Source organism: Gemmatimonadaceae bacterium, assembly GCA_035606695.1.
GTDB lineage: Bacteria > Gemmatimonadota > Gemmatimonadetes > Gemmatimonadales > Gemmatimonadaceae > JAQBQB01.
Genome location: DATNEW010000044.1, coordinates 56183 through 113853 on the forward strand (window position 1 = coordinate 56183; position 57671 = coordinate 113853).

50 protein-coding genes and 1 pseudogene (2 of these 51 running past the window's edge) are annotated in these 57671 nt (G+C 64.6%); 21 read left to right on the plus strand and 30 right to left on the minus strand.

Translation table 11 applies throughout. The annotated features are described in order from the left end of the window. The 4 genes and pseudogenes from VN706_23990 to VN706_24005 form a co-directional block, all read left to right on the plus strand. On the plus strand, positions 1–92 hold the 3' end of the coding sequence (locus VN706_23990) for an MAE_28990/MAE_18760 family HEPN-like nuclease (GenBank protein ID HXT18708.1). It extends 655 nt beyond the left edge of the window; only the last 92 of its 747 coding nucleotides appear in the window; its start codon lies beyond the left edge, outside the window; the stop codon is at positions 90–92. Positions 93–1860: 1768 nt separating this feature from the next. Then, positions 1861–2670, plus strand: a pseudogene (locus VN706_23995) (DUF262 domain-containing protein). Positions 2671–2909: 239 nt separating this feature from the next. Then, a complete protein-coding gene (locus VN706_24000) occupies positions 2910–3449 on the plus strand; it encodes a hypothetical protein (protein HXT18709.1) in 540 nt (179 codons plus the stop codon). 45 nt (positions 3450–3494) lie between these two features. Continuing rightward, positions 3495–5558 carry a hypothetical protein gene (locus VN706_24005; GenBank protein HXT18710.1) on the plus strand — a complete coding sequence of 688 codons (2064 nt, stop codon included), beginning with the start codon at positions 3495–3497 and terminating at the stop codon, positions 5556–5558. Here the strand turns inward: VN706_24005 and VN706_24010 are convergent. Both VN706_24010 and VN706_24015 read right to left on the minus strand, forming a co-directional pair. Next, on the minus strand, positions 5527–6117 hold the full coding sequence (locus VN706_24010) for a methylated-DNA--[protein]-cysteine S-methyltransferase (GenBank protein HXT18711.1): 591 nt from the start codon (positions 6115–6117) through the stop codon (positions 5527–5529). The genes VN706_24005 and VN706_24010 overlap by 32 nt on opposite strands. Before the next feature lie 8 nt (positions 6118–6125). Further along, positions 6126–6959 carry a class I SAM-dependent methyltransferase gene (locus VN706_24015; protein HXT18712.1) on the minus strand — a complete coding sequence of 278 codons (834 nt, stop codon included), beginning with the start codon at positions 6957–6959 and terminating at the stop codon, positions 6126–6128. Between the two features lie 66 nt (positions 6960–7025). On the opposite strand from VN706_24015, the gene VN706_24020 reads away from it, so the two are divergent. From VN706_24020 to VN706_24030, 3 genes are read left to right on the plus strand one after another with little or no spacing between them, the layout of a single operon-like run. Then, on the plus strand, positions 7026–8198 hold the full coding sequence (locus VN706_24020; protein ID HXT18713.1) for an aminotransferase class I/II-fold pyridoxal phosphate-dependent enzyme: 1173 nt from the start codon (positions 7026–7028) through the stop codon (positions 8196–8198). 45 nt (positions 8199–8243) lie between these two features. Beyond that, positions 8244–8495 carry a hypothetical protein gene (locus VN706_24025; GenBank protein HXT18714.1) on the plus strand — a complete coding sequence of 84 codons (252 nt, stop codon included), beginning with the start codon at positions 8244–8246 and terminating at the stop codon, positions 8493–8495. Further along, positions 8453–9550, plus strand: a complete 1098-nt coding sequence (locus tag VN706_24030; GenBank protein ID HXT18715.1) for a peptidyl-alpha-hydroxyglycine alpha-amidating lyase family protein — start codon at positions 8453–8455, stop codon at positions 9548–9550. The genes VN706_24025 and VN706_24030 overlap by 43 nt, the downstream gene beginning before the upstream one ends. 13 nt (positions 9551–9563) lie before the next feature. Here the strand turns inward: VN706_24030 and VN706_24035 are convergent, their stop codons facing one another. Further along, a complete protein-coding gene (locus VN706_24035) occupies positions 9564–10136 on the minus strand; it encodes a hypothetical protein (protein ID HXT18716.1) in 573 nt (190 codons plus the stop codon). Positions 10137–10278: 142 nt separating this feature from the next. On the opposite strand from VN706_24035, the gene VN706_24040 reads away from it, so the two are divergent. Next, positions 10279–11205 (plus strand): hypothetical protein, encoded by a 927-nt coding sequence (locus tag VN706_24040; GenBank protein HXT18717.1) that lies wholly within the window; start codon positions 10279–10281, stop codon positions 11203–11205. Here the strand turns inward: VN706_24040 and VN706_24045 are convergent. From VN706_24045 to VN706_24055, 3 genes are all read right to left on the minus strand, one after another. Beyond that, a complete protein-coding gene (locus tag VN706_24045; protein ID HXT18718.1) occupies positions 11202–12515 on the minus strand; it encodes an amidohydrolase family protein in 1314 nt (437 codons plus the stop codon). The two genes, VN706_24040 and VN706_24045, sit on opposite strands and share 4 nt — an antisense overlap. Positions 12516–12640: 125 nt before the next feature. Continuing rightward, positions 12641–13966, minus strand: a complete 1326-nt coding sequence (locus tag VN706_24050; GenBank protein HXT18719.1) for an amidohydrolase — start codon at positions 13964–13966, stop codon at positions 12641–12643. Positions 13967–14150: 184 nt separating this feature from the next. Beyond that, the gene (locus VN706_24055; protein ID HXT18720.1) at positions 14151–15881 is read right to left on the minus strand and encodes an amidohydrolase family protein; all 1731 of its coding nucleotides are present in this window, start codon (positions 15879–15881) and stop codon (positions 14151–14153) included. A 322-nt stretch (positions 15882–16203) separates the two neighbouring features. Between VN706_24055 and pal the strand changes: the two genes are divergently transcribed. Continuing rightward, complete coding sequence (gene pal, locus VN706_24060; GenBank protein HXT18721.1) at positions 16204–17286, plus strand: peptidoglycan-associated lipoprotein Pal; 1083 nt, start codon at positions 16204–16206, stop codon at positions 17284–17286. Positions 17287–17448: 162 nt separating this feature from the next. Continuing rightward, positions 17449–18003 carry a CHRD domain-containing protein gene (locus VN706_24065; protein ID HXT18722.1) on the plus strand — a complete coding sequence of 185 codons (555 nt, stop codon included), beginning with the start codon at positions 17449–17451 and terminating at the stop codon, positions 18001–18003. A 373-nt stretch (positions 18004–18376) separates the two neighbouring features. Here VN706_24065 and VN706_24070 read toward each other — a convergent pair whose 3' ends face one another. The 9 genes from VN706_24070 to VN706_24110 all read right to left on the minus strand — a co-directional run bounded on the left by VN706_24070 (position 18377) and on the right by VN706_24110 (position 28853). Beyond that, complete coding sequence (locus VN706_24070; GenBank protein ID HXT18723.1) at positions 18377–19222, minus strand: L,D-transpeptidase; 846 nt, start codon at positions 19220–19222, stop codon at positions 18377–18379. A 257-nt stretch (positions 19223–19479) separates the two neighbouring features. Next, complete coding sequence (locus tag VN706_24075) at positions 19480–20403, minus strand: hypothetical protein (GenBank protein HXT18724.1); 924 nt, start codon at positions 20401–20403, stop codon at positions 19480–19482. Between the two features lie 261 nt (positions 20404–20664). Then, positions 20665–21462 (minus strand): hypothetical protein, encoded by a 798-nt coding sequence (locus VN706_24080; GenBank protein HXT18725.1) that lies wholly within the window; start codon positions 21460–21462, stop codon positions 20665–20667. 323 nt (positions 21463–21785) lie between these two features. Further along, the gene (locus VN706_24085) at positions 21786–22604 is read right to left on the minus strand and encodes a hypothetical protein (GenBank protein ID HXT18726.1); all 819 of its coding nucleotides are present in this window, start codon (positions 22602–22604) and stop codon (positions 21786–21788) included. 188 nt (positions 22605–22792) lie between these two features. Then, positions 22793–24142 carry an ATP-binding protein gene (locus tag VN706_24090; GenBank protein HXT18727.1) on the minus strand — a complete coding sequence of 450 codons (1350 nt, stop codon included), beginning with the start codon at positions 24140–24142 and terminating at the stop codon, positions 22793–22795. A 56-nt stretch (positions 24143–24198) separates the two neighbouring features. Beyond that, a complete protein-coding gene (locus tag VN706_24095) occupies positions 24199–25566 on the minus strand; it encodes a sigma-54 dependent transcriptional regulator (GenBank protein HXT18728.1) in 1368 nt (455 codons plus the stop codon). Positions 25567–25859: 293 nt separating this feature from the next. Beyond that, positions 25860–26594 (minus strand): ABC transporter ATP-binding protein, encoded by a 735-nt coding sequence (locus VN706_24100; protein ID HXT18729.1) that lies wholly within the window; start codon positions 26592–26594, stop codon positions 25860–25862. A 147-nt stretch (positions 26595–26741) separates the two neighbouring features. Beyond that, the gene (locus tag VN706_24105; GenBank protein HXT18730.1) at positions 26742–27494 is read right to left on the minus strand and encodes an ABC transporter ATP-binding protein; all 753 of its coding nucleotides are present in this window, start codon (positions 27492–27494) and stop codon (positions 26742–26744) included. 102 nt (positions 27495–27596) lie between these two features. Further along, positions 27597–28853 (minus strand): HlyD family efflux transporter periplasmic adaptor subunit, encoded by a 1257-nt coding sequence (locus tag VN706_24110; protein HXT18731.1) that lies wholly within the window; start codon positions 28851–28853, stop codon positions 27597–27599. Between the two features lie 313 nt (positions 28854–29166). Here VN706_24110 and VN706_24115 point away from each other — a divergent pair, with 313 nt between their 5' ends. Continuing rightward, complete coding sequence (locus VN706_24115) at positions 29167–30321, plus strand: CapA family protein (protein HXT18732.1); 1155 nt, start codon at positions 29167–29169, stop codon at positions 30319–30321. A gap of 44 nt (positions 30322–30365) precedes the next feature. Here the strand turns inward: VN706_24115 and VN706_24120 are convergent, their stop codons facing one another. The 4 genes from VN706_24120 to VN706_24135 form a co-directional block, all read right to left on the minus strand. Further along, positions 30366–30965 (minus strand): C40 family peptidase, encoded by a 600-nt coding sequence (locus VN706_24120; GenBank protein ID HXT18733.1) that lies wholly within the window; start codon positions 30963–30965, stop codon positions 30366–30368. A gap of 230 nt (positions 30966–31195) precedes the next feature. Next, entirely contained in the window at positions 31196–31825 is a 630-nt protein-coding gene (gene queE, locus VN706_24125; protein HXT18734.1) for a 7-carboxy-7-deazaguanine synthase, read from the minus strand. A 1-nt stretch (position 31826) separates the two neighbouring features. Then, positions 31827–32525, minus strand: coding sequence for a 7-cyano-7-deazaguanine synthase QueC (queC, locus tag VN706_24130; GenBank protein ID HXT18735.1), 699 nt, complete (start codon positions 32523–32525; stop codon positions 31827–31829). Beyond that, complete coding sequence (locus VN706_24135; GenBank protein ID HXT18736.1) at positions 32525–33643, minus strand: PLP-dependent transferase; 1119 nt, start codon at positions 33641–33643, stop codon at positions 32525–32527. Before VN706_24135 ends, queC begins: the two co-directional genes overlap by 1 nt. A gap of 154 nt (positions 33644–33797) precedes the next feature. Here VN706_24135 and VN706_24140 point away from each other — a divergent pair, with 154 nt between their 5' ends. Then, positions 33798–35567 carry a M28 family peptidase gene (locus tag VN706_24140; protein ID HXT18737.1) on the plus strand — a complete coding sequence of 590 codons (1770 nt, stop codon included), beginning with the start codon at positions 33798–33800 and terminating at the stop codon, positions 35565–35567. Between the two features lie 134 nt (positions 35568–35701). Here VN706_24140 and VN706_24145 read toward each other — a convergent pair whose 3' ends face one another. Genes VN706_24145 through VN706_24155 form a run of 3 tightly spaced genes read right to left on the minus strand, consistent with a single transcriptional unit; the run spans position 35702 to position 39176 of the window. Beyond that, the gene (locus VN706_24145; protein ID HXT18738.1) at positions 35702–36349 is read right to left on the minus strand and encodes a hypothetical protein; all 648 of its coding nucleotides are present in this window, start codon (positions 36347–36349) and stop codon (positions 35702–35704) included. An 11-nt stretch (positions 36350–36360) separates the two neighbouring features. After that, entirely contained in the window at positions 36361–38070 is a 1710-nt protein-coding gene (locus VN706_24150) for a methyl-accepting chemotaxis protein (protein HXT18739.1), read from the minus strand. Beyond that, positions 38067–39176, minus strand: a complete 1110-nt coding sequence (locus tag VN706_24155) for an ABC transporter substrate-binding protein (GenBank protein ID HXT18740.1) — start codon at positions 39174–39176, stop codon at positions 38067–38069. The genes VN706_24150 and VN706_24155 overlap by 4 nt, the downstream gene beginning before the upstream one ends. Before the next feature lie 140 nt (positions 39177–39316). Here VN706_24155 and VN706_24160 point away from each other — a divergent pair, with 140 nt between their 5' ends. Further along, positions 39317–40810 carry an NAD-dependent epimerase/dehydratase family protein gene (locus tag VN706_24160; protein HXT18741.1) on the plus strand — a complete coding sequence of 498 codons (1494 nt, stop codon included), beginning with the start codon at positions 39317–39319 and terminating at the stop codon, positions 40808–40810. On the opposite strand, the gene VN706_24165 is transcribed toward VN706_24160, so the two are convergent. Together VN706_24165 and VN706_24170 are read right to left on the minus strand one after the other, a co-directional pair. Further along, entirely contained in the window at positions 40771–41229 is a 459-nt protein-coding gene (locus VN706_24165) for a DUF393 domain-containing protein (GenBank protein ID HXT18742.1), read from the minus strand. The genes VN706_24160 and VN706_24165 overlap by 40 nt on opposite strands. Further along, positions 41226–41687, minus strand: coding sequence for an OsmC family protein (locus VN706_24170; protein HXT18743.1), 462 nt, complete (start codon positions 41685–41687; stop codon positions 41226–41228). The genes VN706_24165 and VN706_24170 overlap by 4 nt, the downstream gene beginning before the upstream one ends. 204 nt (positions 41688–41891) lie before the next feature. Here VN706_24170 and VN706_24175 point away from each other — a divergent pair, with 204 nt between their 5' ends. The 5 genes from VN706_24175 (at position 41892) to VN706_24195 (ending at position 51034) form a co-directional block, all read left to right on the plus strand. After that, positions 41892–42665, plus strand: coding sequence for a hypothetical protein (locus tag VN706_24175; GenBank protein ID HXT18744.1), 774 nt, complete (start codon positions 41892–41894; stop codon positions 42663–42665). Between the two features lie 309 nt (positions 42666–42974). Further along, positions 42975–43760 carry a hypothetical protein gene (locus VN706_24180; GenBank protein HXT18745.1) on the plus strand — a complete coding sequence of 262 codons (786 nt, stop codon included), beginning with the start codon at positions 42975–42977 and terminating at the stop codon, positions 43758–43760. 193 nt (positions 43761–43953) lie between these two features. Further along, entirely contained in the window at positions 43954–45087 is a 1134-nt protein-coding gene (locus VN706_24185; protein ID HXT18746.1) for a hypothetical protein, read from the plus strand. 98 nt (positions 45088–45185) lie between these two features. Beyond that, positions 45186–49889: a tetratricopeptide repeat protein gene (locus tag VN706_24190; protein ID HXT18747.1), complete on the plus strand. Its 4704-nt coding sequence runs from the start codon at positions 45186–45188 to the stop codon at positions 49887–49889. 116 nt (positions 49890–50005) lie between these two features. Continuing rightward, positions 50006–51034 carry a sigma 54-interacting transcriptional regulator gene (locus VN706_24195; GenBank protein ID HXT18748.1) on the plus strand — a complete coding sequence of 343 codons (1029 nt, stop codon included), beginning with the start codon at positions 50006–50008 and terminating at the stop codon, positions 51032–51034. Between the two features lie 110 nt (positions 51035–51144). Here the strand turns inward: VN706_24195 and VN706_24200 are convergent, their stop codons facing one another. From VN706_24200 to VN706_24220, 5 genes are all read right to left on the minus strand, one after another. After that, on the minus strand, positions 51145–52179 hold the full coding sequence (locus VN706_24200; GenBank protein HXT18749.1) for an agmatine deiminase family protein: 1035 nt from the start codon (positions 52177–52179) through the stop codon (positions 51145–51147). A 128-nt stretch (positions 52180–52307) separates the two neighbouring features. Next, on the minus strand, positions 52308–53246 hold the full coding sequence (locus tag VN706_24205; protein HXT18750.1) for a carbon-nitrogen hydrolase: 939 nt from the start codon (positions 53244–53246) through the stop codon (positions 52308–52310). Positions 53247–53255: 9 nt separating this feature from the next. Further along, positions 53256–54626: a DUF4147 domain-containing protein gene (locus tag VN706_24210; GenBank protein HXT18751.1), complete on the minus strand. Its 1371-nt coding sequence runs from the start codon at positions 54624–54626 to the stop codon at positions 53256–53258. After that, a complete protein-coding gene (locus VN706_24215) occupies positions 54589–54942 on the minus strand; it encodes a redoxin domain-containing protein (GenBank protein ID HXT18752.1) in 354 nt (117 codons plus the stop codon). Before VN706_24215 ends, VN706_24210 begins: the two co-directional genes overlap by 38 nt. A gap of 9 nt (positions 54943–54951) precedes the next feature. Continuing rightward, positions 54952–55218 (minus strand): hypothetical protein, encoded by a 267-nt coding sequence (locus VN706_24220; GenBank protein HXT18753.1) that lies wholly within the window; start codon positions 55216–55218, stop codon positions 54952–54954. Between the two features lie 239 nt (positions 55219–55457). Between VN706_24220 and VN706_24225 the strand changes: the two genes are divergently transcribed. The 3 genes from VN706_24225 to VN706_24235 all read left to right on the plus strand — a co-directional run bounded on the left by VN706_24225 (position 55458) and on the right by VN706_24235 (position 57085). Then, positions 55458–55961 carry a YMGG-like glycine zipper-containing protein gene (locus VN706_24225; protein ID HXT18754.1) on the plus strand — a complete coding sequence of 168 codons (504 nt, stop codon included), beginning with the start codon at positions 55458–55460 and terminating at the stop codon, positions 55959–55961. A 69-nt stretch (positions 55962–56030) separates the two neighbouring features. Further along, positions 56031–56417: a hypothetical protein gene (locus tag VN706_24230; protein ID HXT18755.1), complete on the plus strand. Its 387-nt coding sequence runs from the start codon at positions 56031–56033 to the stop codon at positions 56415–56417. 41 nt (positions 56418–56458) lie between these two features. Beyond that, positions 56459–57085, plus strand: coding sequence for a DUF1003 domain-containing protein (locus VN706_24235; GenBank protein HXT18756.1), 627 nt, complete (start codon positions 56459–56461; stop codon positions 57083–57085). Positions 57086–57256: 171 nt separating this feature from the next. Here the strand turns inward: VN706_24235 and acnA are convergent. Beyond that, on the minus strand, positions 57257–57671 hold part of the coding region annotated (acnA, locus tag VN706_24240; protein ID HXT18757.1) for an aconitate hydratase AcnA (this coding region is incomplete at its 5' end). 1983 nt of the annotated region lie beyond the right edge of the window; 415 of 2398 annotated nt are visible.

Below are 57671 nucleotides of genomic sequence, written 5' to 3' on the forward strand. Positions count from 1 at the left end.
ATCTCCGAGCTGTACTGTCGTCCTTTCAAAGGTCAATCGAGGCGCACGAATTTCTCGTACCCGATCGGCGACCCGACGAGAGGGGAGCATGAGGACAGCGCGCAGCCGGGCACGAGCTGCAGAGATTGCTGCAGTGGATTTGTTCTGCGGAGCCGGTGGCCTTACTCACGGGCTCCTTCGTGCGGGCGTACGCGTTGTTGCGGGTATCGACCTGGACCCCCACTGCAAGTTCCCATTTGTAACTAACAATGCAGCGAACTTTCTGGAGGGAAACGTTCGTGAGCTGTCGGGAGCGGACCTGGAGAAGCTGTGGGGAAATGCGAGTACCAGATTGCTCGCCGGCTGTGCTCCCTGTCAGCCCTTTTCCACATATAGTCGAAAAGGCAGAAAGGTTCGAGAGGACGAGAAGTGGGATCTTGTAGCCGACTTTGGACGTCTTGTCAGAGAGTCAAAGCCAGAACTCGTCACCATCGAGAACGTACCTCAATTGGCCGACCACGCGGTCTTCAAGGACTTCCTTCGATCACTTGATGGCTACTCAATCTGGTGGCGAAGTCTAGAGTGTAGTGAACTCCGTATTCCACAAACTCGAAAGCGCTTAGTGTTGCTGGCTTCTCGTCTCGGGCCAATTCAGCTTTCAGCCCTAGACTTGGCGGGTGGTCACATGACCGTCAGAGGCGCTATTGCGCACCTTCCGGCTTTGGCGGCCGGTGAAACCAATGCAAAAGATCGTCTTCATACAGCGTCTGCTCTGAGCCCGCTCAATTTGCGACGCATACGAGCGTCAAAGCCCGGCGGCACTTGGCGCGATTGGGAAAAGTCGCTGGTCGCGAAGTGTCACCGCAAAGAGACTGGCGAGACTTACCCGAGCGTCTACGGTCGGATGGAGTGGGACGCCCCGGCCCCGACGATCACGACTCAGTGCTTCGGGTTTGGGAACGGACGGTTCGGTCATCCGGAGCAAGACAGAGCAATCTCGCTAAGGGAAGCGGCAATTCTCCAAACATTCCCCGATGACTATCAATTCGTCCGAGCCGAGGAGACTGTCAGCTTCAATCGCCTGGGTCGGCTAATCGGGAACGCCGTGCCCGTCAGGTTGGGTGAAATTGTCGGGTGCAGTCTGATGCGCCATCTGAAAGACAACTCAACCGTACCTTCCCGCCGTCGTCACAGGATGACCCAGAGTAAGTCGAGGAAGGCGTGACAACGGCAAGCAGGACGAAAGGTGTAAATCGCTCTCGGTCAATTAGACGCCGATCGCCACCGTTTCCTCCCCGTCCTGGCGGTCGCCACGATCCACTCAGCGCGTCGCAACGGCGCGCTCTAATGCAATCCGTCAAACAGCGAGATACGCGCCCCGAAATCGTTCTTCGCCTGGCGCTGTGGAGCGCGGGGTTTCGCTACCGCATAAATCGACGGATAGGTCGTACAACGCCGGATCTCCTTTTCGTCGGCAAGCGTGTGGCGGTGTATGTCGACGGCTGTTTTTGGCACGGCTGTCCCAGGCACTATAGTGCTCCGAAGAACAACGCTTCGTTTTGGAAGAACAAGGTCGAAGAGAATCGCTTGCGAGATCATCGGGGAACAGCGGCCCTGGTGAGTGCTGGTTGGACAGTGCTAAGGTTCTGGTCTTGCCAGGTAATAGCAGATCTACCGACGGTCGTTCAATCCGTTGAATCGGCGCTCCAACGCGTGACGAAGGCTAGCGGCAGCTCTGTTTGATCCGCGATGGCGACTCGCGCCTTCAACGTCCAATTCGAACTTTCTAATCCAGACTTCGGAGATCATTAGACGCAGTTCGAATACAACCCTGTCCCTGTCTCGACGCTGCTGTGAGATGTCCGTAACGGGGAACTCGCACTACCAGAGTTCCAGCGCAGCTTTGTTTGGCGGCCACGTGACATCGCTGACTTGATGCGAACCGTGGTTCGTCGCTGGCCGGCTGGAAGTTTCTTGATGCTTGAAAACGTCGAGCAGCAACTACCGTGGAAGGAAATTCACGGCGCGCCGAAACCGGACGGGATGCCGCAGTGGCTCTTGTTGGATGGACAGCAGCGAATGACTGCTCTGTACCAAACCCTCACGGATAGCGCTGAGGAATCGTATTTCATTCATATGGACCGGCTTCTCGATAGTGATTTCGACGATGACTATTTGAGATTTGAGCGAAAATCGTCGTTCGTTCGGCGCTACCCGAGTCTCGCATCAACGGCTGCCGAGAAGATTGCGACCCTCAGCGTTATCGCCGATGAAGAGCGGTTCAGTCAGTGGATAAGTCACCTGCTCGAGGAGCTCAGATCGCTGATGTTCGCCATCAAGCGGGACAAGCTGCCAGGGCTAATTCACTATGATATTCCAATTGTTCGGTTGACACGTCGAGTGCCGCTTGCCGCCGTCGCAAAGGTCTTCGAAACCTTGAATCGAACTGGGATCAAACTCGGCACGTTCGATCTCATGATCGCGATGCTCTATCCGCACAACTTCAAGCTGCGCGATAAATGGGAAGCGGCGGCCGCGGAATATCCCGTCTTGCTGAAATACGGTGTTATGGGAATCGATGTGCTTCGCGTAATTGCTCTTCAGGAGCACATCCGGCCGATGCGGAATCTGCGCGAGACCACATCGCCGATAAACAGCAAGCGGCAAATCGTCAAAGTCAGCAACTCGTAGAAGGCTATGTCGCGGGTCTACATCGGTTGCCCGCACTGCGGGACGGACTTCTACATCTATACGCCAACCGAGTCGCCAAGCGATGCGCCGACTTTGCCGCTGTCCGTGAATTCAAGCTGGGACATGACAACGCTGGCCAGATCTTGTCAGACGTGGTCAGATTTTATCGTGATTCACATGTGACCACGACAGAATCTGACCACGTCCGACAACATCCCACTCTTGCCACTCTCTCCGCGATGACCATCCCTCGCACGACCGTGAAGGTCGACGACCGTCTCGGCAACGTCCTCTCGACGCTGATGCGCGAGCTGGCGCACGGCTCGCCCGATCCGCGCGCCGAGACGTCGATGCTCAATCGCGGCGACGAAGGATTGCTTCGCTCGCTGGAACAGCTATCCGCCGCCGAGGCGTCGAAAGCGAGCGACGGCGGCGCATCGATCGCCGCGCACGCCGATCACCTCCGCTACGGATACTCCATCCTCAACCGTTGGGCGAACGGCGAGGCCACGCCGTGGGCGACCGCGGATTGGACGCAAAGCTGGAACATCGTGGTCGCCGACGATGAACAATGGAAAGCGCTCGTCGCCGAGCTTCGCCGCGAGATCAACGACTGGCTCGACTCGCTGCGCACTCCGCGCGAGGTCGAGGATGCGGACGCGCTATGGCTGATCGGCAACATTGCACATCTCGCATACCACCTCGGCGCCATTCGGCAGATCGACCGCGCGACGCGCGGCCCCACGGCGGAAGACGAGCGGCGCGCCAAGATGATGTAACGCGCGTCACGGGTGACGGACGCCCGCGGAAATCGTCTCGAAGGCATGTCCTCCGACCGCAACGCCCAGCTCCGGCTCGCCACCTACACGGCGCTCGTGCTCTTCTTCGAGCTCGCCTTCATTCGATACACGTCCGCATACGTGCGTGTATTCGGATTCTATCAAAACTTCGTCCTGATCGGGACGTTCCTCGGAATGGGCGTCGGGCTGCTGCGCGCGGATCTCGCGCGCAAGCTCAATTGGCTCACCGTGCCCGCGACCATTCTTCTCCTCGGTGCCGTCTTCGTCTTCGGCGGCATGCGCATCGCGGTACCGAACGACAAGAGCGAGTTCCTGTGGGGCATCTTCGGCAACGTCGGTCCGACGCACTCGGTTCCACTGACCGTCGTCGTCGCGGTGCTCTTCACGCTCGTCGCGCTGTTCTTCGTTCCTCTCGGTGCACTCATCGGCCAGGAATTTCGCAAGCTGCCGCCGTTGCGCGCCTACGCCGCCGACGTCGCGGGAAGTCTCGCCGGCATCCTGGTATTCGGGCTGCTCAGCGCAATGCGCGAGCCGCCGATCGTCTGGTTCGCCGTCGGCTTTGCGGCGTACATGCTCGTGTCGCTGCGCAACCGGCCATTCCTGATCGGTCTTGCTGTCGCCGGCGCGGCGGCCTTGCTGATTGCCGCGCGGACGGTTCGAGTGTCGCCGGAGTTCTGGTCGCCCTACTATCGCATCAACGTGCTGCGTCGCGACGACGGCGGCTTCATGCTCACCGTCAACGGCTCACTGCATCAGATCATGTTGCCGCTCGACTCGGCGCACGCTGCCACGAGTCCGTACGTGCACGCGGTCTATCCCGCCTACGTGCGGCCGTATCGCTACGCCGCGAGTCTCGACACGGCGCTGATCGTCGGCGCGGGCACCGGCAACGACGTCGCGCTGCTGCTGCAGCACGGCGCCAAGTACATCGACGCCGTCGAGATCGATCCGACCATTCAGGATATCGGCATCGCCGGGCATCCCGAGCAGCCGTATTCGAATCCGCGCGTGCACCGACACATCAACGACGCACGTGCCTACCTGCGCACCACGCCGCATCATTACAATGTCATCATTTTCGGAACGCTCGACAGCCAGACGCTGCTTTCCGGTATGAGCTCCGTACGCCTGGACAACTATGTATACACGGTCGAGTCGTTCAAGTCCGCGCGCAGTCGTCTCGCGCCTGACGGAACGCTGATCGCGTATCACATGTCGGCGAATCCCGCGATCGCGGCCAAGCTATATCAGTTGATCGGCGAAGCGTTCGACGAGCCGCCTGGTGTCTTCAGCGAATATGACTATCTGTTCAACCTGACCTTCGTCGCGGGACACGGCGCGCGCGACGTACCGTCCGTCGCGCCCGCCGTGATGCGCCAGCTCACACAGAACACCGAGCGCCCGCACGACGACTGGCCATATCTCTATCTCTCCGGCCGCACGATTCCCGCGCACTACATCGGCGCGCTGCTCATCGTGCTCCTCGTCGCCGCATCGTTCATCACGGTCGGCGCGCGACGCTCACTTACCGGCGGACGCATCGACATCGCGATGTTCTTCATGGGCGCCGGATTCCTCCTCGTCGAGACGAAGAGCGTGACCGAGATGTCGCTGCTCTTCGGGTCGACATGGACGGTCAACCTCATGGTGTTCGCCGCCATTCTCATCATGGTGCTCATCGCGAATCTCGTCGTGCAGCGACGAGGCTTCGCGAGCACCAAACCGATGTTCGCCGGATTGTTCGCGACGCTCGCGATTGCCTACGCCGTTCCGGCGAGCGCGCTGCTGCCACTTGGCGCCGCGGCGGAATGGATCGCCGGCGGATTCATGGTCGCGCTTCCGATCTTCTTCGCGGCGCTCATCTTCTCGACGCTGTTGTCACGACGGAGCGATGCGAGTCGCGCGCTCGCCTACAACCTGCTGGGCGCCATTCTTGGCGGTGTGTTGGAGTACAGCGCCATGGCCCTCGGCATCAAGGCGATGTACATCGTCGCGGCGCTGCTGTATGCCGGCGCAGCCGTGCCCGCGGTGCGCGAGGAACACACTGCCGACGAGGTCACGCCAGAGGCCGTGGCGTCGGCCGCCTGATCGCTTCGATCGCTTCGTCGTCTTCGAACAACGAAAGCGTCTGTGCCGCGCCCTCGAGCTCGAGCAGACGCTTCTTTCGCCACAAACCACCGCCGTATCCGGTCAGCGAGCCGTCTGATCCGATGACGCGGTGGCAGGGAATGAGAATCGACACGCGATTGTCGCCATTCGCTCGCGCGACCGCTCGCACCGCGGTCGGCTGACCGATCGACTCGGCGACGCGCGCGTACGTCGTCGTCGTACCGTGCGGGATGGTTTGCAGCGTATCCCACACGCGCATCTGAAACGGCGTGCCCGGTGTGCGCATGGGAACGGTGAACTCGCGCCGGTCGCCATCGAAGTACTCGGTGAGCTGCTGCCGCAGCAGATCGAAGACCGGCGAATGACCCCGTTCCAACTCACAGCGAAGCGCGCGACGCACGCGGCTCAACTGTTCGTCGAGCATGCGGCGGTACGTGAACTCGAGCAGCAGCAAGTGCGTGTCGGTCGCGGCGGCGACCATCTCGCCGATCGGCGTCGCGATGTCGGCGAGCATTGCTCGCGGAATGGCATTGGCCATCCCTCATTCTACGCCTCTCGCCGAGCGACGTACAGCAGGCTGGGGCTCGCGCAGTCGTCGTCGCCCGGGGCGAGTCGTCGTCCCTCGCCGTCGAAAACGTCGGTGAGCAGAAATCCAGCGTGGGCGAGCTGCGACTGTTGGCGCTCGCGATCGATGTAGTAGTGCAGTGCGGCGTAGTCGTGCCCGTGGTCGTTGAGCAGCGCGTACTCGTCCTCGACGCGGCGCAGGCGGCGAATGCGCCCATGATTCACCAGGCTGCGCATGAATCGAACGACATGGACGGCCTGCGTTGCCGGATTGTGGGCACGCTCGAGCCACGGCCCGTCGAACGCTCGATGATAGCGCCGATTGTGCGACGAGAACGCGAGCACTCCGTGCGGGCGCAGCACACGCCGAACTTCGCCGAGGGTGCGATGGCGGTCGGCGTGCGAGACGGCGTCGATCACGTTGGCCGACGCGAACACGAAGTCGAACGATTCATTCGCGAACGGTGACAAGTCGCGCATGTCCACGACGCGTGCGTCCACATTCGGCATGCGTTGCCGGAAATGCGCGATCATCGCGGCCGAATAGTCCGTCGCGACGTACGAGCGAGCGTGCGATTCGAGATACCGCGTCGTGCGACCGGTCCCGACACCGATGTCGAGCACATCCTTGCCCGCGAAGTCCGGCTGATAGGCGAGGAGCGCCATCGTCTCTGCGCGGTCGAGCCCGGCGTCGGCCGGATAGAAACTGGGGATGCGCGCCGACTGATAGATCCGGCGATTCACCGCGTCTTGCGGATCGGCGGCGTTGGCCAGCGCGGCGGCTTCGTTACGTGGATCGGGTTGGGGCTGCATCATCGCATCTCTCCTGACAACGGCGCTCAGAGGCGCTATAATCGGGCCACCTCAATGCCGGAGCTTGGGATGCCAGTCTCTCGCCGCTCCTTCGTCGCCGCGCTCGGCGCGGGTGCCACGGGCCTCATTGCCGGGCCTCTCGTCACATGGCGTGGGCACGAAGAACTCTTTGCGTCGCAGGGGCAGCCCGATCGCAAAGCCGATCGCCTACTCGCGTCGCGGCCCGGGATGATTCGGATCGACAGCAACGAGAATCCCAATGGTCCCGGCCGCCGTGCGCTCGACGCGATCACGGCGCGGTTGCATCAATCGAATCGGTATCCGGTCAAGGAAGAGGACGACCTCGTCGCGACGATCGCGAAGGTCCATGGCGTCAAACCCGAGAATGTTCTGCTCGGTTGCGGCTCCGGAGAATTGCTGCGCGCCGCGGTGTACGCGTTCACGTCGCCGTCGCGCGCGCTCGTTGCGCCCGAGCCGACCTTCGAGGCGCCGGGCGCCTTCGCCAAATTCCTGAATCATCCCGTCGTCGCGCCTCGCGTCGACTCGAAGCTCCAGCTCGATCTCGACGCGATGGCCGACGCGGCGCGTGGCGCGGGGCTCGTCTATTTCTGCAATCCGAACAATCCCACCGCGACCGTGCACGGCGGCGATGCGGTGGCGGGCTATGTGAATCGTGTCGCGCAGACGTCGCCCGATACGACTATCCTCATCGACGAGGCATACCACGAATACGTCGCGGATCCGTCGTATCGCACCGCGGTGCCGATCGCGCTCGCGAATCCGCGCGTGGTCGTTACACGAACGTTCTCAAAAGTGTTCGGCATGGCGGGACTACGCGCCGGCTACGCGATCGGGCAGCCCGACACACTCAAGAAGATGGGTGCGTGGCTGCTCGGGTCCAACATGAACCAACTCGTGCTCGCGGCCGCGGAGGTTTCGCTCACCGATACGGCGCACATTCACGACGAGGTTCGTCGCAACGCCGAGGCTCGCGCGTACACGCGAAAGTTCTTCGAGGGATTGGGCTACACGGTGCCGGCCGCGGAAGCGAACTTCATGATGGTGGATGTGCGCCGCGACTCGAAGGCGTTCAAGATGGAGTGCGTGAAGCACAATGTCGCGATTGGCCGCCCATTTCCCGCCGTGCCGAGCTACGCGCGTGTGTCGGTGGGCACGATGCCCGAGATGAAGAAAGCAGTCGCCGTATTTCGGGCCGTGTTGTCGAACCAGGTCTCGCACTGACCACAAACGACTCGCGGTTGCCCTGAACTTGCACTGGTCGCGCGCATGCGTCGTCGTCGTCGTGCGGATTCCGATTCCGAAGCCATCGTCGTCACCCTCGAAGATGGCGTGCAATTGCGCTGTACCATCGCCGCGGTTGGGCGTGAGACCGAGCCCCGGTGGGCGATCGTGGATTCCAAAGCCAATCAGTACGTTGGTCCCGCGGTTGATGCCGACCATTCGCCCGACGCCGTGAAGCGCGCGATCACTGCGTGGTGGGCCACGCATCCGCGGCCGGTGGGCGCCACGGCTTCGTGACGTTGCGCCGGCTGGGCCTCGTTCTGCTGGTCGCGGCGGCGTCGTCCGCCTCCGGCCAGCAGTCCGTGCCCGAGATCCGATTCGACGCGACCACGGACTTTCTCGAGCTGCCTTCGACGCTGCAGTTCGGTGAAGTCGCCGGCGTGACGATCGACAAGCGACGGCATCTCTTCGTCTTCACGCGCACGGGATCGCGAAGCACCGTGCACGGCGGCGTCGCATCGCAGCTCTTCGAGTTCGGACCGAGCGGCGACTTCATTCGCGAAATCGGCCAGAATCTGTACGGCTTTGCGTTCGCGCACACCGTTCGCATCGACCACGACGGCAATCTGTGGGCGGTGGACGAAGGCACGAACATGATCATGAAGTTCAATTCCGCGGGGCGCGTGACGATGGTGCTCGGCCGCCGTGCCGAAGCCGTCGAAGACCCCGCGCCCACTGCCCCCGGCACAGTGCCGCGTCCGGGATGGGGTTCGTTCAACCGGCCGACCGACGTCGCGTGGGACAACGCCGGCAACGTGTTCGTCGCCGACGGATACAACAATTCGCGCGTGGTGAAGGTCGACTCCAACGGCCGCTGGGTGAAAACGTGGGGCGAGCGCGGGACGGGACCCGGCCAGTTCAACATTCTGCACTCGATCGCGAGCGACTCGAAGGGGAACATCTACGTGGCGGATCGCACGAACCGGCGCATCCAGGTATTCGATGCCGACGGCACCTTCGAGCGACAGTTCACCATCGACGTCCCATTCACGAAAGAGCCGAACGTGATGCTCGGCGGCGCGCCGAACGGGAATTCCCTGTCCGTATCGGGCGCGCCGTGGGCGATTTGTATTACACCGCCGCCGCGCGAGGTACTCTACAGCGCCGACGCCGTTCCCGGCCGTATCTACAAACTCTCATTGGACGGCAAGGTGCTCGGCGTGCTTGGCGAGGCGGGGAAGGCGCTCAAGCAATTCGGCTGGATTCACGAGATCGCGTGTCCGTCGGAGAATGAACTGTACGTCGCGGAGCTGCTCAACTGGCGCGTGCAGAAGCTGACCCTTCACCCGTAGCGCTGCAGGCGGATCAGGCGGCGTAGTACGCGTCGATTCCCCAGTCCACGCCCTCGTGCAGCAATTGCTCGGCGTCCGGCTCACGGTCGTCGCACCCGGCGAGCCCGAGCTGCAGCGCCGATTTCATGAGAATGAGCGCGCGCTCTGGAGGAATTCCATCGGCCCGCAACGATTCGGCGTAGTGCGCGATGGCCTGGTGCATGTGCTCTCGCAGTCCGCGACAACGATCGACGATGTCTTCCCGTTCACCACGAAGCGACGAGTTCGTCTCACGAAGCAGAGCAACCTCTTGGAGTAGCGAGCGCGTGCGCTCCGCCACGACGCGTGCGTCGTCGCCGAGCTGTGCTACGTGTGTGACGTTCGTGTCGGACGGTTGCTGCGGAGCCGGCTGGGCGGCCGGTCCGTCGAGCAGCGACCACAGCGCGTCGTCGGACAGCTCGGCCCATGTGTCCGAAAAATTCCAGACCCTCCGTACGATGCCTTCACACTCATAGATCAAACACCGGTCGCGACGTGCGCCCGGAATCCGGCTCGAGTCGACCTCTCGTATCTCCCACGGCACACCATCACGAACCAGCTTTCTCATTCAGCTCACCGATGCGTTTCGGGGCATAAGGCGCATCGTTCGTGCTACGGAATGTCGGCAACGCCGATGCTTCGCGTTTGGCTTCCCAACGCGTATCAGCACGCCACTGGCGCCGCTTCACGTGGCGCGATAGCATCGGGGAATGAGGACGCGCTCGCTCATCCCGGCGGCGCTGTTGCTGTGCGGGTGTAGCCTGCACCACCGTCCGGTGGCGCCGGAGCCCGCGCGCGGCCCAGCCCGGGACACGCTGCTGCTGTTCGATCAATCACGCACCGACAGCGTGGCCCGGCGCGGGATGGCCGACGGCATGGGTGCGTTTCTTGGCAGCGATATCGCCTTCCTGCGCGCCGGAGCGCCGCCGGTGTACGGCGCGGACATCGCGCGCGCGATGCTCGCGTCCACGGCCAACCGGGGCCTCGGAAACCCAACATGGGTTCCGCTGGGCGGTGGCGTCTCGAACGACTTGCGGTCGGGTTATACCTGGGGCATGGCCGCGCACGCCGAAAGTTCGAGCGGGCGAGTGCAAGTCGAACGATACGTCGCGTATTGGCAGCGGACGTCGGGGCAGTCGTGGCGTATTCTGGCCTACGCCGAGATCGGCGGCCCGACCGCGGGCGAGATGCCGCTCACGCCCGCGCAGATCACTCCGCCGCGGCCACGCATTGCCCGGCCAACCGACGAGGCGCGCACCAACGTGCGCGCCGCCGACAGTTTGTTTTCCGATCTGTCATATCGCATGGGCGCGAGCTTCGCGTTCGCGAATACGATCGCCGACGACGGCGCGATGTTCGGCTCGCCGGCGATCCTCATCGGCCCGAAAGCGGTGAAGGAGTATTTCGAGACGCGCGGCGAACCGGCATCGCTCACGTGGCAGCCGGTGTACGCGTCCATTGCCGGCTCGCGAGATCTCGGCTTCACGATCGGGGAATCCGTCACGACGACGCGCGGGCCTTCAGGAGCCGCGGTTCAGCGCTTCGGCAAATACCTCACGGTGTGGCGGAAACAGAAGGATGCATCGTGGAAGTTCGAGGTCGACGGCGGGAACAGCGCGCCGTCGCCGGCGCGCTAGGGTCTGTCCTTGAACAACGCGTTCATCTGCGTGTGCTTCGATTCGAGCGGCACGGCGCGTCCGTCGATGAACAAATACTTCGTGTCCGTTCTCGCCTCGAGCATGTCGCCCGTCGTCACGACGATGTTCGCCATCTTGCCGACGTCGATCGATCCGAGACGATCGCCGACGCCGAAGATCTGCGCCGGCCACAACGTCACCGACCTGAGCGCGTCGGCCTTCGACAACCCGTGCGCCGCGGCCATGCCGGCGTTGTAGGGCAGCGTACGAATTTCCGAGCCGCGGTCGCCCGTCGAGATCGCGAACGTCACGCCCGCCGCGGCGAGCTTGGCGGGAATGGTGTAGTTCACGTCGTACGGATCGTCTTCGCGCGACGGCAGGTGCATGACCGCGGTGACGATGACCGGCACGTCATGTTGTTTAAGGAATGACGCAACCGCCGGCGCATCCTGGCCGCCCATGATGATCGGCTTGAGATGCATTTCCTGCGCGAAGTTGACCGCGTCGCGAATGTCATTCGCGCGATCGGCGGGAAAGATCACAGGCATCTGTCCATTGAGCGCGGGCAGCATCGCGTCGAGCACGACGTCATGCGCCGGACGCGGCAGCGACTTGTCCTTCGCGTACGCGGCCTGCGCCTTTCCGTACGCGTCGGCGTCGCGAAGCATCTTGCGCAGTGAATCCATCTGCGCGGCGCGCACGCGATTCGCATCCGCCGGCGCGCCCTGCTGCAACGCCGCGGCGCGCGCGAACCCGCGGCCGCCAAACCCCGAGCGTGGCAGCTCGATCACCAGCGCGACGCGCGGCACCACCGCCATCTTCGGTGGCGTGTCGCCGGCGAGATTCATCAGCGCCGCCTCGCCCGACATGATGCCGCCTGTCGGCCGTGACACCACCGTCGTGATGCCGACGACGCGCGCCACGCCGATGTGCGCGCTGTGCGGATCGATACCGTAGAATGCCTGCGCATTCGGATTGAACGATCCGACCTCCGAGATGTCGACCGTCGCGACGGCGCCCTGGCCGATCTCCGACAAGCCGACGCTCGATCCCGTCTCGATCATGCCCGGATAGACGTACAAGCCCTTGGCGTCGATCACCTGCGCGTTTGCCGGCACCGCGACGTTCGCGCCGACCGCGGTGATCTTTCCGCCGCTGATCACGACAGTTCCGTTCGGGATGTCCGCGCCGCTCACCGTGACCACGGTGCCGCCGCGAATGGCGAACGTCCCCTGCGGGCCAGGTGATGGATTGTAGGAGCCGAGCTGGGCGGAGGCGGCGATTGGCGCGAGCGCAAACGCGGCGGTCATTCCGAGGAAGCGAAGCGACCGAGGAATCTGCCGTCCCGACGGATTGGCCGGGCCGTGAATCGTGACGCTAGATCCCTCGCTCCGCTCGGGATGACTACACCAGGCATAACAGTTGTTGAATTCACTCATGGTACGATCGCCCTCCGGCCGCGGTCCTGCGCCTCGAGCGCGGCGCGCTCTTGCGCCGCCTGCTGGCGCATCTGCTGGTCGCGCTTGATGTCGAAGAAAATCTCGCCGTCGATGAACGTCGTTTCGGCGGTCGAGTACACGCTGAGCGGATCGCCGTTCCAGATCACCACGTCCGCATCCTTGCCCACCTCGATCGAACCGACCTTGTCCTGCACGCCGAGCTGCACCGCGCCGTTGTACGTGATCGTCTTGAGCGCTTCATCCTCGGTCAGGCCGCCGTACCGAATCATCTTCGCGGCGTCGATGTTCAACCGGCGCGCGCGTTCGTCGGAATCGGAGTTCACCGTGGCCACGACGCCGTGACGCATCAGAATCGCGACGTTGTACGGAATCGCGTCGTACGCCTCGACCTTGTACGACCACTCGTCGGCGAACGTCGACAGTCCCGTGCCGGCCTGCGCGATTTCCGACGCGATCTTGTAGCCCTCGAGACCGTGCTGCAGCGTCTTCACCGTGAAGCCGAACTCCTTGGCCACGTTGAGAAGCATGAGCATTTCATCCGCGCGGTAGGAGTGCGCGTGGACGTACCGCTTGCCCTCGAGCACTTCGACGAGCGGCTCGAGCTCGAGATCGCGCTCCGGCGCGACGGACGTCTTGTCGCCCGCCTTCACCTTCGCGTTGTAGTCGTCCCACGTCGCCTTGTAGTCGCGCGCGCGTGTGAACGCATCGCGCAGCACCTCTTCCTGCCCCATGCGCGTCGACGGATAGCGCAGCGGACGACCCGTCGCCTGCGCCGCGGTCTGCGAGTTCTTCTGCGTGACGTTCTCGCCGAGCGCGAACTTGATGCCCGGCATGGCGCCCGGGAACAGCATCTCGTCCACGTCGCGGCCGTACTTGAGCTTCACGACGGCGTTCTGGCCGCCGATCGTATTCGCCGAGCCGTGCAGCACGTTGATCGTCGTGACGCCGCCGGCGAGTTGTCGATAGATGTTGATGTCCGTCGGATTCAGCACGTCGCGAATGCGCACCATCGACGTGACCGACAACGACCCTTCGTTCACCGCGTCGATCATGGTGTGCGAGTGCGGATCGATGATCCCGGGCATCACGTACTTGCCGCTCGCGTCGATGACCTGCGCGCCCGCGGGCGCCGAGAGATTCTTGCCGATCGCCGCGATCTTGCCGTTCTGAAGCAGCAGGTCGGTGTTCTCGAGCTTCCCCTTCGTGACGGTAAGGACCGTGGCATTCTTGATGAGAGTCGGTCCCGCCTTGCTCGGGACCGGCTGCTGGGCGGCGGCGGCCGCCGCCGCGAGCGCTGCCATTGTTACCGTTAATAAGCATATTTTCATATTAAATCTCCAAAAAGAGATCATGTGCCATTCGCTCCGGTCAGATCTGATCAGAACGTGTCGTGGTGAATCGCGAAACCTCAACTCGAACGCCAGCCGGCACACGACAACCTCTGACAAGATCTGACAAGATCTGACAAGATCTGACAACGTCCGCCTAAACCGGTGGGGGTGAGCCCCGCCGCCCCGACCCCGGGGCGCCCGCCGGCTTCGTCCCCACAAACGTCCCCTGCGGATGCCCGACGATGCGCACCGTCCCCCGCATGACGTTCGCCTCGATCGTCCCCGCGAAGCGCGCTTCCTCCGATCCGTCATTCATCGTGATCGTCGTCCGAAACTGGACGTCACCCGCCGCCGTCACCGAACCATCCGCGATCTGATTGCTCCCCAGCGCGCCCTGAATCGTGCCGCGCAGCTGATCTCCCACCTGCTGCAATGTGAGCGTCACCGGCTTCTCGCCCTCGTCGAGCGTCACCGTGATCTGCCACGTTCCATTCGCGATGAGCGCGGCGCCGTTCGCATTCGTCGGAGCACGTACGTCCATCGGCGTGCCGTCCACGAACACCTGCGTCACGCGCCCGCTGAACAGGTCGCCGCGCGCCACCGTCAGGTTCGCGACCTTCCCCACCTCGACCGACCCCAGCCGGTCGGCCACACCCAGTATCTCGGCGGCCGACAGCGTGAGCGCTCGCACGGCTTGATCGGACGAAAGCCCGGCGTCCACCGCACTCTTCGCGTTCGCGAGGAATTCCGGCCAGTTCGTGAGGCCGCCGTCCTCGAACGCGAACTTGACGCCCGCCGCCTGCAGCTTCGAGGCGAGACGCGGCGCTTCCACGCGCGCGCGCAGCATGCGCGTCGGCTCGGGATCCGCGTCGGGCGACTGCTGCGGACGCCGCGGAAAGTTGAGCGTCGCGAGCACCGGTACGTTCTCCGCCTTGAGCCGCGCCGCGACTTTGTCCGCTTCCTCGCCGCCGGCGATCATCGCGCGAAGGTTGAATTCCCTCGCCAGGTCGAGCGCCCGTTCGATCTCGCGTTGCGACGAGACGTCGAACACCACCGGAATCTGCCGCGACAACACGGGCTGCAGCGCATCGAGCGACGGATCGGGCTCCGGACGACGCATCGCCCGCGGATTCTTCGCATACGCCGCGTTCTCCGCCGCATAGTGCTGCGCGTCCAGCAGCGTTTGCCGCAGGACCGAGAACACGCCCATGAGAGAATTGGGATAGCCGCCATCACGCCGCGGCGTGAAGCCGATGTGCTCGGCCACCGGCGCCCTGACGAGCATCGCCTGCGCGTTCGCGCCGCCGAGGTTCACGACCGCCGACAGTCCGCGGAAAATGCCCGATGACGGCGTCGCGAGAATCGTCGTGATCCCCGCGCTCTGCGGGCCGCTGAACGCATCGGGATCGGCATGGACGAAATCGATCGCCGCGAGCTCGGGCTGCAGCCCCACGGGATGTAACGAGTTCGGCGCGGACATCGCGGCGCCTTGCTGCACCGGAGCGCCGCCCCGGCCCCCGCGGCCGGCCGCGCCGCGCGCCGCATTGTCCGCGGCCGCGGCACTCGCGAGCCCGACACTCGAGTTGGCGTCGATGAGCCCCGGATACACCGTGAGCCCGGCGCCGTCGATGACCCGCGCATCACCCGGCACCGCGGCGCTGGCGCCGACCGCGGTAATGACGCCGTCGCGCACGACGACCGTGCCGCGTTCGATGGCCGGCCCGGCCATTGTCACAATTCTAGCATTAGTAATCGCATACACACTCGGCGCGTTGCGCTCGCGCTGCACGCCGATCTGGGCGCCGAGGAGTGGGGGAGACGCGGCCAGGGTGCCGAGGACGAGCATCGTTCCCGGCATGGTCCGCACGAACCGACGGTTCCGCATTGCGATCCGCATTGCGACAGGACCTCATTGGTGGGATGAGACGCGGCCAGCGTGGGCCGCGACGGCCAATCTCAGACGCAATGCGTCGGATCGCTAGGCGCCCAGGCGCTGTCCGATTGGGGCCATTATATTACCTTGGCGAGCTCATGCTGGACAGGCGGGGACGAATGCCCCCCGGGTCTTCCAGATCTGTGATCTTTACCATGGCTCAGTCCGGTCCGTCCATCGACTATGAAGAGGTATCGGGCATCCATCCCGGGCGACGACGCCGTTCACCGCCGGTCCTAGCAGTCCCTTGTTGTCGTATCATCGCGGAGATTACATGCATACACATCGTCTGTTGGCTGTAGTAGTCGCGGGTTCGATATTCGCCGCGCTGCCAAGCGCACGCGCGCACGCGCAGAGTGGCGGAAACGTCGAGTTGGGTGGCTTCGGCCAGTTCACGCGGACCGACGCCGCGTGGCACGTGCAAAACGGCTGGGGTTTCGGCGGCCGGCTTGGCGTGTTTCTCACGCATCGCTGGGAGCTCGAGGCAACCGCCGCGACGTCGAGCTTCAACAACGAGCCGCCGCGTGTGAGCGGTTCGACGTCGAACCAGACCTATACGGGTCAGTTCAATTACGGCATTCCATTCGGGCTTGGCGGGCACACGCATCAACTGCTGCTCGAAGCCGGCGCGGGTGGAGAGCGCTTCGGCGGACACACGGACTTCACCGTTCCACTCGGCGGCGGATTTCGCTTCATGCTGGGCGACGTCGTCGCGCTGCGGTTCGACGGCATCGTGCAGTACGTCGAGAATCCGACCGCGGCGACGTTTGGATTTCCCCCGGTGGTTGGTGTGAATCCCAAGGCCGCGCGGTCCACCAACGTCGAGATTCGCGGTGGTTTGAGCTTTCTGCTCGGCAATCATCACGCGCCGCCGCCGCCCCCACCGGCGCCCGCGCCCGTCGAGCAGCGGCGCGAAGCGCCGCCGCCGCGCACCGAGCCGCCTCCGCCGCCGGTTCGCATGGCGCCCGCGCCGAATCGTGATTCGATCGATCGCGTGAATCGCGATCGCGAGGCACTGCTCGCGAAGCTGTACTTCGACTTCGATCGCTCGGAGCTGCGCGACGATCAGCGCGCGACGCTCGATGCGAAGCTGCCCGTGCTGCGCAACAATCCGTCGATCCGCATTCGCATCGAAGGCAACGCCGACGAGCGCGGCTCGGACGAGTACAACATGGCGCTGGGCATGCGCCGCGCGCAGACCGCGCGGAAGTACCTGATCGATCACGGCATCGATGCATCGCGCATCGACATCAGCAGCAACGGTGAAGAGCGGCCGGTGTGTCAGGAGCACGATGAGAGTTGCTGGAAGCAAAACCGTCGCGATGAGTTCGTCATCGTCGCGGGTGGTATCAGCTAACGGCTCGAGCGAACTCCTCGAGGTGTAGGGCGAACGGCACACCGAGCAGCTGGGTGTGCCGTTCGTCGTTGCTGTGGAGCGCGTGACAGGAACCGCCTTCCCGAGCCTGGGATTCCTCGATTTGCTCGGTTCGCCCCGCGTACCCCAATCGAGGGTCCCCACATGATTCACCGTGTAGTAGCCTTGGGTCTTGCAACCGCGACGATCGTCGCGTGCGGCAGCAGCAACGACGGCACGCCGACGACACCCGCGTCGCACATCGTGACTTTCACCGCGTCGATGAGCCCCGCCGGTGAATTCGGTTCGAATCTCATTGGAAATCCGCAGGGGACGGGGCAGTTCACCGCAACGCTCGACACGGTGACGAACGTGTTCACGTACAACGTGCAGTTCAGCGGGCTCACGTCGAACGTGAACAACGGCCACATTCACGGGCCGTTCAATCTCGCGGGCACCGCGAACACGGCGAACGTGATTTTGAATTTCGATCCCGCGCAGAGCGGTCACGCTCCGGACGCGGTGTTCACCGGCTTCAAGGCCGCGACGACCGGCTCGGCGACTGGCACGATCACATTGAACGCGGCGACGCAGATCACGTCGACGATCAATGGCGATTCGCTTCGGAAGCTGCTGTTGGCGGGTATGACCTACGCGAACATTCACACGACGAACAATCCGGGCGGCGAAATTCGCGGCCAGATCTCGATCAAGCAGTAGCGCGCGTCTCGCGTCCGCGTCTCGTGTTTCGACGCGTGGACGCGTGGACGCGTGGACGCGTGGACGCTCCGGGCCGGGGATGTCTTCCGGCGAGCGAGTGCAATAGTGCCGATACTACCTGGGCACTATTGCCACGCCTCGCCTCCAGACGTCCCCGGCCCGTCGCTCGTCGGGCTGACCGTGTCATCCTGAGCGGAGCGAAGGATCTCATCCGCGTACGTGATCCCGATGCCGGGACGCGGACGAGATCCTTTCGTCGCTGCGCGACTCAGGATGACGAACGCGCGCGGGCCGCGGTACCCTCTCTAACCAAGACGCGAACGAAAAAAGGCCCGCGCAAATCGCGCGGGCCTTTCGTATTCGTGCAGCCGGATCAGTAGATGTAGACCCGCGTGCCCACCGGCACGTGGTCGTACAGCCACTCGATGTCCTCGTCGCGCAGTCGCACGCAGCCGTGCGTCGCGGCGAGACCGATCGACTCCTTGTACGGCGTGCCGTGCAGGAGGTAGCCGTCGCCAAGGATCAAGCGGTACTTGCCAAGCTCGCCTTCGACTTTACGGTTCTTTGAACCCATCGGCGGAACGAAGAGCGTGTTGTCGAAGACGATGTGCTCGTCGGTCGGCAGCGCGGCGAATTCGCCGTTGTCGATGACGCCGGCCTCGCCGTCCTGCATCGTGAGCAAGCGGCCGTCCGACAGCTTGATGCGCTCGCCGTTGTGCATCTCGCGGATCTTGAGGTCGTATTCCTTCGCCGTTTCGACGTACAGCCAAAGGGGCGGCTGCCAGATCGGATCAGCTTCCTTGCCGAGCACCGTGCGAATGCCGCGCGGCGTGTCGAAGGTGAACTTCTGCTTGCCGTATTCGAGCGTCGTTCCTTTGGCGACCGCGGCGGGGGCGCTCAGCACCGTGTCGTTACCGATGATCGTCCAGAGGTGCGCGTCCTTCAGCGACACCACGATGCGGAAGCCCGTGGCATGCTCGGCCAGCGATCGCTTCTGTTCCCAGTTGATGCTGTCCGCGCGCGACTTGAAGGTGTACTTCGTCGATTCCGACGCTTCGTCGGTCGTATCGACGGCGCTCGCGCGCGGGCGCGTCAGATCATATACCAAACCGCCCTGCGGTCCCTGCGCGGCTACTGGCGCAGGCAGAGAGGCCACGACGGCGGCGGCGCTCAACATTCCGAGGATTTTCTGAAGCCGGTTTTTTTGGATGCTGCTCATGGCGGGCTCTATTGAAAAGGCGCGTCGCGTGGGTGCTCGCGCTGTCTATATAGATCCTACGCCAAATCTGTTCCAAAAGTCACAGATGTAAACGCCGAAACCCATGGCAGACTGGTCTGTGGGCCAGTCTGCCACGGTTCCGCGACGTCCTACGGTCCTGCGTACTGCTGCGGTAACTTCTGGTGCTGCTGTTACCTGCGCCTGCTGAACTACTCATCCTGCAACTACTTGAAACACTTGCAACCGCTCGAGCGTGCTTAGAAGAAATTGACGCCGAACGTCACCGGCACATGCCACGCCGAGCTGAACGGGCTGCCGACGGACGTGTTGTTCTCGGGCGTGAAGTGAATCCAGCGCGCCTCGACGAACATTTCCTTCTTGCCGGCGTGGAACGCGAGACCGCCGCCGAAGTTGTAGCCCCAGCTGCTTTCCCAGTTGCTGTTCTGGATGCCGCTGAGATTCAGCCCGGCGCCAGTGCCCGTGGTCGTCGTCGTGGTCGAACCGGCGATCACCGCGTGCTGCGGGCCGTACCCGGCATTCGTGCCCAGCGTGCCGTTGTCCGCATCGAGCTTGGCGCGCAGGTTCCGGTAGTGCAGCCAGCTGCCACCGCCGATCAAATACGGGGTGAACAGCACGCTCGAACCGAGCGTGTGGTTGAAGAACGGCAGGTTCAGGCGAACATCCGCGTTGCCGTTCCAGACTTCCGGCTTGGGTCCAAGCAGGTCGTAATCCGCGTTGTCGGCGTACTGCGTGAACGCACCGTCAAGACGGAATCCGAGAGCGCTGTTGACGCCCTGCCAGCCAAGATTCACCTGGCCCATCGTGCCCGGCTCATTCACCGTACGAATGGAGCCGTACGGCAGGGCCGGACCAGCGCCCAAACCGAGGTACATCCCACCGATGTGGCGAGCCACCATCGGTACGCTCTGCATCACGGTGTCATGCACGGTCACCGTCGGACCGGTCAAGCGGAGCGTGTCCACTCGACCCATCATGCGCAACGTGTCCGTCTTGTAGACGGTCACCGTGTCGACCCGAGGCGCAACTTCGCCCGGCGACTCCTTCGTGATCGGGATGCGCTTGCTGGACGTCGTCTTCTTGGTCTGCGCCGAAGCCGAGGAGGCGTCGAGAGCGAAGAACGCCGCGCCGGCAACGAGCAGTAGAGCATTACGGTAGAACATTGGGTCTCCTCCCTCTTCGTCGTCCCTGATCGACTTGCCCCCGCGGACGACTACCGGGCGGGATAGCTCGGTGTACCGCATCACACCGAGGTCCCCGATCGACGTACTTCGTCGCGGCACCGCCGGGACGGAAAGCAGAGTTTGTGCCGTCGCAGGCCCGACCGTGGGGTAAATCGCCTCGACAAAGAAGGAGACTCGACAAATTTTTGATCAGTTCGCTCTCACGGCGGACTCAACCGCCACTTGCACCGCCAAAAGCCGCTAATACCAGTTAAATCCGAACACGACCGGGACCTGGTACGCATGCTTCGCGTTCGTCGGATCGAAGCCCAGCACGCGTGCCTCCAGGAACACCTCGCTGCGGCCCCACATCAGCGACAAACCGCCGCCCGCGTCCCAACCGTTCCGGCCCGTCCACGAGTCGATTCCGTTCTGGACGATGAACACGTTGTCGGGCGTATCGAGCTTTGTCGGGAGATCGCGATACCACGTGTACGTCCACCCGCCAATGCCGTACGCCGATAGCCGCGGCGTGAACCCGAACGTGTGGCCCAGCGGGACGTTGACCTTCGCGTCCGTGCTCAACGTCCACAGCTTCGCCGTCACGCCGTGCGAGAACGCGGCATCCTGCCCGAGCGCCGTGTACGTGCCGCTGATACGACCGCCGAGGATCTGCTTGGCGTTCTGCCAGCCCAGGTGCAGTTGGCCGAGGATGCCGGTGCTGCTGGCGTCGAAGATGGAACCCGTTGGCGTGGACGATCCGCCCGCGAGGCCGAAATAGAACCCGGCCGGCAGCTTGATCGGAATCACCGGCGGCTGCAGCTGCACGGTGTCGACGCGTACCATCGTGCGCATCAACGTGTCCGTGCGATAGACGGTGTTCGTGACTTGCAGCGTATCCGTTTTGAACACCGTGTCGACGCGCACCACTTCGCCGCCGGCTTCCTTCGTGATCGGAATTCGCTTCGTCGACGTCGGCTTCTGTGCGACAGCGACCGCGGCGGCGAGCGCGAGCAGTGTGGCGCCGAACGTGGACGTCGACCGTATGTTGAGACTCATCGCTTGACCTCCCAAATCGTCCCTCAAATTGCCCCCGCGGACGACCTCCGGGCGAAGAACGAACAGTTCCTCGAGCGACGTACGTCGTCGCGGCACGAGCGGGCCGACCCCGCACGCGCGCAAGTTCGTACGAGCACGGTTCCGTCCTCGATTGGACGAAAGGGCAGTGACGCGCGCGATGCGCGGAAATGCAAGCGAATGCGGCGAATGGCCGAATACAGCCGAATACAGAACGCCCTACGCGGCAATGCCGCGTAGGGCGTTCTTCACGTTCGACCAATGTCGTCCAACGCGTCAGGTCGCGAGACCGGACGCTCGGCGCATTAGTAGATGTTGTACCCGAGCACGAACGGCATCTGCCGCGACTGCGGGAAGTTGGTCATGTTGAACGCGAGCACGCGCGTCTCGAAGAACAACTCGTTGCGACCCCACGACAGCGAAGCACCACCGCCGGCGTTCCAGCCATTCTCGTGCGTCCAGTCGCCATTGCCCGGAACGACGATGATCGAACCATCCGGATTGAAGCCGTTCGCGCGAATCGGCAGGTTCTTGTACATCGTGTGCGTGTAGCCGCCGATGCCGTAGAGACCGAAGCGATGCGACGAACCGAACAGATGGTTGAACAGCGGCAGATTGAGCTTCGCGTCCGCGCTGAAGTTCACGATGTCAGGATCCGCCTGCAGCTGCGCATACCGGCCATCCTCGCCCGGCTTCGCCCAGTTCGCGTCGCCGCGAAGACCCAGCCAATGGCTCTGCCACCCGAGCTGTGCCTGCGCGCTCGGACCAGCGCTGTTCGGATTGAAGATCGCGCCGTTCGGAGCCGAGACGCCACCGCCGATACCGAAGTACAGGCCGTACGGGAGATGCACCGGGCGCATCATCGGCGCCGCGGCAATGCTGACGGTGTCGACGCGCGTCACCGTGTTCGTCAAGCGAACGGTATCCGTGTTGGCCAGACGGAGCGTATCCGTGCGATACACCGTCACGGTGTCCACCCGCGTCGTGACCACTTCACCACCCGCTTCCTTCGTGATCGGAATACGCTTGGTCGATGTCGGCTTCGTCTGTGCGGACGCGGCCATTGCTCCGACGACGAGCAACGCGGCGGCGCCGGTCAACTTCGTTGTGTAACGCAGACTCATGGTTCCTCTCTCCTGAATGCCGTCCATGACGTGCCCCCGCGGACGGCAACCGGGCGAGGGATGGGTGTAGGTCCCTCGAACGACTGATTTCGTCGTGGCTCCCGCCCTCTTGAAAGCAGGGCGCGTGCCGGACTGGTGAACAACACGCGACGGTTTTGTAGCGGGACCAAAGTCTTACGAACGGTGGCTCAGCTCGCTTCGGAATCCATGGGCAACCGCACTGTCGCGATGCAGCCGCGATGGCCGCGCCGATTGTCCAGCGCGAGCGACCCGCCGTGCGCTTCCGCAATCTGTCGCGACAGCACGAGACCGATTCCAGACCCCTGCGGCTTCGTCGTGAAAAACGGAACGAACAGGTTCGCCGGATTCGCCAGACCCGGACCGTCGTCCTCGACCGTGATCGACACTGTACCGTTCTGCCGCGCCCAGCCGACGCACACTTCGCCCCGGCTCTCGAGTGATGCATCCACGGCGTTGCGCACGAGGTTGATGAGCAGCTGATCGAGCTGATCGCCGTCGGCGCGCAGCGTGACCGGCGGCCCGTCGCGCACGACGACGGGCAGGCGCGTCTCGAGTGCGGCGATACGACGCACCCACGTCGCGACGTCGAGCGGCGCGCGGTTCGGCGCGGGCAGCTTCGCCAAGCGCGCGTACGAGGACATGAAACGCACGAGCGCTTCGGATCGTCCGCCGATCACGCTCAAACCACGACGCAGATCGTCGTGCGAATCCTCCGCCGGCTCTGGTGTCCCCGGTGCTCGGCGGTCGAGCAGCGTCAACAAGCTGCCGGCGATCGACTTGATGGGCGCGAGCGAATTGTTGATCTCGTGACTGAGCACCCGCACGAGGCGCTGCCACGCCTGCAGCTCTTCCTCGCGCAGTGTGCGGCTGACGTCGGCGAGCACGAGCAGCGTGTGCGGACGTCCGTCCTGCCGAAACGATCCGCGCCTGACTTCCCATCGGCCGGCGCCGCCCGGAAACGTGACGTCCATCGTGCGCGGCGACGGTCCCTCGAGCTGATCGGCCAGCCCAACCTGCTCGGCCGTGCGTCCGAGAATGCGCTCCGCGGGTTGAGTGAGCAGTCGCTCTCCGGCGCGGTTCACCAGACGCACCCGATCGGCTTCGTCGAACGCGAACACCGCCACGTCGATCTCGGCCATTACAGTTTTCAAAAGTGCCGTGGCTTCCATGGCGCCCAGCCGTTGCGTGCGCAGCGTCTCGCCGAGGAGATTCGACTCGAGAAAGGCAAGGCCGAGGGCGTCTTCGCGGTCGGCGCCGCGCGCGCGAATGGAATAGTCGCCCTCGCGCAGCGCGGCGAGCATGTTGGAGAGCGTCTGCAGCGGCCGCACGACACGCTCGCGAAGCAGGAGCGACGTGATCAGCCACGTGCCGATCACGACCAGGCCGAGCGTCCACTGCACCTTGGCGCTGTAGCCGCCGCGCCAGAGGAGGATCATCGAGATGACGACGCCGGGCAGCCCGGCGCCGAGCGCCAGGCGGAAAATGAGCCGTTCGTGGTGCGGGGTGCGGTTACTCATGCGGGGGGATCGGTCGTCGCTTCGGCGCGTCGCCCCTTCGCTCGGACGTCCGCGGTTTACAATCCATACGCGGCGATACGCCGGTACAGCGCGCTTCGCGACAGCCCGAGCGCCTGCGCGGCGCGACTGACGTTGCCCTCGTAGCGTGATAACGCTTTTTGAATGAGCATTTTCTCAACATCTTCCAGCGGCAGGTCCTCGAGCCGCGGCGCCGCGCTCGTCGTGCCGCCGCGGAGTCCCAAGTCGCCCGCGCGAACCTGTTCGCCTTGCGCCATGAGCACGGAGCGCTCGATCGCGTGGTCCAGCTCGCGGATGTTGCCCGGCCACGGATGCGACAACAGCAGCTGCATCGCACCCGAATCGAATCCCGACAACTGCTTGCGGTAGCGCGTCGCATGACGCCGGAGAAAGTGCGTGGCCAGCGCCGGGATGTCCTCGCGCCGGTCGCGAAGCGGTGGGAGATGTATCTCGATGGTGTTGAGACGGAAGAGCAGATCCTCGCGAAAGCGCCCGTCGCTCACTTCCTGCTGCAAGTTCGCATTGGTGGCCGAGACGACGCGCACGTCCACGTGGCGCGCCTTGGACGAGCCGACCCGCTCGACGTCGCCCGTCTGCAGCACGCGCAACAGCTTCGCCTGCATGGCCAGCGGAACGTTGCCGATCTCGTCGAGAAAGAGCGTTCCGGCGTCCGCCAGCTCGAAGCGGCCGACGCGGTCGGTCTTGGCGTCGGTGAACGCCCCCTTCACATGGCCGAACAGCTCGCTCTCGAACAGCCCCTCGGAGAGTCCGCCCATGTTCACGGCGATGAATGACCGCGCCGCACGCGGCGATGACGCATGAAACCACTGCGCGACGAGCTCCTTGCCCGTGCCGTGCTCGCCGGTGATGAGCACGTTCGCGTCGGATGGTCCGACACGCTCCATCAGCTGGAGAATCGGCTGCATCTTCGCCGATTCGGCGATCATTTGCGGAAGGTGATCGCGGCGCAGCAATCGGTTTTCTGATTCGAGGCGCTGCGCCCGCCGGAGCGCGCGTCCAAGCTCGACCTGCGTGGTGAGGATGGACACGAGGCGCGCGTTGTCCCACGGTTTCTCGACATAGTCGCGCGCGCCGCGGCGCATCGCCTCGACGGCGTTGTCGATCGAGCCCCACGCCGTCATCACGATGATGGGCATGTCGGGCTCGAGGGTCTCGAGTTGCGTGAGCAGATCGAGGCCTTCTTTCCCCGACGTCGTGTCGCGCGTGTAGTTCATGTCGAGCAGCATCGCGTCGTAGTCACGGCGCTCGAGCTCGGCCAGCGCGGCGGTGGGCGAGTTGACCGTGTGGACGTCGAAGCCGTTGCTCTTCAGAAGCAGACGCAGCGCTTCGAGGATGTCGGGCTGATCGTCGGCGACAAGGACGGTGGGTTTGCCGGTGTCGGTCATTCTCTGGGGAAAGCTAGGTCGGTACCACGCAAAACTGCGGATGAAAGAGCTTACCACGGACGGACATCGGACAACGGCGGACAGGCACGGAGACGGCGTGACCTGCAGTCAACGGCAGTTCGAAGCATTGTTGAAGAACACCCTCGGGATGCTTCGCGAACCGAAGCTTCCCGAGGGTGTAATCAACGAGCACTCAACTTCAAACGCTGTTCAATCGGTTCAACGCCGTCTCCGTGCCTGTCCGTGGCCGTCCGACGTTCGTCCGTGGTCATAGGGTCCGGCGCGCCCCCGCCTCACTCCGTGACGATCCACCCATCCTTGAGCTGGATGATCCGGTTCCCGAACTTCGCGTTCTCTTCGGAGTGCGTCACCTGAATGATCGTGGTGCCCTCGTTATTCAATTTCTTGAATAGCTCCATGATCTCGCGGCCCTGGCTGGAATGCAGGTTGCCGGTGGGCTCGTCCGCGAGGATCAGCTTGGGCTTCGCGATCACCGCACGCGCGACGCCGACGAGCTGCTGCTGGCCGCCGGACAGCTGCCGCGGGTATAGATCCTTCTTGCCGACCATGCCGAATCGGTCGAGCGTGTCGGCCACGATCGCCTCGCGCTCCGACTTCTTCACGTTTCGGTACGACAGCGGGATGTCGAGATTCTCGGCCACGGTCAGATCATCGATCAGGTGATACTGCTGAAAGACGAAGCCGATGTGCTCCTTGTTCAGTGCCACGCGCTGCTTGTGGCTCATCGCATGAACGGGGTGGCCGAGGAAGAAAAACTCGCCCGCCCACGCGCTGTCGAGCATGCCGAGGATTGCGAGCAGCGTCGATTTGCCGGCGCCCGAGGGCCCCATGATCGACACGAACTCGCCCGGCTGAATCTCGCCGGTGATGCGGCGCAGCACGTACGTGCGACCCGCGGCCGTCTCGAACACTTTCTCGATGTTGCGCATCGCGATGAGCGGACCGATGATCGGCGCCGGCGGCGCGTCGCGGGAGACGGTTTTCGGCTGTGAGGTGAAGAAGGCCATTGAAGCGACCAGGATTCGGGAGGCGGGAACCGGAGACCGGTGCCCGAACGTTCGGAACTGAAATCTGGCGAAAAACGACGGGGAGCTGAAGCCTTTCGACTTTCAGCTCCCCGTTGCGCCGACGGGTGGGGGCGCGATTTAGGGACGTTAGACGGTGACCTTGTCGCTGCGACGCTCTTCGACCACACGACCGTCGAACAGGTGAATCGAACGGTCGGCGTGCGCGGCATAGCGGGGATCGTGCGTCACCATGCAGATCGTGGCGCCGCCGCGATGCAGCTCGCGAAGGAGCTCCATCACCGCTTCGCCGTTCGTCGAATCGAGGTTACCCGTCGGTTCGTCGGCGAGCAGGATGAGCGGATCGCCCGCGACCGCGCGCGCCACGGCGACGCGCTGCTGCTGACCGCCGGAGAGCTGTGCCGGATAGTGCTTCATGCGGTGGCTCATCCCCACGCGCTCGAGCGCATCCGTGACGCGCTGCTTCCGTTCGGCCGCCGACATGCCGCGATAGGTGAGCGGCAGCTCGACGTTCTCGTAGACGGTGAGATCGCCGATCAGGTTGAACGCCTGGAAGATGAAGCCGATCTGCCGATTGCGGATGCGCGCGCGCTGGCTCGGCGTGAGCTGCGCGACGGGCTCGCCGGCGAGTGTGTACTCGCCTCCGGTGGGCGTGTCGAGCAGGCCGAGGATGGAGAGCAGCGTCGTCTTGCCGCAGCCCGACGGACCTTCCATGGCGACGTACTCGCCCGGCTGGATTTCGACGTGAATGTCCTGGAGGGCGTGGGTCTCCACCTCGTCGGTGTAGAACACCTTCTTGATCCCGTTCAGGCGAATCAGCGGCTGGTTGTTCGTGCTCGCGGAGAAGCCGGCCGGTGACGAGGATGCGGACTCAGTAGCCATGGGGAGCTCTCGGAGGGTTGGGGGAAACTGTCTTACAGGAAGTACGGAGATCCTTCGGCCTGGAGCACCAGCGCCTCAGGATGACCGCGCGCGAGCGCGCGGTCATTTGATGCGTACGCGATTCGTGTTGTCGAACTGCGACATGTCCGAGATGATGACGCTGTCGCCGACCTGCAAACCACTCTTCACTTCGATCGTGTTCACCGACGCGCGGCCGAGCATCACAGTCGTGCGCACCGCTTCGCCCTTGCCCGGCAGCACCTTGAAGATGCCGACCGAGCTTTCCGCCTGACCGAAGCCCGGACGGCCGATGAACAACGTGTTCGGAATGCGTTCGAGCGTGATCGTGCCGTCGACCGCGAGGTCAGAGCGCGTGCCCGCGGGCAGCGCGTCTTCGATCGAAACTTCGACGGTGACCGTGCCGGCGACCGACGACGGGTCGGTACGCGTGACGTGGCCCTTCACGACCGTGTTGTTGTGGAGATCGATCGACGCCGGCAACCCGGGTACGACGTCTTTCGCCTGATTCTCCGGCACGCGCAGCACCGCCTTGAGCTTGCCCGGCTGCACGATGCGCGCGACGACGCTGCCCGCGTTCACGTACTGGCCCAGCTCGAGCGGCGGATTGCCAAGACTCTGAAGCTGGCCGCCATCGGGCGCGCTCAGGTTCATCGACGCGACCCGGTTCTTCTGCTCGTTGAGAATGCGGCGCAGGCTCTCGATCTGATCTTCCTGGAGCTTGATCTGCGTCGACTCCGACGCGTTCACGTCGTCGAGCCGTTTCTGCTCGATGTCGAGACGCTGCTTCATCTCGACCACGTTGTCACGCGCCGATGCGACGTCATTCGCCGACGCGAGGTTCTTCTTGGCGAGGGAGTCCTGCACCGCCACGAGGCGCACCGCGTTGTTGTACTGCGTGCGCATGGTGGCGACGACACCTTCCTGCCCCAGAATCTGCTGATGGAGCGTCGTCTTGAGCTGGGCGAGCGCGCCAACCGACTGATTGAGCTGCTGTTCGTCCTGCAGCTGCTTGATCTCTTCGTCGGGGTTGCTCATCGCGACGAGCAGATCGCCGGCCTTGACGGTGGCGCCAGGCTTGAGCGGCAGGCCTTCGATGCGGCCGCTGGTGAGGGCGGTGACGTTGCGGACGTACTCCGGCTCGAGCGTGCCCGGCGCGTTGACGTCTCGCGTCATCGGTCCGCGCTTCACGGTGTCGATCCAGAGCGTGCCGCGCTCGACGGGCGGCGCCGCGGGCTTGAGACGGCTCACGAACGCCGAGACGGCGACGATGCCGACGACGCCGGCGCCATACGCGATGAACTTCTTGGTCTTTTTGGGGGGTTCGCGCTTGATGTCCAAGGTGACTTCTCGTGCGATTGGGGGCGGGTGGCGTGGACCGGGTTCGAATGGCGTTTTCGCCTATTCGACTACAAGGTGGCTTAAGGAAGGACCATGCCGCTCGCGATAAGCAGATAACGCACGTTGCCGCAACAACTTACGACGTGTTTTCGCAAACTGTCCCGCTTGGTGCTTGCTCGTCTGTGGGATTGCATGTCCCACAACCGAACAGTCCTGACGGAAGAAGCAGTGACCCGGTTTCACGCGGGCTGCTATCCGCCTGCTTTCCGCTTCAGACTCTATGAGACAACTCGGACGGGAAATAGGTTGACTCATGCGATCAGCGATGGGCGATGGGCGTTGGGCGTGGTTGTCCCGTGTCGCGATACGGGGCCTCTTAGCGTGCACGCTCGGCTCGACGCTCGGTGCGCAGGCGGACTCCGTTCCGCGGCCCAAGCCGCTCAGCAAGCCCGTGCGCGTTTGCGCGGGCGGTGACGTCACGCTCGGGACCAACCTTGATCCCTCGTGGGCGCGGGCGGGAGCGGACACCCTGTGGCGCTTCTACGGCAAGCGGCCCGATCCCGACAGCCTGGCGCCGGCGCTCAAGCCGTTCTTCGCCGGCGCGGACGTCATTCTGCTCAACGTCGAGGGTGCCATCGGCTCGGGGCCGGCGCCGGCCAAGTGCGGGCCGCGCTCGACGAGCTGCTTTGCGTTCCGGCAGCCGCCGGCGGCGGCGATGGCGCTTCGGCGCATCGCGGACAGCTCGGTGATCATCGTCGGCAACGTCGCGAACAACCACTCGCGCGATGCGGGCGAAGAGGGCCGCGATTCCACGGTCGCCGCGCTCACGGCCGCGGGCATCATCGTGACCGGCGCCGACACGCTCGCCACGCCGGTCGCCCTGCCGTCCGGCGACACCATTGCCTTCCTCGGCTTCCATACCGATACGACGACGCCCGATGCGCGCGATCTCGCCGCGGTGCGGCGCCACGTGGCGCGGGCGGTCGAGCGGTGGGGAACAGTCATCGTCACGATGCACCTGGGCGCCGAGGGACCAAAGGCGCAGCGTACCCGGAATGCTAATGAGCGATTTCTAAAGATGAGTCGAGGGAATCCGGTGGGGTTCGCGAATGCGGCGTTCTCGGGCGGGGCGACGCTCCTCGTCGGCCACGGGCCGCACGTACTCCGCGCCATCGAGTGGCGCGGCGACCGGCTGGCCGCCTACTCGCTTGGCAACCTGATCACGTACGGACCGTTCAAGCTGCGCGAGCCGACGAATCGCGGCGCGGTCTTGTGCGCAACCGTGGACGCCGATCGTCGCGTGACGGGCGCCGAGCTTCGCGCGACGATGCAACGCTGGCCGGGCGTGCTCGAGGCGGATTCGACGCGGCGCGCGTTTCGGTTGATCGATTCGCTGAGCGCGCTCGATTTTCCGCGCACCGGCGCGGTCGTCGATTCGAATGGGGTGGTTGAACGGCGTCGGCCGTGAGACGCTGTCATCCTTAGCGCCTTGGGCGCTGAGGATGACCTGCTTTACTGGGCGCCGCCGCCCTTCGCGGCCAGCGTCACCGGCGTCACCGGCGTCACCGGCGTCACGGTGGAATCATCCAGCGACAACATGCGACGCGCGCCCTTCCACATCTTGATGAGCGGCGAGAACGGCCGGTCGATCTTGCTCTCGATGACCTTGCCCGCGGTGCTGCTGGCGTGGATGTACTTGCCGTCGCCGATGTAGATGCCGACGTGGCTCACGCCCTTCTTGCCTTTGCCGAACGTCAGCACGTCGCCGGGCAGGAGGTGGCTCGTGTCCTTGTTCACCGCGAGGCCCACCGCCGCCTGCTGGCGCGCCGTGCGCGGCACGTCGAGGTTGAGCGCCGCCATGATGTATTTGATCAATCCGCTGCAGTCGAAGCCCCTGGGGGTCGTGCCCCCGCGCTTGTAACGCGTACCGATCTGCGCGCGGGCGAGCGCGACGATCGAGTCGCGGAGATCGTGCGCCGAGTTGCTGTACGCCTCGAACGGTTTCGGCGTGCCCGAGGCCTGAGCATTCGCGCGCACGGGCAGGCTGAGCCCGGCAATCGTGCAAAGCACGAGCGCCAATCGCGACAAAGGGTTCGTCGACAGATTGCTCATTCGAGGATTCTCAGGACCGACAACGGCTGCGTGCGGCCAAACGTCCGGGCCAGCTACCGCGATCAGGCAGGTTCTTGGGCGAGCGACTTGCCGCTAGGGTCGCTTACCGCTGGTGAGTCTACGGCGGTCGGGCGGCAGGGTCAACAATTAACCGGAGTATCGGCCCCAGCGGTGAGAATCATCACTCGCGTATGGTGATTTCCATGGGCGGCCAAATCGCCCGGGCGGAATCAGCGGATGCCGAGCAGCTTGTGCGTCTGGATGCTGAGGCGCCACCGCGGATGCGCCATGCAGTACGCGAGCGCGGCACGCGTATTCGCCTCGGCGTCGGGGCCGTCCATCGGCTGCAGATAGAACTGCTCGAAGTCGAGCGACTCGAGGCGGGCGGGGTCGATGCCGGGCTGTGGAAAGACGAGCTTGAGCTCGTTGCCGCGGGTGAGCACGAGCGGCGCGCGCGCCTTGGGGCTCACGCAAATCCAGTCGAGGCCGCGGGGCGGTGGCTGCGTTCCATTCGTCTCGACGGCGACCTCGAAGCCGCGTTCGTGCAGCGCATCGATCGCCGCCTCGTCGAGCTGCAGGAGCGGTTCGCCGCCGGTGCACACCACGAGCGGGCGACCCTGAGACACGTCGGGCCATCGCTCCGCGACGGCGCGCGCAAGGTCGTCGGCGGTCGCGAACTTGCCGCCGTCCGGCCCGACGCCGACGAAGTCGGTATCACAGAAATCGCAAATCGCCGTGCCGCGATCGGAGTCGCGGCCCGTCCAGAGATTGCAGCCGGCGAAGCGGCAAAACACCGCCGGGCGTCCCGCGTTCGCGCCTTCGCCCTGCAGCGTGTAAAAGATTTCCTTGACGGTATACATCTCAGCCAGCGTACCTCGCGGGATCCTTCGCTCCCGCCTCGGCGAAACCCCGCAAGCGCAGCTGGCATGCATCGCAGTGACCGCACGCGGCACCCGTTGCATCAGGATCGTAGCAGCTCTGCGTGATCGAGTAATCGACGCCGAGCTCGAGTCCCATCCGAATGATCTGCGCCTTCGTGAGATCGATGAGCGGCGTCTGAATGCGCACGGGGTTCGTCCCCTCGACTCCGCCGCGCGTCGCGAGATTCGCCATGCGCTCGTAGGCGGCGATGTACTCGGGCCGACAGTCGGGATAGCCCGAGTAATCGAGCGCATTCACGCCAATGAAAATGTCGCCCGCCTGAAGCACTTCGGCCCACGCCAGCGCGAACGACAGAAAGATCGTATTGCGCGCCGGAACGTAGGTGATGGGAATTCCTGTCTCGTGCACGCTCACGTCGCGATCCTTCGGCACATCGATCGCGGTGTTCGTCAGCGCCGATCCACCGAACGTGCGCAGATCGATGTCCGCGACCACGTGATCGCGGACATCGTATCGCGCGGCGACGCGGCGCGCCGATTCGATCTCGGTCGCGTGGCGCTGGCCGTAGCGAAACGTCATTGCGTGCACGTCGAATCCTTCCTCGAGCGCGTAGGCGAGCAGCGTCGTCGAATCCAGTCCCCCGCTCAGGAGCAACACCGCTTTTCGTGCGTCGGACATCAGCTCAGCGCGGCCTCGAAGTCGGCGCGCAGATCGTCGACGTGCTCCAGGCCGATCGACACGCGCAGCAGATTCTGCGGCGCGCGCGTGGCCGGACCTTCGACCGACGCGCGATTCTCGATCAAGCTCTCCGTGCCGCCGAGGCTCGTCGCGTAGGTGAAGAGCTGGAGACGTTTCGCGATGGCGATCGACTCCTCCTGCGAACGGCCGACTTGCACGGAGAGCATGCCGCCAAAGCCGCGCATCTGCCGGCACGCGATCGTGTGGCCGGGATGCGTGACGAGTCCCGGATAATGCACCGCCTCGACCTTCGGTTGTGCCGAGAGAAACTCGGCCAGCGCGTGCGCGGTCGCGCTCTGTGCGTTCACTCGCAGCGGCAGCGTGCGAATGCCGCGCATGGTGAGCCAACACTCGAATGGTGACGGCACCGCGCCGCCGAGCATTTGAATCGAGTTCACTTTTTGATACAGCTCACCATTCTCGCGAAACACCAGGGCGCCGCCGAGGACGTCGCTATGGCCGCCGAGGTATTTCGTCGTCGAGTGCATCGAGACATCGGCGCCAAGTTGCAGGGGACGTTGCAATACCGGCGTGCCCCACGTGTTGTCGACCGCGGTGACCGCGCCGCCGCGCCGCGCGATGTCGGCGATCGCTTCGATGTCGACGACGCGCAGCAATGGGTTCGACGGCGTCTCGATCCAGATCAGTCGGGTGGACCGTTTCATCGTGCCGCGCACCGCGTCGAGATTCGTCATGTCGACGGTCGACACATCCATGCCCCAGGGGCCGAGCACCTCGCGCGCGAGCTTGATCGAGCCGAAGTACGCATCGTCCGGAAGAATGACGTGCGCGCCGGGGCCGATGGCCTGGAGCATCGTCATCGTCGCCGCGGAGCCCGAAGAGAATGCAGCGCTGGCGGCGCCGCCTTCGAGCTGCGTCAGGCATTGCTCGAGCGCGGCACGATTGGGGTTCGTGTATCGCGAGTAGAGGTAGCCGGCCGGCGAGCTGCCGTCGGCTTCGCGGCCGAAGGTCGTGGAGAGTTGAATCGCCGGTGTAACGGCGCCCGTGGCCGCGTCGATTCCGTGGCCGGCGTGCACCGCAAGGGTTTCGATGTGCATTGCGTGTTGGGCGATGGGCGATGGGCGATGGGCGATGGGCGATGGGCCTTGGGCGAAACATCGACGCGCACGCAGCGGCACCCGAGCGCGGCCCGTACATAAGTTAGTGTTACCGGGCTGACCCGCCCATCGGCCAACTCTCATCACCTATCGCATGCACTCCTTCCGCATATTCGGCGCAACGCTCGTCGCTGTTCCCGCGGCGCTGTTGGCGCAAAATCCGAAGACACAACCGCGCACTCGTGCGTCGCAGCCGACCACCGCGGCCATCACCGCCAACGACCTCAAAACGCGGTTGTACATCTATGCCGCGGATTCGATGGAAGGCCGGGAGACCGGCACGCGCGGTCACGTGAAAGCAACGAACTACATCGCCGCGCAGCTTCGGGCGCTCGGCCTCAAGCCGATGGGCGACAACGGCACGTACTTCCAGAACGTGCCCGTGATTCGCTCCGCGCTCGATCCCAGCTCGACGATCATCGCCGACGGCGTGACGCTGCACGCGGGAACGGATTTCATCGCCAGTCCGGGCCGCGGCAACACCGGTGCGTTTCCGAGTGCGGTCGTGGTGTACGGCGGCGTTGCCGGCGAAGGAACACCATTGGGCAGCGATCAGGCACGGGGAAAGATCGAGCTGCTGCGGCAGCCGGCGAACGCGGGGCGCGGCGGGTTCGGAGGACGCGGCGCGTTTGGTCGAGGAGCCGCCAACGCCAATGGCGCGGCGGCCACAATCACCGTGATGGACGAGTTGTCGCCCACGCTGGTACAGAACGCGCTGCATCCGCGCGAAGGCAGCGTTCGGCTCGAGCCCGAGCCGTCGGATGCGTCGGCGCCGCCGACAATCACGCTCTCGCGTCACGCCGCGGAGCAACTCCTTGGGACGTCGCTCGACGCGGCAACCAAGGGCGCGACGGGCAAATCGATCTCGGCGAACATCAAGTTCATCGATACGCCGGCGCCGGCGCGGAACGTCGTCGCGGCGTACGAGGGGCACGATCCCAGGCTGAAGAACGAGTGGGTGGCGATGGGTGCCCACAATGACCACATCGGCATTCGCGCGCAGGGTGCGGTGGATCACGACTCGCTGCATCTGTTCAACCAGGCGGCGTATCCGATTCGCGAGCGTATCGCGCTGTACAATCTCGAGCATCACATCTGCGGCGGACGGCAGCAGCAGAACTGTGGTCCGGCGACGGCGCCGCAGGCGGCGCACTTGGATTCGCTCAACGCGCAGATCGCGGCGATTCACGTCAATCTCGACAGCGTGCGCAAAGCGAACGGCGGTATTCGCGCCGATTCGATCAACAACGGTGCGGACGACGACGGCTCGGGCACGGTGACGCTGCTCGAGATCGCGGAGCGTTTCGCGAAGGAGAAGCCGAACACGAAGCGCTCGATGCTCTTCGTGTGGCACGTCGGTGAAGAGAAGGGCTTGTGGGGGTCGCAGTACATCACCGATCATCCGCCGGTGCCGCGCGATTCGATCGTGGCGCAGCTCAACATGGACATGGTGGGCCGCGGCGCGGCGACGGACTTGTTCGAGGGTGGCCCGAACTACCTGCAACTCGTCGGCTCACGCCGCGTGTCGACGGAGCTGGGCGACTTGATCGAGACGCTGAACGAGACGGAGAAGCCGCCGTTCGTGTTCGACTATCAGTATGACGCGAACGGGCATCCGGAGAACATTTACTGCCGGAGCGATCACTTCAACTACGCGCGCTACGGCATTCCGATCGTGTTCGTGACGACGGGATTGCATGGCGACTATCACCAGGTGACGGACGAGCCGGAGTACATCGACTATCCGCACATGGCGAAGATCGGGAATTTCATGTATCGGGTGGGGAATTACGTGGCCGACATGGATCATCGGCCGAAGGTGGATCATGCGGTCGGTGATCCGAAAGCGCGGTGTCAGCAGTAAGTAGTTCGTAATAACAAAATAATAAAAAACGACAAGATCTGACCACATCCGACGAGATCGGGACACCATGGTTTGCCGGTTTGGTCAGACGTGGTCAGATCGTGTCGTTCTTATTTGTTGCTCGGCCGTCCGATCTAGTCGAACAGCCGAAGCAACCGATCCATGACCCGCGCCGCCGCCCGGTCGTTCGCGTCGCCGCTCTTCTCGTCCGGCGTCCAATAGCTGTAGGCGCGGTACTTCGAGCCGTCGCGAATCTCGACATAGAGCGTCGTCCCGTCCAGCCCAAGCCGCGACGGCTGTTGCGGCAGCGTCAGAATACCCCCCGACCGCAACTCGGCAAGCGCCGACGTCCAATCGACTGGGCGTTTGGGCTCCACGACGCACGTCTCCACCCATCCGCCGCGCACCGCGTCGCTGCAGCCGAACTCCTTCGCGCGGTTCCGCATCGCCGCCGTCCAAACTTCCTGATCGTGCTGCGCGATCGGACGTTCGGGATCGTCCGGCACGTCGAACCGCGGAGTCGTTCCCGGCCACCCCAGGACGAGCGCACCGGTGACTTCGTCGGCATGGCGTCGAATGCGAATGAAGTTTTCAGGAATCATGATCCCGAATCCGATGTACGCACGAATCTCGAGATCGCCCGTCGCGATCGGCGCGCTGCGCAGAGGGACCGCATAGCCCGCGACGCGTGCGACGGAATCCGCTTCATCCGCGATCGGATCGCGCGTGCCGCGTTGTGCGACCGCCGTGCGCGCGATCCAACACGCGAGCGCCGCGGCCACAACGACAGGTCTCAGGTGCGAAGTCCGCCGACGAGCTCGCGCAGCTGCGTCGAGCCATGCAGCAGCATGTTCGACGCGGACGTCATCTGCTCGCACGCCGCCGACTGTTCCTGCGTCGACGCGCTGATCTGCTCGGCGGCGGCCGCATGCTCCTCGGCTGTCTTGGCGATCGTCTCGAGACTGCTCGCCGCACCGGTCACCGCGAACGCGTTCGCTTCCGCGGCACCCGTGACGCCCACCGCCGCGACGCGCGTGCGCTCGGCCGCGTCCGAGATGGTGCGCAACGCATCGTCGATGTCGCGCGACACGCGTTCGATTTCACCCACGCGCCCCGCGCTCGATTCCATCGCCCGCGTGCTCAGTGTCACGCGCGACGTGACGACGCCCGTCATCGAGACGATGTCGTCCGCCGCCTTTTGCGATTGTTCGGCGAGCTTGCGCACTTCGTCCGCCACCACGGCGAAGCCGCGGCCGGCATCGCCCGCGCGGGCCGCCTCGATCGCGGCGTTCAGCGCGAGCAGGTTCGTCTGATCGGCGATCTGTCCCACCGACGCCACGAAGCGATTGATGTCGGCGACGGTCGTGTTGAGCGCGCGAATCTCGCCCGCCGCGCTCTCGACGCTGTGCTTCACGTCGACGAGAATCCCGAGCGCGCGATCGATCTCCATGCGCTTGGCCTGCGCGGCGCCTTCGATGCTGCGCGCCAGATCTGTCACCTCCACCGAGCGTGCTTTCACGCCGTCGGCCGCTTCGCGAATCACCTGCAGCGTCTCGTCCACGGTGCGCAACTGTCGCACTTGTGTTTCGGCGCCCTGTGAGACTTCCGTCATGGCGCTCGCCATCTGGGTCGCCGAAAGGGAGATCTGCTCCGAGACGGACGCGAGATCGTGCGCGGAGCTCGAGACTTCCTCCGCGGTCTTTGCGGCAAACGATACCACGCGCGACAGCGATTCACCGGTGTGATTCATCGCCGACGCGAGAATGCTGAATTCGCCCGGCATCGCACCGTTCTCACGGCTCGACAAGTCGCCTTCGCTCAAGCGACGCGCGTGCGACACGAGCAGATCGAGCGGCTCGCCGATGCGGCGAACGGTGTACGCCACGATGACGATCGCCAGCACGAGCGCGACCGAAAGCAAGAGCAGCATTGTATTCGACCGGCGCCGCGCTTCGGACGCGAGATCGCGCTGCGCGGCGTCCACCTTCTTCGCCTTGATGTCGCCAAGGCGTTCGATGTTCGTGAGCAGGTTGTCCGTCGACTCCTGCGCGTGCGCCGCGGCCTTGCGCGCGTCGTCGGCGCGGCCCAGATCGGCCAGCCGGTGGCCGCGTGCGAAGTCGACTTCGATCGACGACAGCTTGGTATCGATCGCGGCGACGATCGCCAGCTCGGCGGAGTTCTGCCCGGGCAGGCTGTTCATCTTGCGCTGCACGTCGTGCGCGGCCCAGCCGTAACGGCGGAAGGCGCTCTCCGACGCGGTGTCGCGCGAATCGATGTAGCGGTTGCCGGCGTCGATGGTCTTCGCGACGTCGGCCGAGAGTTGATTGGCGAGCTGCGACTCGGTCTGCACTTCGGCGAGCGATTGCGTGATCGTCGCCGACATGCTGTCGAAGGTGCGGCGCGAGACCACGCCCGCGACGAACAGAATCGCCACGAGCACGCCGAAGCCCAGCCACAGGCGCGTACGAATCGAATTCAAGTTGAAACGTTCGAGAAAGCTCATTGACCCGACTCCACCTGCAGCACGCCCTGATGCGCGCGCGTCATCACGATGCCTTTCCCGACGGGATCGCCGTCGGGGCGAAACCGAATCGTGCCCGTCACGCCGTGATACGCGGACTGCTCGGTGAGCCCGGCGAGATAATCGCGAATCTTCTTGCGGTCGGGCCCAACTTTCTCCACCGCCTGCGCCAGCAACTTCGTGGCGTCGTACGCGAGCGCGGCGTTGCCGTCCGGAAGCTCGTGGTACTTCGCCTTGTAAGCGGTGACGAACGTCTTCACCTCGGGCCGAGGATCCTGCGCGCTGAATGGCGCGCCGACGTAAATGCCTTCGGTAAGCGGCTTCACCGCGCTATCGGTCGCGACGGTCTGCCAGCCGTCGCCGCCGACGAGATCGGCGGAGAGCTGCTGGCGGCGCGCTTCCTTGAGGAAGGCGACGCCTGATCCATCGGTGCCCGCGACGAAGACAACGTCCGCGTGCTCGCGCTTGTAGTAGCTGACGAAAGGCTCGAAGCTTTGGTCGGCGCCTTCGTCGATCGGATCGATGCTGATGATCTGTCCGCTGTAATTCCGCCGGAAGCTGTCGACGAGTCCGCGGCCGTATGGATTGTTCTCATACAGCACCGCGGCGCGTTTACGGCCCAGCTTGTTCACGTATTGCGCGATCGTCATGCCGTTCGTCGAGTCGCTCGTAATGACTCGGAACGCCCACGGCGAAATGCCGGTGAGCGCCGGCGACGTCGCGGTGGTCGCGACCGCGGCGAGATGGCCGTCGTACACGTGCGCGGCCGACACCATCGCGCCGGAGTTCACATGGCCGACGACCGCGACGATGCGCGTGCTGTCGACGAATTTCGACGCGACGGCGCTCGCTTGAACGCCGCTGCCCGAATCATCGACGAAGGCGATTTGCAGCTTGCGGCCACCCGACCAGGCGGGGGAGTCATTGATCTGCTCGACCGCGAGCTCGATGCCGTGCTTGTTCGCGATTCCGTAAGCCTGACTGAACGGACCAGCCGCTCCGAATGTGACGGTGCCCGAGGAGCCATGTGAACACGCAGCAAGGACAGCGGCGGCTACCAGCGGGACAATTAAACGTTTTAGGCGCATCAACAACCAAGTGTCGGTACGGAGGGCCCGGCGCTACATCGCGCCATACCATTCAAGGACGGATTCGACCCCGGGTTGTCACAGCTCAGCAGAATGGCATCTAACCTGCCACCCGTTCTGCACTTACAGACAAGGTCGATATGAAGGTTTTGGTGACCGGCGGGACGGGCGTCATAGGGGACTCGGCAGTACGGGCGCTGATCCGGCGAGGGTATGAGGTCCGGGTGCTCTCCCGGCGTGCCGGACGCGACCAGAGATGGTGGCCCGAGGGCGTGACCGGCTGGGCGGGCGACGTCTCCAACCACGAATCCATCCACGGTGCAGCAGAGGGCTGCGACGCGGTGCTGCACATCGCGGGAATCCTCGACGAGCAGCCGCCGGCCGTCACCTTTCAGTCAGTCAACATCGACGGCACGCGCTACGTCGTGATGGAAAGCGAACGCGCCGGCGTGCGGAAGCTCGTCTACGTCTCGTCGCTCGGCGCCGAGCGCGGAACGTCGGCGTATCACAAATCGAAGCTCGTCGCCGAAAGCGTCGTGCAAACGTTCACGCGCGACTGGCTCGTCGTTCGGCCGGGCGCGGTGTACGGACCCGGGGACGAGCATCTCTCGGTTCTGCTGCGTATGGTGCGCACGCTGCCCATCATTCCCACGATCGGCGACGGCAACCAGCGCTTTCAGCCTATCTGGCACGAGGACCTGGCCGAATCGCTCGTCGTCGCGCTCGAGCGCAGCGACATTCGATGTCAGGTGCTCGACGTGGCGGGAACGGACGTCACGTCGCAAAACGATCTGGTCACGCGGCTGCGGTCGATCACGGGTCGCGATGTGATGCAGGCGCCGATGCCGGAAGTGATCGCGTCGTGGGCGATGCGTGCGCTCGACGCGGTCGGCGTCGACGTCGCGTTCAACGACGAGCAACTCGCGATGCTCAGCGACGGCAACGTGATTCCTCCGGAACAACCGAATGCGCTGACGGACGTCTTCGGCATCACCCCGACGTCACTGCAGGATGGATTGCGTCGTCTCGCAGACGAGCAGCTCACGCAACTGCCGTCGGACGGCGTTGGGCCGCTCACGCGCAAACGCTTCTGGATCGACATTCGCGGTTCGCGATACGACTCCGACGCACTGTTCGAATTCGTTCGAACGCATCTGGGCGAACTGCTGCCGTCAATGATCGCACTGAGCGCTGAGCCGGGTGCGTCCACGGAGATCGTGGAAGGGGAGACGCTGACGCTCGACATCCCGGTGCGCGGACACGTACAGGTGCGTGTCGGCGAAGTGATGGATCGCCGCGTCACGCTGCTGACCGTCGCGGGACACCCGATCGCAGGAGCGGTGCGTTTCCTCGTCGAGCCGCGCGATGATGCACTGCGGTTCGAGATTCAGGTCTACGATCGTTCGGCGTCGATGATCGATCAGGTGCTGCTGCGCACGGTCGGTGACTGGGTGCAGACGGCGTCCTGGACGACGTTGGCGCAGCGTGTGGCGGATGCGGCGGGCGGCACGCACGGTGGCGTGCAAACACTGGTCGAGGCGCTCAGCGCGCGCGAGCTCGAGGTCGTCGACGAGTGGGCGAAGTCGCTCGACGCTCAATTATCGCGAAACGCCACGTCGAGCGGCCGCGATTGACAATGTTCGCCGCAGCCGAGGCGGGAGCGGTTGCGCGCGAACCAGCGGTAGACCTTGTCGGCGAGCACGCGAACATAAGGAATCTTGAATAACCAGGCTATCAATTTACCCTTCGGCAGGATCTCGAGCAGTTGCTCGACCGCCGGGGCGCCCTGCCAGGTGCGCCCGTTGGGTCCGATGAGCTGCAGCGCTTCGGCGTAGGCGCGGGCGGGAATCCACGGGAAGCGTGCCATCACGCCCGGCGCTTGCGACGGCACGATCTCGATCGCGCGTTGACGATCCCACTTCTTTAGAAGAGTCGCGAGACGCGTGCACACCTTGCACGTGCCATCGTACACGCACGTGTATGGACGTCCGAGACCGGTCGACGCGTCCATCTCTCCGGCAATCGTGAATCGAACGACGGGAACCGTCCTCACGTGTTTGGCTCCGCGGCGACCGGCTCGGTGCCGTCGGCCTGCACATGTTGAACATGTTGCACATGTTGTGTCGCCGTGTCCGAAATCGCCGCGACGCCGTCGATGCTGATCGTAGGCGGGTGTTGGAGTGTCGCATGGACGGTGCACATCTCCGCGACGCGTTTCGCGGCGCCGAGGCGATTGGCGGGAAGCGTGGGCCAGTTGAATCGCAGGGCGTAGGTCCCAACGCGATGCGGGTCGTCGGCGAACGTCCAGGCGACGTCGACGGTGAGATCACTCGCGTCGAGCCGTGCGTGCTCGGCCCATGCGTACATCACGGAGAACGTACAGTAGGCCAGGCCGCTCGCCATCATATGAAAGGGCGAATAGCTCTGATCGGCGGACGGCGCCTCGATGGTCATGGGGCCCGGCGTGGGCTCGAGACGGATGGAATCGTCGGACAAGAGAATGATCTTCACGGGCGCTCCTGAGTCGTCGAACGCGAGGTGCAAATGGCACGCCCTGCGGCAGTTCGTTGCAGGTTGGAACGATGTGTTGCGGGTGGCCGGAAAGAATTCACGAAGCCCGGTGTCGGCCGATAATCCGAGGCGCGGAGTCTACCCATGACCTTCCTGGGTTGAAACGCGAGTCGAACGATCATTCAACTGCCGATGGAGGCTTTGATGAAGAATGTGAGTAAAACCCTGCTCGTGCTGCTTGCTGGTGGTTTGGCCGCCTGTAGCGACAGCACCGTAGCGCCGAAGAGCCAGTCGTCGACGTCGCAGAGCGTCGTGTACGGTGGCGGCTTCACGGCCGACCTGACCCAGAACGACACCTCGCGGTTCAGCTTCACCGTCGATCCGTCGAAGAACATGGCGTTCTATCTGGGCGCGGGTAACGAAGTCCGCTTTCCCGCGGGCTCGATCTGCGATCCGTCGTCGACGTATGGTCCGGATCAGTGGGATGCACCGTGTACACCCGCGACCGCGCCGATCACGTTCAACGTGAAGGCGTGGCTGGATTCGCAGGGCAACCCCCGCACCGATTTCGACAAGCACGTGCGCTTCGTGCCGTCGAGCGATCCGAATCACTGGGTCGTGATCGCGCTGACCGCGGCCGCCACCACGGCGAACGCGAAGATCCTGTACTGCACGAGTGAGTCGTCGGGCTGCGTGGACGAGTCCGTGACGGATCCCACGATGGCGACGTATGTCGATCCGTCGAGCGGCCGTCTCCAGCGCCGCATCAAGCACTTCAGCGGCTACAACGTGTTCTCGGGCTCACCCTGCATGCCGAGCCCCGACGATCCGGATTGTATCGATCTGGGCGGCGACATGCTGTGGAACCGCGCGTCGGTCAAGAAGTCGAGCGGTGTTGGTCCGACCGCGTCGGCCGCGCTCACGCCGATGACGCAGGTCGCGTCGGTGAAAACGGGCTACATGCTCGCCTGGGCGTAACACGGCACCACGGCAACACGAGCACCACACGCAATTCACCTCGTACTGAATCGAGTTTTCCAAGGCAGTTTCGTGGCGTAGTGAATGAAAGGCGGGCTCCCGAACGGGAGCCCGTTTTTTTGCCCAGTCGCCCGTTGGCAGAGGTGTGATGGGCCGTTCCGTGACAGTGAGTAACGATCTGTTCCACCGTGCGCGAAAAAATTCATCGGAAAATTCTTCAGCCGATAATCCGAGTCGCATGGTCTACCCACGAATGCCGTGAGATGGCGTGCAACTGGAACGATCGATCAACTGCCGACGGAGGCTTTGATGATGAAATTTGGGAGCAGGACCCTGTTGGTCGCGGGAGCCGGTTTGCTGGCTGCCTGTAGTGACAGCGCCGTGATGTCGGCGCCTTCGCAGGCCGGTACGCAGGCCAACGCGATCGAAGGCAACGGCGCCACGGCCAACCTGACCTCTACCGACACGATTCGATTCACCGTGTCGATCAATTCGGAGCGCGCATCGTTCGTGTACCTCGGCGCGGGCAACTGGGTCACCTTCCCGGCTCATTCGGTGTGCGACCCAACGACATCGACGTACGGTCCGACCGAGTGGGACAAGCCGTGTACGCCGGCGCGCAACACGGTCGCCGTGAAGGCGAAGGCGTGGCTCGATTCGCAGGGCCACCCGCGCGTGGATTTCGACCAGCATCTGCGGTTCGTGCCGTCGCTCGATCCGGCGCAGTGGGTGATGTTGTCGTTCACCGACTACGGCGCATCGGCCGGTGCGAACGCGAAGATTCTGTATTGCGCGACGCCGACGTCTGGTTGCGTCGACGAAGCCAAGACCGATCCGACGATGGCGACCGTGAAGGATCCGGTCACCGGTCACCTCACGCGCCGCATCAAGCACTTCAGCGGTTACAACGTGTTCTCGGGCCAGCCCTGCATGCCCAGCCCGGACAATCCGGACTGCGTGGACGGCGGCGGCGACATGCTCGGCAACCGCGTTGGAACGGTCGGCCACGTCGGCATGCTGCCGGCCGGCGCCACCGCCCTCACGCCGGCAGAGCTCACCGCGGTCCGCACGGGCTACATGCTCGCATGGGCCTGATTCCATAGACGGGACCCGCACCAGTCAGTACGGTGGATCGGAACGTGACATGCTGCAACAAAACGTTACAGTAGTGGAATTAAAATTCACATACGTCCGGTACTGCCGATAATTCGAGGCGCGCAGTCCATACACGGCAGCGAGCCGTGGATGACGACGCTTCTCTTTCATTCATCTGCCGATGGAGGCTATGATGAAACGCTTTTCAAGAGCTGTCTTCCTGGTCGTCGCCGCTGCACTCGCGGCGTGCAGCGACAGCTCGGTCAGTCCGAAGAACCCGTCGCAGGCCAACGCCGTCGTGGACGGCGGAGGCTACACCGCCGATCTGACGGCCGGCGACACGAGCCGGTTCAGCATCACCGTTGATCCGTCGAAGAACATGGCGTTCTACCTGGGGGCCGGAAATCAGATTCGCTTTCCCGCGGGCTCGATCTGCGATCCGTCGTCGACGTATGGTCCGGATCAGTGGGATGCACCGTGTACGGTGGCCACCGCGCCGATCACGTTCAACGTGAAGGCGTGGCTGGATTCGCAGGGCAACCCCCGTACCGATTTCGACAAGCACGTGCGCTTCGTGCCGTCGACCGACTCGAATCACTGGGTCGTGATTGCGTTCACTGCGCCAGCGGTCTCGTATTCGCCTGACGCGAAGATCCTGTATTGCGTGACCGCGTCGTCGGGTTGCGTCGACGAGTCGGTGACCGATCCGACGATGACGACGTTCCGGGATGGGGCGAGCGGCCGTCTCGAGCGGCGCATCAAGCACTTCAGCGGCTACAACGTGTTCTCCGGCCAGCCCTGCATGCCGAGCCCCGACGATCCGGATTGCGTCGATCTCGGCGGCGAGATGCTGTTCGACCGCGACGGTGGAAATCACGGCGGTGTCAGCGCGCTTCACTCTGTGTCGCCGCTCGTCCGGGATCACACGCTGCCAGACCATCCGTCGAAGAGTGCCGACATCGGGCCTCTCGGCGGTGAGCTGCGCCTTCCTCAGGCGGGCTTGACCCTCGTCGTGCCCCCGGGTGCGGTGAGCAAGGTGACGCATTTCTCGGTCACGTCGACCGGCGGCAAGCTGGTCGCGTACAACTTTGAGCCACACGGAACGAAATTCAGCGTTCCGCTCGTACTGCGACAGGACCTGCGGGGCACCATCCGCAAGTCCGGTGGGAATATAATCGGCGCGTACTTCGCTGATGACTCGCAGCTCGATCCGTTCGGCGGCGTGTCATTCGTGAACGAGACGCTGAACGCCACCATCGATAGCATCCTCGGCGAGGCCGAGCTCCAAATTTGGCATTTCTCCGGCTACATGCTGGCTTGGGGCTGATTGCTGCCGATACTGAGTGAGGAGGCGTGGCGGTTTCGCACGTCTCCTCACTTGGTGTTTCTGGGCTACCCCACCCGAGACTGGGATTCCGAGAGACGATGAAGCCCTCGGTCGACATCCTGATTCAGCAGGCGCAACTCGCGGATCGCGAGGGCCGCCGCGACGACGCGCGCTCGATGTACGAGCGGGCGCTGCACTCCCTGCGCCGCGCGGAGGACGGCAAGCTTGCGTCTTCGCTGCTGCGTTGGATCGCGCACTCGCACGTCGCCGACGCCGACATGGAGGCGGCGCTCGACTGCCTCGAGGCCGCGATCGCCGTGGCCGAGCTGGTCGGCGATCCCGGCGCGCTGGGCTACGCCATCAACATCAAAGCGATCGTTCACCAGCAGGACGGCGACTACGAGCGCGCCGAAGCGCTGTACATCGATGCGCGCTCGCACGCGATCGACGCCGGAGAAACGCGCCTCGCGGCGATGACCGCGCTCAACCTCGGCGTGATCTCCATGGTGCGCGGCGATCACGACAAGACGCTGCGCTATTATCGAACGAGCCTCGCGGAGTTCCGCACGCTCGGCGCGCCGAAGGAGATCCTCAAGGCCCTGAACAACATGGGCATGTTGTGCACGGATCTCGAGCGGTGGGATGATGCGTCGCGCGCCTTCGAGGAAGCGGCGCAGATCGCCGACGCCATCGGCGACATTCCGGCGCGCATCCTCATCGAAGTGAATCGCGCGGAGCTGGATATCGCGCGCGGCGATTTCCAGGCGGCGCGTTCTACCTGCGAGCTCGCCCGCACACTCACGAAGCAGACGAGCGATCCGGTCGGTCGCGGCGAGATCGAGAAGCACCTGGGCACCGTCGCGCGCGAGCTCGGCGAGCTCGCCGTGTCCGAAGAGCATCTCAAGCGCGCGCAGGAGATCGCCGTCGAACGCCGCGATCTGCTGCTGTCGGCGGAAACAGCGCGCGAGCATGCGGAGCTCTGTCGCAAGCAGGGGCGGCATCGCGACGCGCTGATGCACCTCAATCGCGGCCACCGCATCTTCAGCCAGTTGAGCGCCAAGCGCGACCTGGCCGACATCGATCGCCGCAACGGCCGTCTGGAGAAGCACTTCCTGGACGTGGTGCGCAACTGGTCGGCGTCGATCGAATCCAAGGACCACTACACGCAGGGTCACTGCGAGCGCGTGGCCGATCTGGCGTGCGCGCTGGCGTTGCGTGCCGGCCTGGCGCCGCGCGAGCTGTTCTGGTTCCGCATCGGCGCCACGGTCCACGACGTCGGCAAGCTGATCATCCCATCAGAAGTCTTGAACAAACCGGGCAAGCTCTCGCCGGACGAATGGGAGCTGGTCAAGCGGCACCCCGTCGCCGGCGTCGAAATGCTCGCCGACATGGACTTTCCGGGCGACGTCATTCCGATGGTGCGGTCGCATCACGAGCGGTGGGATGGCATGGGGTATCCCGACCAGCTCGCGGGCGATGCGATTCCGCGCGCCGCGCGCATGCTGTGCATCGCGGACGTCTACGACGCGCTGACCTCGAAGCGATCGTACAAGGGCGCGCTGTCGCACGACTCGGCGATGGACATCATGCGCTCCGACGTCGGCAAGCAGTTCGATCCCGAGCTGTTCACGCAATTCGAAGATCTCATGAAGACGCGCGCGCCTTCCATGCGCCAGCGCGCGGTCGTCGAATCGCAGCCGTCCGATCGCGCGGACGTCAAGGAATTCGCGGTCTCCGGTCCGAGCGACGACCTTACCGGTCTCCTCACCCGCCGGCCGTTCGTCGACATCGCGAACAAGGTGCTCGCCGAGCGCGGGCCGTTCGCCACGGTGTCGCTGATCGTCATCGACGTCGACGAATTCAAGCATGTGAATGACTCGCATGGCCACTTGATGGGCGATGCGGTGCTCAAAGTCGTCGCCGGTACGTTGCGCGAGCTCGCCGCGTCGACGGGTGTCATCGGCCGCTACGCCGGTGACGAATTCGTCATTCTGCTGCCTCACACGTCGGTTGTCGAAGCGGCGGAGATCGCCGAACGCATCCGCTGCACGGTGCGCCGCAACGCGGTGCCGTTGCGCGAGCGGTCGGGGTCGATCTCCGTATCGCTCTCGATCGGCGTCGCGGGCGCGCGGGCGGACCATCACGAGTTCGACGGGCTGTTCGAGGCCGCCGACCGCGCGTTGTACGAAGCGAAGCGCCGCGGCCGCGACACGGTCGTCACCTCCGACGAGAGTGAAGAGTCGGCGAAGGAACCCAAGGTCAACCTCAAGCAGTTCGTCGGGCGTGAAGAGGAGCTGGACCGGCTCATTCGCATGCTCGACACCTGTCTGGAGCACGGACCGCAGCTCGTCTCGGTGGTCGGCGAAGCGGGCGTCGGAAAATCGACGCTCATCAAGCGCCTGTCGGCCGAGGTGCGCATGCGGGCGGGATCGCTCGTGTCGGGCCGCTGCAGCGAAGCAGACGCGAAGCCACCGTACGCGCCGTGGGCCGAAGTCATTTCCGCGGTTCACCAACTTGGCGCGGTCGGCGAAACGGACTGGCGCGAGCTGCCGCGACTTGTTCCCGCGCTCGGCGGCACCGCGTCGCAACCATCAGGCAACAAGTACACGCTGTTCGACGAAATTGTCGCGTATCTGCGCCTTGCGGCGACGGCGCGTCCGTTCGTCATCCTGCTCGACGACATGCAGTGGTCGGACTCGGCGACGTGGGACGTCCTCGAGCACGTGATGTCGCAGCTCCAGCACGAGCGCATGCTGGTCTGCCTGACGATGCGCACCGAGGACATTCGCGGCGATGCGCTGTCGCGCCGCAATCGCCTGCTGCGCGACGAGCGCTTCCACGAAATTCCGTTGCCGCGCCTGACGGAGCTCGAGCTTCAGCAGTGGCTGTCGGGCGTGTTCGGCGGCGAAGCGAGCGGCGACCTCCTCAACTATCTGCGCCGCAACTCGGAAGGGAATCCGCTGCTCGCGACGCAGCTCGTGCGCATGCTGCTCGACGACGGATCGGTGCGCTACGATCACGGCCGTTGGAGCATTCGTGCCGAGCGCAGTGAGCTGCCGCAGGCGCTCACGGGGCTCATGGATCGGCGCCTCGAGCGCCTCTCGCCGGGAACGCGCGGCATCCTCAATACGGCGGCGGTCATCGGTCGCGTCTTCGACGTCGATCTCGCGATGGCCGCCGGCGCCGGCGACGAAGACGCCGTGCTCGACGCGCTCGACGAGGGTATCGAACACGCGGTCGTCGAGCCGTGGCAGGAAGCGTCCGGCAGCCACTTCTCGTTCACGCACGCGCTGCTCGTCGACGCCGTGCGGCGGACGATCAATCCGCGGCGTCTTGCACGCATTCACGAGCGCGTCGCCGAAGCGATGGAGCTGCGTTCGCCCGACAACGTGGCCGAGATCGCGATGCACTACGACCGGGCCGGCAACGCGAAGAAGGCGTACGCGCACGCGATGGCCGCCGGCAGTGGATCGCTGTCGATGTACGCGAATGCGGAGGCGCGCCGGTTCTTCGAGATCGCCGAACGCACCGCGAGTGATCCGGAGCAACGCGCTCGCGCACTGCATCGCCTGGCCGAAGTCGCCGAAACGGAAGGCCGGTATACGCTGACCGAAGAGTTCTGCGATCGCGCGATCGCCGGTCTCGCCGACCGGCCGGACGATCACTTCACGCTCGGCCTCCGCCGCATGCGCGAGCGAACGCGTGGTCTTCAGGGGCAGCCGGCCGACGAGACGATCGTCGCGTGCCGCGACTTGCTGGGAACCGCGCGGCAGCTCGGCGACCGTTCGGAAGAGGCCGCGCTGCTCAACATGATCTCGCAGTACCAGGGTCGTCTTGGCCAGTCGCGCGAGGCGGAAGAAGTCGCGCGTGAAGCCGTGACGGCCGCCGAGCAGGCGGACGACGGGCGGCTCCTCGCCGAAGCGCTGCAGCGTCTGGGCACGTCGATGGTCGACCGCCGCACGCGCGAAGCCGCCGAATTCTACCAGCGCGCGCTGTCGCTGTTCAAATCGGCCGGCGACCGGCGCGGTGAAGCAAGTTGTAATATCAATATTGGAATCATCCATCAACGCGCCGGCGAAGTGGGCGCGGCGGAAGCAGCGTACGATCGGGCGCTCGAAGCCGCGATCAACGCGCACGATACCGACAAGGCCGGCTTGGCCTCGCTCAACCTCGGCGTGCTGTATCTGCGCCGCGGCCAACGCGAGCTCGCCAGCGAGCGCCTGGACGAAGCGCTGGCGCGCTTTACCGAATCGTCGAACGAATCACTGCGACTGGCGACGCTCTACAACATGGCCCACCTGGCCCGCGAGAGCGAAGACTGGCGCACGGCGTCGGCGATCTACGATCAGGTCATGGCGGTGGCGGAACGCATCGGCCAGCCGGATGTGCAGCTCGGTGCGCGTGCGGGACAAGCGCTCGCCGCACTGTCGGTTGGCTCGCGCTCGGTCGCCGAAGACGCGATGAAGTGGATTCGCGCGAACGTCGAGCCGCGGCCCGACTGGTGGTTCCAGGGCCGCGACATGGTCGACGCGCTGCGCATTCGCCTGGCCGCGGAGCGCGGTGACGACGCGCACGCCATGCGTCTCTTGCACGAAGCCGTGGCGATCGCGGGCAAGCACGATCCGTACGTTGCCGCGTATCTCGTGGCCGAGTGCGGTCCGTCACTGCGCCGATCGAGCGAAGCGCTGACCGTACTCATCGATCAAATCAGTCCCGAAGTCGACGCACTTGGTTTCGCGGGCGTCGCACAACGTCTTGCGATGTTGCGCGCGATGTCCGTCGGCGCGTCGGCCGCCGCGTAAGTAGCACGTTCGGCTGAGGAACTGGCTGTCACGTGCCGATACTCAGACGCAGCAAAGTTTTCTTCACCGCATTCGGACGGAACGCGGCACCGCGTTTCAGTCATGGGAGCTAACCAATGACCGCACCTTCCGCACAGCGCCAGCCTGCTGGCCGCGAGGAAAGTGGGCTCGAGTTCTCGGCGATCGTCGCCGAGAGCGCGGGGATGCGTCATGCGCTCCACATGGCGAAGCGCGTTGCGACCACGCCCTTGCGCGCCATCCTCCTCAATGGTGAGGCGGGCACCGGCAAAGAGCTCGTTGCGCGCTGCATTCACAACGCGGGTCTGAACGCCAACGCGCCGTTCGTGTCGATCAACTGCGCGTCCATTCCGGCGCCGCTGCTCGATGTGGAACTGTTCGGGACGCCGCTCACGCGGCACGAGACGAACCGCAAGCTCGGCGTGCTCGAGTTGACGGGGCGCGGCACCGTGTTCCTCGACGAAGTCGGCGAAATGCCGCTCGGGCTGCAGGATCGCTTGCTGCGCACGCTCGAGGAATACAGCATCTCGCGCTTCGGTCTGGGCGGCACGGAAGGCACGGTGCACTGCCGCGTCATCGCGGCGAGCAAGACGCGCCTGGAAGAGCGCGTCGGCGCCGGCTCGTTCCGCGAAGAACTGCTCGCGCGATTGGCGGTGCTCCGCATCGAGCTGCCGCCGCTGCGCGAGCGCGATGACGACGTCCGCGTGATCGCCGATCACATGCTCGCCGAAGCGTCGCGCCTGCAGGGCGTGCCGCGGCGTCAGTTGGGCCTCGACGCCATCGCCGTGCTCCGCGCACATCGCTGGCCCGGCAATGTGCGCGAGCTCAAGCACGTCATCGAACGCGCCATGGTCGTTTGCGAGGGCCCGCTCATCGGCGCCGAGCATCTGGTCATCAACCAGCGTCGTGCGGGCGCCGGCGCGGTGCGCGGTGCGACGACGTTCGGCGAGATTCGTATTCCCGCCGACGGCAAGCGCCTACGCGACATCGAGCGCGAAGCGTTGGAGCTCACGCTGCAGCTGACGGACTACAACCAGAGCGCGGCCGCGCGAATTCTCTGCATCTCGCGCCCGACCTTGGCGAGAAAGCTGCGGGCGTACGGGCTGAAGGCCGATCGGGTGGAGTAGCCCGCTGTCATCCTGAGCAAAGCGAGGGATCTAACATCCAGGTACAGAGCTCAGCCCTCATACCAGGACGCTAGATCCCTCGGTCGCTCCGCTCCGTCGGGATGACAGGCTTATCCCGCCGGCTGCTGCTGCGTCAAGCAGTGCAGCGTGCCAAATCCCCACACGAGATCCACCGCGTGAATTCCGATCACGTGACGGTCCGGAAATAACTCGGACAGAATGTTCAGCGCCACGCGATCGTTGCGATCGTTGAACGTCGGCACGATCACGACACCGTTCGCGATGTAGAAGTTCGCATAACTCGCCGGCAACCGCTCCCCGTTCATCATGACTGGCCGCGGATACGGGAGCTTTACGACGCGCAACGTACCGCGATCGCCGCCCGACAACTGCAGCCGATCCCAGTTGTCGATCGAGCGGCGATGATTCTCGTCATCCGCCGGATCCTGTTCGTACGCAAGAACGACGACGCCCGGCGCAGTGAACCGCGCGATGTCGTCAACGTGGCCGTGCGTGTCGTCGCCGACGCAGCCTTCGCCGAGCCAAATTGTCTGGCGAATGCCGAGTGCGTCGCGAAAGACTTCTTCATATCCTTCGCGCGACAATCCGGGATTGCGCACCTGCACGTCGGACAGCAGCCACTCTTCCGTCACGAGCAGAATGCCTTCGCCGTTCGTCTCGATGCCGCCGCCCTCGAGCACGACACGCTCGCCGTTGTCGGGACGCGTGGGCTGAACGAGCGGAAGTCCCGTGATGCCGGCGAACGCGGCGCCGACGCGTTCGTCGCGCTGGTAGTTCGGATACTTCGCCCAGGCATTGAACGCCCAGTTCACGAGCGACACCTGGCCGTCGTCGCCGATCACGCCTGTTGGTCCCGAGTCGCGGAGCCACACACGATCGTTCGGGACGACGTGCAGCCGGTAGTTGTCGCGAACGCCGTGCGCCTCGAGCGTCGTCCGCGCGTTCTCGCGCACGCTCTCGTCGTGACACAGAACCTCGACGCGCTCATACTCGGCGAGCACCCGCGCGATCTCGGCGTACACCCACGGAATGGGCCCAAGCTTTCCGGGCCAATCAGGCTCGTGGTGCGGCCACGCAATCCACGTCGCGGCGTGGGGCTCCCACTCGGCGGGGAAGCGGGTCAACGGCTGAACCAAGGGCGAATGGAAAGAGCGAGTGGAAAGCGCGACGCGCGGCTTCCACTCGCCGCTTCCATTCGCCCGTTCCGATCGCCGTCGCCATTCGCCGTTTCCATTCGCTCTTCTCCCAGGTTCTACGCGCCGAGATAGCGACTGAGAATCGGCGCGTAGGCGTCAATGCGGCGATCGCGCAGGAACGGCCAGTTGCGCCGTGTGTCCTCGATCAGCCGCGGATCGCACATGGCAATGAGTATTTCGGTATTCGTGTTCGGCGCGTCGGCCAGCAGACGACCGAACGGATCGGCGATGAACGAATGCCCGAAGAACTCGATGCCCCTGGTGCCCGGCTCGTCTTCGTGCCCGACGCGATTCGGCGACGCCACGAACACGCCGTTCGCGATGGCGTGCGCGCGCTGCATCGTCCGCCACGCCTCCACCTGGGCCTGGCCGAATTCCGCCTTCTCGGCGGGATGCCAACCGATCGCCGTGGGATAGAAGAGGATGTCGGCGCCCAGGAGCGACGTGATGCGCGCCGCCTCCGGATACCACTGATCCCAGCAGATCAGCACGCCGATATTAGCAAACTTTGTTTTCCAAACTCGAAAGCCACTCGCCTGTTTCGCCACGTTGCCGATCGCGTCGATGCGGTCATCCGTCGTCGCGTCCCCAGGCACGAAATAGTACTTCTCGTTGAAGAGCGGATCGTCGGGGATGTGCATCTTGCGATAGACCCCGAGCAGCGAGCCGTCGGCGTCGATGATCGCCGCCGAGTTCCGATACACGCCGCGCGCCTGCTTCTCGAAGATCGGCACGATGAGCACGATGCCCAGCTCCTTCGCCAACGACTGCATCCTGTCCGTCGTCGGGCCCGGAATCGACTCCGCCAGATCGAAGCGCTCGCACTGCTGCGACTTGCAGAAGTACGGCGCGTTGAACAGCTCCTTCAGGCAGACGATCTGCGCGCCGCGCGACGCGGCCTCGCGCACGCGCTCGACCGTCGCCGCCACAGTGGCGGCGGTGTCGTCGCTTGCCGAATCCTGAATGATGCCGACGGTGAAAGGCGCGTGAGTCATGCGCGAAAGCTAATTGCGCAGTGCAATCACCACGTCGTTCACGTTGGTGCCGGTCTCTCGGCGTGCGATGACCGCGCCGGCGGCGCGCAACGCCGCATGCGATTCGTGCGCGGCAAGCGCTTGCGCCGGATCGCGGCCGGCGCCGGCGATCGCACGCCACGTCGTCCCGTCGACGACGGCGCCCGCGGCGTCGGTCGCACCGTCGCGTCCGTCAGTGCCGGCGGCAAGAATAGAAAGGTTCGCGGCGCGTTCGCCCGCGTCGGCCAGCACGCGTGCCGCGGCGAGCGCGAGCTCCTGACACCGTCCGCCTCCGCTCGTCGATGCACCGTTGCCGAGTGTGACGGTCGTCTCGCCGCCCCAGATCCAGCACGCCGGTCCACTCGATCGCGCGTCGCCGCCGAGCGCGTGACGCGCGATCGATTCACCCGCGCGCGCGGCTTCCCCGGAGAGTCGCGACGGCATCACCTCGACGTCGAGGCCTCGCTCTTTCGCCGCCGCCGCCGCGCCGTCGACGGCCAGACGCGTACTGCCGATCACCCGCGCCGTGACGTGCGCGAACGCCGGATGCGACTTGGTTGGCGTTTCGGGAATCGTCCCACGCCCCACCGCGATGAGATAATCGCGATGCGTCTGCGGAATGCGATTGAACAGATTCGCGCGTTGCAGCACCGTCGTCACGTCCTTTACGGTCGCGGAATCCGGCGAGCACGGACCAGATCCGATCACGCCGAGGTCGTCGTCGGCAACGTCGGACATCGCCAGGCAATGCGTCGCCGCCGGCGCGAGCGCCAGCGCCAGGCGTCCGCCGCCCCAGCGCGAGAATCGTTTGCGCACCATGTTCATCGACGCGATGTCGAGCCCCGAGCCGAGCAGCAGTTCGTAGAGCGTGACGAGATCCGCGTCGTTCATGCCGCGCAGCGGTCCGCCGATGACACTCGACGCGCCGCCGGAGATCAGCACGATCGCGACGTCGTTTCCCCGCCGGCCGGGCGTCACTTCAGCGATCTTCGCCGCGGCCGCGAACGAGTGGCGGCTCGGTACCGGATGATCGCCGCGCAACGACACGAGCGTCGGATACGGCGAAGGCCGCACGTCGGGCGAGACGACGACGCCGCCGACGATCGAATGCAGCGATTTGCGGAGCGAGCTCACCGCCGCGGCGGCCATCGGGTGCGCGGCCTTGCCGAAGGCGAAGATCCACACACGGCTCGCGCGGTCGATCTTCAGCGCGTCCATGGCGCGCGTCGTCGCGGGCCCGGGTGCCGCCGCGACGATCGCGCTATCATATAATTCTAATAACAGCTCCCGGCCGGTGAGCGCCGGCCGGGCGGCGACGTCGTCGCTAATGCGATGTCCCCCTCCCCCCGCCGTCGGCCGCACCCTTGAGGGTGGCCGCGACGTCCTTACCGAGCTCCGTGTAGGCATCCGCCGAGAGCACGTTGAAGCGCATCATCCGGCTGGCGATGCGACCATCGGGACCGATGATGAACACGTTTCTCGTATCGCCTCGATCGCTGTCGGCCGAACCGTACTGCTTCGCGACGGTCTGGTCCGGATCGCTGACGAACAAATTCGGAAAGCCCGATTCATGCGCCCAGTTGGCGAGCGCGGTATCGGGGTCCATGCTGATGCCGATCACGACGACTTTCTTGCCGGCATTGAAGAGCGTGGCGTACTGATCACGGTACGCCTCCATTTGAATCGTTCACCCTTTGGTTCGCGCTTTCGGAAAGAAGGCCAGTACGACGGTCTGGCCGCGAAAGTCGGACAGGTGCACGGGCGTTTTGAGGAGCCCGTACCGGGTGGCGCCAGCCAGCGAGAAATCCGCAGCCATGGCGCCGGCGTCGGGCGCGAACGCGGCCGAGCCTGCTTTGGGGGGTTGAGTCGCCGGTGTCTGCGCCGCCGCGACGGCCGAGCCCGCAAGGCCAACGACGGCGGCGAATTGAACGGCGCGCGATGGAATGAAACGCATCGGGCCTGCCTTTGGTGAGAGTGGCGTAGAACTGCGCGCAAAATGGCGGTACCGGACATGTGACGCAATGACTCGTCCCGCGCACACGGAAACCTGAGAAAATCCTCGAATGTGGACACGCGGTGTCACCAGCATAGACGGTGCGCGGCGGCAACCACGCGAATTGGCGCTTAAGAGAGGGAATGGCGCGTGCCTTTTACCCTGGCGTCACCCACGACCACCCCCAGCAGGAGCTTGTGATGCGTGCTACCAAGTTGATGGTTCTCATTCCGATCGCGGTGATCGCGGCATGCGGGCGGAACAGCTCGCCGGCCGTCGACGACGCGCTCAAGAACGATCTCGCGTTGGCATCACAGGCTCAGGCGTACAACCCGCAGCAGTTCGTGTCGCCGACCGAGGCGGGCTTCGCCGCGCAGCCGCAAATGGCCCCGCGACAGCTGCAAACCGTTGCGCGCCAGCCTGTCCGTCGCGCTCCGGTTCGACGGACGTCTTCGGTAAGCCGTTCGTCGGGCAGCTCGGCAGGCTCGAGCGGTGGCTACTATCCGGCGCCTGCGCCGCGTACCACGGTCGAGAAGCACACGCAGCGCGATGCCGCGATCGGCGCCGCGGCCGGCGCGGTGATCGGTGCGACGGCGAGCCGTGACAAGATCAAGGGCGGGCTCATTGGCGCGGCAGCCGGCGCCATTCTGGGCGGGGTGCTTGGCAACAACGTCGACGTTCAGAGAAAGACGACGCCGTTCTAAGCCATTTCAGCCGTTCGGCGATAATTTGTTGGGCGAGCAGGCCTCCTCCGGATTCTCCTCTCGCCCAACATGGATCAAGCCGCCCTCGATCAGGTTCTCGACAAGCTCGCGCGCGACGTCGAGTCGTCGATCCACGCGTTCTATCGCGGAGACGTGCGACAGAACACGCAGCGTGTGAAGACGGACACCTTCGTTCGTGAAGCCAGACAATCATTGCTCGGACTGCTGTCCGCGCCGGGTGCCACCGGCGCCGACGCGGGCGCCTCGAGCTCCGCCGGCGCACTGTCGGCTGACGAGATCACGGCCGCCATGCGTTGCGTGATGGCGTGGCAGCCAATGGGTCCGCCCAGCGCGGCGAGTCCCGCGTCGCGTTGCGTGCCGGGAGCGAAAGAGATGTTGCCAACGTGGGGAGAGCGAGAGAAAGCGCGAGCGGGACTCAAGCGCGCCGCGGGTTGAAATAGGCTGAGGCGGGCACGGGAATCGCATTTTTGCCCCGTGTGAAAGATGCCGAGCTCCCTCCGCCGCCCGCTCCACTGGTTGATGAACAACCGGATCGCCGGCGGCGACGCCTGCTCGCCAACCGCGCGTTCGGCGCGCTCAAGGCGCAACACAATGCCGAACGGTCGCTGATCGAAAGCGTTGCCGACGAGTTGAACGAGGCGGCGGCCTCGACGCCGTATCTCGTCGTGCACGGCTTGTGGTTCGCCGTGTGGATTCCATGGAACCTGGGCTGGTTCGGTCTGCCCGAGTTCGATCCCTACCCGTTCGGCCTGCTCACGATGATCGTCTCGCTCGAGGCGATTTTTCTCTCGATCTTCGTGCTGATGGCGCAGAAGCGTGAGTCCGCGATCGCGGAGTTGCGCGAGGAGCTGGCGCTGCAGGTGAGCCTGCGAATGGAAGAGGAGCTGACGAAGACGCTGCAACTCGTCGCCGGTCTGTACACGCGGCTCGGACATCGTGTCGCGGAAGATCCGGAGTTGAGCGACATGATGCAGCCGCTCGATGTCGTGGGGTTGGAGCGCGCGTTGGCGAATCAGATCGCGGAGGCGGCCGCAGCGCGGAGAGCAGGGCGGCGGCATTCAAAACGCCGCGCGGAAGCGGACGGACAGATATCGCCGCGTTGAGGCATCTCTCCCCAAAAGCAAATAATCACGGAATTGTGAACGGCGACATTCACGGATCGGCACGGAGACAGCGGAACCGCAGTTGACTGCCGTTACCGCTGTCTCCGTGCCTGTCCGAGGTCGTCGCCGTTCACAATTCCGTGGTCGCCTTTTTTATGGGTGCGGAGCTATCTACCGTCCGCCGACCAACTGCCTGAGCACGTACGGCAAGATTCCGCCGTTCTTGTAATAGTTCATCTCCTCCGGCGTATCGATCCGCGCAACGACCGTGAACTCCTTCCCGTTCGCCTTGACCGTGAGCGTCGCCCTCGGCTTGAGAGTCTCGTCCAACCCCGCCACGTCGTACGTCTCGAACCCCGTCAACCCGAGCGATTGACGCGTATCGCCATTCGTAAACTCTAATGGCAGCACGCCCATCCCCACGAGATTCGACCGGTGGATGCGCTCGAACGACTCCGCGATCACCGCGCGTACGCCAAGCAGGACCGTACCTTTCGCGGCCCAATCCCGGCTCGAGCCCGTGCCGTACTCCTTGCCGGCGACGATCACGAGCGGCGTATTCTGCTTCTGGTATTCCATCGCCACG

Bases quoted from the DNA above. Each gene is read 5' to 3' on its own strand.
- VN706_24000 (HXT18709.1), top strand. From the start codon at position 2,910: ATGACCATCCCTCGCACGACCGTGAAGGTCGACGACCGTCTCGGCAAC.
- VN706_24005 (HXT18710.1), top strand. From the start codon at position 3,495: ATGTCCTCCGACCGCAACGCCCAGCTCCGGCTCGCCACCTACACGGCG.
- VN706_24010 (HXT18711.1), bottom strand. From the start codon at position 6,117: ATGGCCAATGCCATTCCGCGAGCAATGCTCGCCGACATCGCGACGCCG.
- VN706_24015 (HXT18712.1), bottom strand. From the start codon at position 6,959: ATGATGCAGCCCCAACCCGATCCACGTAACGAAGCCGCCGCGCTGGCC.
- VN706_24020 (HXT18713.1), top strand. From the start codon at position 7,026: ATGCCAGTCTCTCGCCGCTCCTTCGTCGCCGCGCTCGGCGCGGGTGCC.
- VN706_24025 (HXT18714.1), top strand. From the start codon at position 8,244: ATGCGTCGTCGTCGTCGTGCGGATTCCGATTCCGAAGCCATCGTCGTC.
- VN706_24035 (HXT18716.1), bottom strand. From the start codon at position 10,136: ATGAGAAAGCTGGTTCGTGATGGTGTGCCGTGGGAGATACGAGAGGTC.
- VN706_24040 (HXT18717.1), top strand. From the start codon at position 10,279: ATGAGGACGCGCTCGCTCATCCCGGCGGCGCTGTTGCTGTGCGGGTGT.
- VN706_24045 (HXT18718.1), bottom strand. From the start codon at position 12,515: ATGACCGCCGCGTTTGCGCTCGCGCCAATCGCCGCCTCCGCCCAGCTC.
- VN706_24050 (HXT18719.1), bottom strand. From the start codon at position 13,966: ATGGCAGCGCTCGCGGCGGCGGCCGCCGCCGCCCAGCAGCCGGTCCCG.
- VN706_24055 (HXT18720.1), bottom strand. From the start codon at position 15,881: ATGCGGAACCGTCGGTTCGTGCGGACCATGCCGGGAACGATGCTCGTC.
- pal (HXT18721.1), top strand. From the start codon at position 16,204: ATGCATACACATCGTCTGTTGGCTGTAGTAGTCGCGGGTTCGATATTC.
- VN706_24065 (HXT18722.1), top strand. From the start codon at position 17,449: ATGATTCACCGTGTAGTAGCCTTGGGTCTTGCAACCGCGACGATCGTC.
- VN706_24070 (HXT18723.1), bottom strand. From the start codon at position 19,222: ATGAGCAGCATCCAAAAAAACCGGCTTCAGAAAATCCTCGGAATGTTG.
- VN706_24075 (HXT18724.1), bottom strand. From the start codon at position 20,403: ATGTTCTACCGTAATGCTCTACTGCTCGTTGCCGGCGCGGCGTTCTTC.
- VN706_24080 (HXT18725.1), bottom strand. From the start codon at position 21,462: ATGAGTCTCAACATACGGTCGACGTCCACGTTCGGCGCCACACTGCTC.
- VN706_24085 (HXT18726.1), bottom strand. From the start codon at position 22,604: ATGAGTCTGCGTTACACAACGAAGTTGACCGGCGCCGCCGCGTTGCTC.
- VN706_24090 (HXT18727.1), bottom strand. From the start codon at position 24,142: ATGAGTAACCGCACCCCGCACCACGAACGGCTCATTTTCCGCCTGGCG.
- VN706_24095 (HXT18728.1), bottom strand. From the start codon at position 25,566: ATGACCGACACCGGCAAACCCACCGTCCTTGTCGCCGACGATCAGCCC.
- VN706_24100 (HXT18729.1), bottom strand. From the start codon at position 26,594: ATGGCCTTCTTCACCTCACAGCCGAAAACCGTCTCCCGCGACGCGCCG.
- VN706_24105 (HXT18730.1), bottom strand. From the start codon at position 27,494: ATGGCTACTGAGTCCGCATCCTCGTCACCGGCCGGCTTCTCCGCGAGC.
- VN706_24115 (HXT18732.1), top strand. From the start codon at position 29,167: ATGCGATCAGCGATGGGCGATGGGCGTTGGGCGTGGTTGTCCCGTGTC.
- VN706_24120 (HXT18733.1), bottom strand. From the start codon at position 30,965: ATGAGCAATCTGTCGACGAACCCTTTGTCGCGATTGGCGCTCGTGCTT.
- queE (HXT18734.1), bottom strand. From the start codon at position 31,825: ATGTATACCGTCAAGGAAATCTTTTACACGCTGCAGGGCGAAGGCGCG.
- queC (HXT18735.1), bottom strand. From the start codon at position 32,525: ATGTCCGACGCACGAAAAGCGGTGTTGCTCCTGAGCGGGGGACTGGAT.
- VN706_24135 (HXT18736.1), bottom strand. From the start codon at position 33,643: ATGCACATCGAAACCCTTGCGGTGCACGCCGGCCACGGAATCGACGCG.
- VN706_24140 (HXT18737.1), top strand. From the start codon at position 33,798: ATGCACTCCTTCCGCATATTCGGCGCAACGCTCGTCGCTGTTCCCGCG.
- VN706_24150 (HXT18739.1), bottom strand. From the start codon at position 38,070: ATGAGCTTTCTCGAACGTTTCAACTTGAATTCGATTCGTACGCGCCTG.
- VN706_24155 (HXT18740.1), bottom strand. From the start codon at position 39,176: ATGCGCCTAAAACGTTTAATTGTCCCGCTGGTAGCCGCCGCTGTCCTT.
- VN706_24160 (HXT18741.1), top strand. From the start codon at position 39,317: ATGAAGGTTTTGGTGACCGGCGGGACGGGCGTCATAGGGGACTCGGCA.
- VN706_24175 (HXT18744.1), top strand. From the start codon at position 41,892: ATGAAGAATGTGAGTAAAACCCTGCTCGTGCTGCTTGCTGGTGGTTTG.
- VN706_24180 (HXT18745.1), top strand. From the start codon at position 42,975: ATGATGAAATTTGGGAGCAGGACCCTGTTGGTCGCGGGAGCCGGTTTG.
- VN706_24185 (HXT18746.1), top strand. From the start codon at position 43,954: ATGAAACGCTTTTCAAGAGCTGTCTTCCTGGTCGTCGCCGCTGCACTC.
- VN706_24190 (HXT18747.1), top strand. From the start codon at position 45,186: ATGAAGCCCTCGGTCGACATCCTGATTCAGCAGGCGCAACTCGCGGAT.
- VN706_24195 (HXT18748.1), top strand. From the start codon at position 50,006: ATGACCGCACCTTCCGCACAGCGCCAGCCTGCTGGCCGCGAGGAAAGT.
- VN706_24205 (HXT18750.1), bottom strand. From the start codon at position 53,246: ATGACTCACGCGCCTTTCACCGTCGGCATCATTCAGGATTCGGCAAGC.
- VN706_24215 (HXT18752.1), bottom strand. From the start codon at position 54,942: ATGGAGGCGTACCGTGATCAGTACGCCACGCTCTTCAATGCCGGCAAG.
- VN706_24220 (HXT18753.1), bottom strand. From the start codon at position 55,218: ATGCGTTTCATTCCATCGCGCGCCGTTCAATTCGCCGCCGTCGTTGGC.
- VN706_24225 (HXT18754.1), top strand. From the start codon at position 55,458: ATGCGTGCTACCAAGTTGATGGTTCTCATTCCGATCGCGGTGATCGCG.
- VN706_24230 (HXT18755.1), top strand. From the start codon at position 56,031: ATGGATCAAGCCGCCCTCGATCAGGTTCTCGACAAGCTCGCGCGCGAC.